This is a genomic window from Variovorax sp. P1_H2, from assembly GCF_056405295.1.
The window spans coordinates 1-50498 of sequence record NZ_JBFUCJ010000043.1; the positions used below are offsets into that span (position 1 = coordinate 1).

50 protein-coding genes are annotated in these 50498 nt (G+C 68.3%); 21 read left to right on the forward strand and 29 right to left on the reverse strand.

The window, feature by feature from the left end; translation table 11 throughout:
- The first annotated feature begins 221 nt into the window (after positions 1–221).
- Entirely contained in the window at positions 222–740 is a 519-nt protein-coding gene (locus tag AC1D2E_RS16535; protein WP_478198378.1) for a C40 family peptidase, read from the forward strand.
- A gap of 21 nt (positions 741–761) precedes the next feature.
- On the opposite strand, the gene AC1D2E_RS16540 is transcribed toward AC1D2E_RS16535, so the two are convergent.
- The 6 genes from AC1D2E_RS16540 to AC1D2E_RS16565 form a co-directional block, all read right to left on the reverse strand.
- A complete protein-coding gene (locus AC1D2E_RS16540; protein WP_478198379.1) occupies positions 762–1808 on the reverse strand; it encodes an adenylate/guanylate cyclase domain-containing protein in 1047 nt (348 codons plus the stop codon).
- The gene (locus AC1D2E_RS16545) at positions 1801–2142 is read right to left on the reverse strand and encodes an Hpt domain-containing protein (RefSeq protein ID WP_478198380.1); all 342 of its coding nucleotides are present in this window, start codon (positions 2140–2142) and stop codon (positions 1801–1803) included. The genes AC1D2E_RS16540 and AC1D2E_RS16545 overlap by 8 nt, the downstream gene beginning before the upstream one ends.
- A complete protein-coding gene (locus AC1D2E_RS16550; RefSeq protein ID WP_478198381.1) occupies positions 2139–5336 on the reverse strand; it encodes a response regulator in 3198 nt (1065 codons plus the stop codon). Before AC1D2E_RS16550 ends, AC1D2E_RS16545 begins: the two co-directional genes overlap by 4 nt.
- Positions 5337–5434: 98 nt before the next feature.
- Positions 5435–5914: a hypothetical protein gene (locus AC1D2E_RS16555; protein ID WP_478198382.1), complete on the reverse strand. Its 480-nt coding sequence runs from the start codon at positions 5912–5914 to the stop codon at positions 5435–5437.
- Positions 5911–6717, reverse strand: coding sequence for a DUF2092 domain-containing protein (locus AC1D2E_RS16560; protein WP_478198383.1), 807 nt, complete (start codon positions 6715–6717; stop codon positions 5911–5913). The genes AC1D2E_RS16555 and AC1D2E_RS16560 overlap by 4 nt, the downstream gene beginning before the upstream one ends.
- A gap of 47 nt (positions 6718–6764) precedes the next feature.
- Positions 6765–8846 carry a prolyl oligopeptidase family serine peptidase gene (locus tag AC1D2E_RS16565; protein WP_478198384.1) on the reverse strand — a complete coding sequence of 694 codons (2082 nt, stop codon included), beginning with the start codon at positions 8844–8846 and terminating at the stop codon, positions 6765–6767.
- Positions 8847–8945: 99 nt separating this feature from the next.
- Here AC1D2E_RS16565 and AC1D2E_RS16570 point away from each other — a divergent pair, with 99 nt between their 5' ends.
- Entirely contained in the window at positions 8946–9536 is a 591-nt protein-coding gene (locus AC1D2E_RS16570; RefSeq protein ID WP_478198385.1) for a hypothetical protein, read from the forward strand.
- Positions 9537–9593: 57 nt separating this feature from the next.
- Here the strand turns inward: AC1D2E_RS16570 and AC1D2E_RS16575 are convergent, their stop codons facing one another.
- From AC1D2E_RS16575 to AC1D2E_RS16590, 4 genes are all read right to left on the reverse strand, one after another.
- Entirely contained in the window at positions 9594–10100 is a 507-nt protein-coding gene (locus AC1D2E_RS16575) for a hypothetical protein (protein ID WP_478173589.1), read from the reverse strand.
- A gap of 72 nt (positions 10101–10172) precedes the next feature.
- The gene (locus AC1D2E_RS16580) at positions 10173–11174 is read right to left on the reverse strand and encodes a Bug family tripartite tricarboxylate transporter substrate binding protein (protein ID WP_478198386.1); all 1002 of its coding nucleotides are present in this window, start codon (positions 11172–11174) and stop codon (positions 10173–10175) included.
- A 41-nt stretch (positions 11175–11215) separates the two neighbouring features.
- Complete coding sequence (locus AC1D2E_RS16585; protein ID WP_478198387.1) at positions 11216–12202, reverse strand: hydroxymethylglutaryl-CoA lyase; 987 nt, start codon at positions 12200–12202, stop codon at positions 11216–11218.
- Positions 12199–13437: a CaiB/BaiF CoA transferase family protein gene (locus AC1D2E_RS16590; RefSeq protein ID WP_478198388.1), complete on the reverse strand. Its 1239-nt coding sequence runs from the start codon at positions 13435–13437 to the stop codon at positions 12199–12201. Before AC1D2E_RS16590 ends, AC1D2E_RS16585 begins: the two co-directional genes overlap by 4 nt.
- Before the next feature lie 91 nt (positions 13438–13528).
- On the opposite strand from AC1D2E_RS16590, the gene AC1D2E_RS16595 reads away from it, so the two are divergent.
- Positions 13529–14431 (forward strand): LysR family transcriptional regulator, encoded by a 903-nt coding sequence (locus AC1D2E_RS16595; protein WP_478198389.1) that lies wholly within the window; start codon positions 13529–13531, stop codon positions 14429–14431.
- Between the two features lie 76 nt (positions 14432–14507).
- Here the strand turns inward: AC1D2E_RS16595 and AC1D2E_RS16600 are convergent, their stop codons facing one another.
- Complete coding sequence (locus AC1D2E_RS16600; protein WP_477650596.1) at positions 14508–14675, reverse strand: hypothetical protein; 168 nt, start codon at positions 14673–14675, stop codon at positions 14508–14510.
- 203 nt (positions 14676–14878) lie between these two features.
- Between AC1D2E_RS16600 and AC1D2E_RS16605 the strand changes: the two genes are divergently transcribed.
- On the forward strand, positions 14879–15145 hold the full coding sequence (locus AC1D2E_RS16605) for a hypothetical protein (RefSeq protein WP_478198390.1): 267 nt from the start codon (positions 14879–14881) through the stop codon (positions 15143–15145).
- A gap of 187 nt (positions 15146–15332) precedes the next feature.
- On the opposite strand, the gene AC1D2E_RS16610 is transcribed toward AC1D2E_RS16605, so the two are convergent.
- The 7 genes from AC1D2E_RS16610 to gabT are packed head-to-tail and all read right to left on the reverse strand — an operon-like array spanning position 15333 to position 23391.
- On the reverse strand, positions 15333–16811 hold the full coding sequence (locus tag AC1D2E_RS16610) for an NAD-dependent succinate-semialdehyde dehydrogenase (protein WP_478198423.1): 1479 nt from the start codon (positions 16809–16811) through the stop codon (positions 15333–15335).
- An 11-nt stretch (positions 16812–16822) separates the two neighbouring features.
- Entirely contained in the window at positions 16823–17779 is a 957-nt protein-coding gene (speB, locus tag AC1D2E_RS16615; RefSeq protein ID WP_478198391.1) for an agmatinase, read from the reverse strand.
- Between the two features lie 11 nt (positions 17780–17790).
- Positions 17791–18609 (reverse strand): ABC transporter permease, encoded by an 819-nt coding sequence (locus AC1D2E_RS16620; protein WP_478198392.1) that lies wholly within the window; start codon positions 18607–18609, stop codon positions 17791–17793.
- 22 nt (positions 18610–18631) lie between these two features.
- Positions 18632–19888 carry an ABC transporter permease gene (locus AC1D2E_RS16625; RefSeq protein WP_478198393.1) on the reverse strand — a complete coding sequence of 419 codons (1257 nt, stop codon included), beginning with the start codon at positions 19886–19888 and terminating at the stop codon, positions 18632–18634.
- Between the two features lie 14 nt (positions 19889–19902).
- Positions 19903–20931: an ABC transporter substrate-binding protein gene (locus AC1D2E_RS16630; RefSeq protein ID WP_478198394.1), complete on the reverse strand. Its 1029-nt coding sequence runs from the start codon at positions 20929–20931 to the stop codon at positions 19903–19905.
- A gap of 49 nt (positions 20932–20980) precedes the next feature.
- Positions 20981–22075 (reverse strand): ABC transporter ATP-binding protein, encoded by a 1095-nt coding sequence (locus tag AC1D2E_RS16635; RefSeq protein WP_478198395.1) that lies wholly within the window; start codon positions 22073–22075, stop codon positions 20981–20983.
- A gap of 23 nt (positions 22076–22098) precedes the next feature.
- The gene (gabT, locus tag AC1D2E_RS16640; protein WP_478198396.1) at positions 22099–23391 is read right to left on the reverse strand and encodes a 4-aminobutyrate--2-oxoglutarate transaminase; all 1293 of its coding nucleotides are present in this window, start codon (positions 23389–23391) and stop codon (positions 22099–22101) included.
- 161 nt (positions 23392–23552) lie between these two features.
- Here gabT and AC1D2E_RS16645 point away from each other — a divergent pair, with 161 nt between their 5' ends.
- The 3 genes from AC1D2E_RS16645 to AC1D2E_RS16655 all read left to right on the forward strand — a co-directional run bounded on the left by AC1D2E_RS16645 (position 23553) and on the right by AC1D2E_RS16655 (position 26097).
- Entirely contained in the window at positions 23553–24962 is a 1410-nt protein-coding gene (locus AC1D2E_RS16645) for an aminotransferase-like domain-containing protein (RefSeq protein WP_478198397.1), read from the forward strand.
- 115 nt (positions 24963–25077) lie between these two features.
- The gene (locus AC1D2E_RS16650; protein WP_478198398.1) at positions 25078–25497 is read left to right on the forward strand and encodes a DUF4189 domain-containing protein; all 420 of its coding nucleotides are present in this window, start codon (positions 25078–25080) and stop codon (positions 25495–25497) included.
- Positions 25498–25677: 180 nt separating this feature from the next.
- On the forward strand, positions 25678–26097 hold the full coding sequence (locus tag AC1D2E_RS16655; protein ID WP_478198399.1) for a hypothetical protein: 420 nt from the start codon (positions 25678–25680) through the stop codon (positions 26095–26097).
- 28 nt (positions 26098–26125) lie between these two features.
- Here AC1D2E_RS16655 and AC1D2E_RS16660 read toward each other — a convergent pair whose 3' ends face one another.
- Positions 26126–27079, reverse strand: coding sequence for a phosphate acetyltransferase (locus tag AC1D2E_RS16660; RefSeq protein WP_478198400.1), 954 nt, complete (start codon positions 27077–27079; stop codon positions 26126–26128).
- 61 nt (positions 27080–27140) lie between these two features.
- Between AC1D2E_RS16660 and AC1D2E_RS16665 the strand changes: the two genes are divergently transcribed.
- On the forward strand, positions 27141–28376 hold the full coding sequence (locus tag AC1D2E_RS16665; RefSeq protein ID WP_478198401.1) for an acetate/propionate family kinase: 1236 nt from the start codon (positions 27141–27143) through the stop codon (positions 28374–28376).
- Here the strand turns inward: AC1D2E_RS16665 and AC1D2E_RS16670 are convergent.
- Positions 28330–29247, reverse strand: coding sequence for a LysR family transcriptional regulator (locus AC1D2E_RS16670; protein WP_478198402.1), 918 nt, complete (start codon positions 29245–29247; stop codon positions 28330–28332). The two genes, AC1D2E_RS16665 and AC1D2E_RS16670, sit on opposite strands and share 47 nt — an antisense overlap.
- Before the next feature lie 71 nt (positions 29248–29318).
- Between AC1D2E_RS16670 and AC1D2E_RS16675 the strand changes: the two genes are divergently transcribed.
- The 3 genes from AC1D2E_RS16675 to AC1D2E_RS16685 are packed head-to-tail and all read left to right on the forward strand — an operon-like array spanning position 29319 to position 34081.
- Positions 29319–30716: an aminotransferase family protein gene (locus AC1D2E_RS16675; RefSeq protein WP_478198403.1), complete on the forward strand. Its 1398-nt coding sequence runs from the start codon at positions 29319–29321 to the stop codon at positions 30714–30716.
- A 37-nt stretch (positions 30717–30753) separates the two neighbouring features.
- Positions 30754–31731 (forward strand): Bug family tripartite tricarboxylate transporter substrate binding protein, encoded by a 978-nt coding sequence (locus AC1D2E_RS16680; RefSeq protein WP_478198404.1) that lies wholly within the window; start codon positions 30754–30756, stop codon positions 31729–31731.
- Between the two features lie 19 nt (positions 31732–31750).
- Positions 31751–34081 carry a N,N-dimethylformamidase beta subunit family domain-containing protein gene (locus AC1D2E_RS16685; protein WP_478198405.1) on the forward strand — a complete coding sequence of 777 codons (2331 nt, stop codon included), beginning with the start codon at positions 31751–31753 and terminating at the stop codon, positions 34079–34081.
- Here the strand turns inward: AC1D2E_RS16685 and AC1D2E_RS16690 are convergent.
- Entirely contained in the window at positions 34047–35342 is a 1296-nt protein-coding gene (locus AC1D2E_RS16690; RefSeq protein ID WP_478198406.1) for an aminotransferase class V-fold PLP-dependent enzyme, read from the reverse strand. The genes AC1D2E_RS16685 and AC1D2E_RS16690 overlap by 35 nt on opposite strands.
- Positions 35343–35508: 166 nt before the next feature.
- Here AC1D2E_RS16690 and AC1D2E_RS16695 point away from each other — a divergent pair, with 166 nt between their 5' ends.
- Positions 35509–36408 (forward strand): LysR family transcriptional regulator, encoded by a 900-nt coding sequence (locus AC1D2E_RS16695; protein WP_478198424.1) that lies wholly within the window; start codon positions 35509–35511, stop codon positions 36406–36408.
- Positions 36409–36450: 42 nt separating this feature from the next.
- On the opposite strand, the gene AC1D2E_RS16700 is transcribed toward AC1D2E_RS16695, so the two are convergent.
- The 6 genes from AC1D2E_RS16700 to AC1D2E_RS16725 all read right to left on the reverse strand — a co-directional run bounded on the left by AC1D2E_RS16700 (position 36451) and on the right by AC1D2E_RS16725 (position 41686).
- Positions 36451–37344 (reverse strand): amino acid ABC transporter substrate-binding protein, encoded by an 894-nt coding sequence (locus AC1D2E_RS16700; protein WP_478198407.1) that lies wholly within the window; start codon positions 37342–37344, stop codon positions 36451–36453.
- 317 nt (positions 37345–37661) lie between these two features.
- Positions 37662–38456 (reverse strand): hypothetical protein, encoded by a 795-nt coding sequence (locus AC1D2E_RS16705; RefSeq protein ID WP_478198408.1) that lies wholly within the window; start codon positions 38454–38456, stop codon positions 37662–37664.
- Positions 38457–38624: 168 nt separating this feature from the next.
- Positions 38625–39887 carry a cytochrome c biogenesis protein DipZ gene (locus AC1D2E_RS16710; protein ID WP_478198409.1) on the reverse strand — a complete coding sequence of 421 codons (1263 nt, stop codon included), beginning with the start codon at positions 39885–39887 and terminating at the stop codon, positions 38625–38627.
- A 31-nt stretch (positions 39888–39918) separates the two neighbouring features.
- A complete protein-coding gene (locus AC1D2E_RS16715; RefSeq protein ID WP_478198410.1) occupies positions 39919–40158 on the reverse strand; it encodes a pentapeptide MXKDX repeat protein in 240 nt (79 codons plus the stop codon).
- A gap of 104 nt (positions 40159–40262) precedes the next feature.
- Positions 40263–41054 (reverse strand): molybdopterin-dependent oxidoreductase, encoded by a 792-nt coding sequence (locus tag AC1D2E_RS16720; protein WP_478198411.1) that lies wholly within the window; start codon positions 41052–41054, stop codon positions 40263–40265.
- Complete coding sequence (locus AC1D2E_RS16725; RefSeq protein WP_478198412.1) at positions 41051–41686, reverse strand: cytochrome b/b6 domain-containing protein; 636 nt, start codon at positions 41684–41686, stop codon at positions 41051–41053. Before AC1D2E_RS16725 ends, AC1D2E_RS16720 begins: the two co-directional genes overlap by 4 nt.
- Before the next feature lie 98 nt (positions 41687–41784).
- Between AC1D2E_RS16725 and AC1D2E_RS16730 the strand changes: the two genes are divergently transcribed.
- On the forward strand, positions 41785–42510 hold the full coding sequence (locus AC1D2E_RS16730) for a response regulator transcription factor (RefSeq protein ID WP_478173620.1): 726 nt from the start codon (positions 41785–41787) through the stop codon (positions 42508–42510).
- Positions 42507–43976: a sensor histidine kinase gene (locus AC1D2E_RS16735; RefSeq protein WP_478198413.1), complete on the forward strand. Its 1470-nt coding sequence runs from the start codon at positions 42507–42509 to the stop codon at positions 43974–43976. Before AC1D2E_RS16730 ends, AC1D2E_RS16735 begins: the two co-directional genes overlap by 4 nt.
- Positions 43977–43989: 13 nt before the next feature.
- Here the strand turns inward: AC1D2E_RS16735 and AC1D2E_RS16740 are convergent, their stop codons facing one another.
- Positions 43990–44772, reverse strand: a complete 783-nt coding sequence (locus AC1D2E_RS16740; protein ID WP_478198414.1) for an IclR family transcriptional regulator — start codon at positions 44770–44772, stop codon at positions 43990–43992.
- A 109-nt stretch (positions 44773–44881) separates the two neighbouring features.
- Between AC1D2E_RS16740 and AC1D2E_RS16745 the strand changes: the two genes are divergently transcribed.
- From AC1D2E_RS16745 to AC1D2E_RS16775, 7 genes are all read left to right on the forward strand, one after another.
- Entirely contained in the window at positions 44882–45898 is a 1017-nt protein-coding gene (locus AC1D2E_RS16745) for a TRAP transporter substrate-binding protein (RefSeq protein ID WP_478198415.1), read from the forward strand.
- Positions 45895–46338 (forward strand): type II 3-dehydroquinate dehydratase, encoded by a 444-nt coding sequence (locus AC1D2E_RS16750; protein WP_478198416.1) that lies wholly within the window; start codon positions 45895–45897, stop codon positions 46336–46338. The genes AC1D2E_RS16745 and AC1D2E_RS16750 overlap by 4 nt, the downstream gene beginning before the upstream one ends.
- A gap of 199 nt (positions 46339–46537) precedes the next feature.
- Positions 46538–47104 (forward strand): TRAP transporter small permease, encoded by a 567-nt coding sequence (locus AC1D2E_RS16755; protein ID WP_478198417.1) that lies wholly within the window; start codon positions 46538–46540, stop codon positions 47102–47104.
- The gene (locus AC1D2E_RS16760) at positions 47101–48381 is read left to right on the forward strand and encodes a TRAP transporter large permease (RefSeq protein WP_478198418.1); all 1281 of its coding nucleotides are present in this window, start codon (positions 47101–47103) and stop codon (positions 48379–48381) included. Before AC1D2E_RS16755 ends, AC1D2E_RS16760 begins: the two co-directional genes overlap by 4 nt.
- A 1-nt stretch (position 48382) precedes the next feature.
- On the forward strand, positions 48383–48529 hold the full coding sequence (locus AC1D2E_RS16765) for a hypothetical protein (RefSeq protein ID WP_478198419.1): 147 nt from the start codon (positions 48383–48385) through the stop codon (positions 48527–48529).
- A 14-nt stretch (positions 48530–48543) separates the two neighbouring features.
- Complete coding sequence (locus tag AC1D2E_RS16770) at positions 48544–49548, forward strand: TRAP transporter substrate-binding protein (protein ID WP_478198420.1); 1005 nt, start codon at positions 48544–48546, stop codon at positions 49546–49548.
- Between the two features lie 10 nt (positions 49549–49558).
- Positions 49559–50020 (forward strand): DUF1810 domain-containing protein, encoded by a 462-nt coding sequence (locus tag AC1D2E_RS16775; protein WP_478198421.1) that lies wholly within the window; start codon positions 49559–49561, stop codon positions 50018–50020.
- 41 nt (positions 50021–50061) lie between these two features.
- On the opposite strand, the gene AC1D2E_RS16780 is transcribed toward AC1D2E_RS16775, so the two are convergent.
- Positions 50062–50498, reverse strand: a 437-nt coding sequence (locus tag AC1D2E_RS16780) for a hypothetical protein (protein WP_478198422.1), incomplete at its 5' end; no start/stop codon positions are given.

The following is a 50498-nucleotide window of genomic DNA, read 5'->3' on the forward strand; positions in this document are numbered from 1 at the left end:
TGCCGATGCATTGGGCTGCTCCTGGAGCAGAACCGCGATCGCCGCGGTCTGGGCGACCGCTCGCAACTCGAGCGCACGGAGTCGTTCGTTGACTTCTTCCAGTTCCATTGAGTCCCTCCTCTGCGGGTCCGACTTGAGAAATGTGGATTCTGCTTCGAAAGCCGGGTGAACATGGCCTCGGTTCGTCTGGGGTACGACCCGGGCGTGCGAACATCATCGCCATGATCGACAGCATCGATTCCGGCGTTCCCGCGTTCACCCGCCGCAAGGTTGGGTTCCTGCTGCTGCTCTCCACAGGTGCCTGCCTGCTGGCATCGGGCTGCGCGAGCCCGCCGGCGCCGATGCCGGCCGGGAGCATCGGGTCGCTCTCGGCCGAGCAGTCGAACGATGTCGCGATCCATGCGCTCGGCCTGGTCGGCACGCCCTACCGCTATGGCGGCAACACGCCCGAGGGCGGCTTCGACTGCAGCGGGCTCATCGGGTACGTCTACAAGAAGAGCGTGGGCCAGGCGACGCCGCGCACGGTGGCGCGGCTGGTTGCCTTCGGCCGGCCGGTGGCCGTGTCCGACATCCGCTCGGGCGACCTGGTGCTGTTCGGCGCCTCCTCACCGTCGCATGCCGGCATCTATGTCGGGGAGGGGCGCTTCGTGCACGCGCCGTCGAGCGGCGGCGAGGTGCGTCTCGATCGCCTCGATGGGCTCTACTGGTCGCGCCAGCCGACGCAGGCGCGGCGGCTCTGAGGCGGTGGCTTCCAGGTTCCGCTAGGTGCGGCTGGAAACCGCAGACACATCGACCGGCATCGCCTTGCCCCGGAGCGACACCGGGCCCAGCAGCTCGACCGGGATCCGACCGGCCAGCGCGACGCAGGTCGCCGGGTCGACCAGGATCGTCCGCCGCGCCAGCTTGGTGTGCTCCTCGAGCCGGGCGGCGAGATTCACCGTGTCGCCGATGCAGGTGTAGGTTGCGCGCTGCCGCGTGCCGGTGTAGCCGGCCACCATGTCGCCGGTGGCGATGCCGACGCCGATGCGGATCGACCGCTTGCCGAGCGCGGCGCGCTCGGCGTTCAGGAACTCGACCTTCTCGACCATGTCGAGCGCCGCGCGGACGGCGGCCGCGGCGTGGTCGGCCAGCGGCAGCGGGGCGCCGAAGATGGCCATCAGCCCGTCGCCGATCATCTGGTTGACCACGCCGCCATGGCTGTTGATGGCTTCGAACATCAGCGCGTAGTAGGCGTTCAGCAGCGCGATGGTCTCCTCGGGCGGCTGCGATTCGACCAGCGCGGTGAAGCCGCGGATGTCGGAGAACATCACCGTTCCCCGCAGATGCCGCCCGCCGAGCGCAAAGCCGGATTGCTCCAGGTCCTGCGCCACCTCGGAGGTGGCGAAGCGGCGCACCAGCTCCTTCTGCTGGTCGCGCAGGCGCTTCTTCTCGAGGCTGGCGCCGATGCGCGCCTTCAGCAGCACCGCATTGACCGGCTTGTGCAGGTAGTCCTCGGCGCCGAGTTCGATGCAGCGAACGATGTTGGCCATGCCCTCGAGCGACGAGGTCACGATCACCGGGAGGTCGCGCAACTTCGGGGTCCCGGTGAGTTGCTCCAGCACCTGGAACCCATCCATCTCGGGCATCTCGATGTCGAGCAGCAGCAGGTCGAAGGTGTCGCGCTGCAGCAGCTCGAGGGCGACCCGTCCGTTCTCGGCACATTCGACGCTGTGGCCCTGCAGCTCGAGGCTGCGGGCCAGCAGCAGGCGGTTGACCTTGCTGTCGTCGGCGACCAGCAGGCGCGCCTGCGGGGGTTGAAGCTCAGTCACGACTGAGCTCCGCGAGGGTCTTTGCCACCCGCCCGTACTCCGCCGCCAGCGCGTCGAGCGCTTTCGGTCGCCGCGCCGCCTCGAGGCCTCCCAGCTCCAGTTCGCGGGCCATCGCGCCGAGCGCGAGCGCGCCGAAGGTGAGGCTGTTGGACTTCAGCGAATGCGCCGCGCGGCGAAAGGCGTCGGCGTCGCCCGCGGCGAGCGCACCCTGAAGCTCCTTCAACATGACCGGGGCCTCCTCCAGGAAGGTCTGCACCAGCTCCCGCACGAATTCGGCGCCCGCGGTGTCCTGAAGTTCCGCATAGGTCGCCCGGTCGATCGTCGCATCGCTCATGTCACTCGGTCCTTTCGTGCAGGTACGCTGTTCAGCGTCTCGACCAGCCGGTCGACCCGGATCGGCTTGGTCAGGTAGTCGTCCATGCCGGCCGCCATGCACATCTCGCGGTCGCCCTGCATGGCGTTGGCGGTCATTGCCACGATGCGCGGCCGCTGGGTCGGTGCCGGCAGCAGCGTGCAGATCTGCCGCGTGGCGTCGAGCCCGTCGAGCTCGGGCATCTGCACGTCCATCAGCACCACGTCATAGCGCTGGCGCTGCACCGACTCGACGGCCTCGATGCCGTTGGCGGCGAGGTCGGCCCGGTAGCCCATCTGCTGCAGCAGGCGCAGCGCAAGCTTCTGGTTCACCGCGTTGTCTTCGGCCAGCAGGATGCGAAGCGGATGGCGTGCCGCCATCGCGGGATCGATCTGCGGCTTGTGCGCCGCAGCGGCCTCCGGCCGGGCGGTCGAATCGTGCGACAGCAGGCCCACCAGGGTGTCGAACAGGTGCGACTGCCGGATCGGCTTGGAGAGATAGGCGCCGAACAGCGATTCGGTCTCGCCCGCCTCGCGCCGGCCCAGCGAACTGAACAGCACCAGCGGCAGCGTGGCGTGGTTGGCCCGGACGCGCCGCGCCAGGTCGACGCCGTTCATCTCGGGCATGTGCATGTCGAGGATCGCGACATCGAAGTCTTCGCCTTGTCCGAGCCAGCGCAGGGCCTCGAGCGGCGATTCGGTGGCGCGCCACCGCATGCCCCACTTGTCGACCTGCAGCGAGAGCACCCGCCGGTTGGTCGCGTTGTCGTCGACGACCAGCACGCGCTTGCCTTGCAGCTCGGGCTGCGTGCCGGCGTAGTCCCGGTGCCGGCTGGGCGGCAGCTGTGCCGCCGGCGCCTCGATGGTGCAGAAGAAGGTCGAGCCGGTACCCGGGCCGCCGCTCTCGGCCCACATGGTACCGCCCATCAGCTCGGCCAGCCGCTTGCTGATCACCAGGCCCAGGCCGGTGCCGCCGTACTTGCGCGTGGTGCTCGAGTCGGCCTGCGAGAAGGACTGGAACAGCCGGCCCATGCCTTCCGCCGTCAGGCCGATGCCGGTGTCGCGCACGGCGAAGGTCAGCCGCACCTTGCCGCCTGCGCCGGCCTGCGAATGGACCGTCAGCACCACCTCGCCGGCCTCCGTGAACTTCACCGCGTTGCTCAGCAGGTTCAGCAGGATCTGCCGCAGCCGCGGAAGGTCGCCGCTCACGGCGGCCGGCATGTCGCCTTCGAACACATAGGCGATGTCGAGCTCCTTCTCGGTGGCGCGCGTGCTGACCAGGTCGAGCGCCGACTCCACGCAGTCGCGCAGGTCGAAGGGTTGCGACTCGATGTCCATGCGCCCGGCCTCGATCTTCGAGTAGTCCAGGATGTCGTTGATGATGGTCAGCAGCGCATCGCCCGAATCGCGGATGGTCTCGACGTAGTCCTGCTGCTCGGCGTCGAGCCGGGTGTCGAGCAGCAGGCCGCTCATGCCGATCACCGCGTTCATCGGCGTGCGGATCTCGTGGCTCATGGTGGCCAGGAAGGCGCTCTTGGCCTCGTTGGCGGCCTCGGCAGCGGCCCGCGCTTCCTTGGTTTCGGCGAACATGCGCGCGTTCTGGATCGCGATCACGGCCTGGTCGGCAAAGGTCTTCAGCAGCTTGATCTCCTTGCCGTCGAACGGCCCCGGGGGCTGGCGGGTCACGTGGATCGAGCCGATGCTGCGGCCCTCCCAGATCAGCGGGGCGACCATGATCGCGTAGCTGCCCACCTGCTCGGCCATCAGGCGCATGAAGGAGGGCAGCGACGGTGCGGCAAGCGCATCGGGAATGTGAAGAAATTCGAAGCCTCCCGTGGCAGGGCCGAAGGGCGTGTGATCGATCGGCCGCGGATAGTACCGCTCGAGCACGGCGCGGGCAGAGCCCCGGTGCGCGCCCAGGTGGACCAGGCCATCGTTGCCGATCAGCGAGATGCCCATCTGCGAGCCGGAGAACAGGCGCTGGCAGCTCTCCAGGATCTTGTCGAACACGGGCTGCGCATCTTCCATGGAACCGCTGATGACCTGGAGCACGTCGGTGGTGGCCTTCTGCCGCTCCAACGCCTCCCTGGTTTCGTTGAAAAGGCGTACGTTCTCGATCGCGATGACCGCCTGGTCGGCGAAGGTCTGCACCAGCCCGATCTCCGCCGGCGTGAAGGGGCGCGGCTGGTTGCGCAGCAGGACGATCACGCCGATCGATCGGCCGTCGCGAAGCATGGGCACGGCCAGCACCGTGCGAAAGCCGTTGCGTGCCTGGAGATCGCGCACGTCCGGATATTCGCTGTCGAGCAACGGCACGACGTCTTCGACATGCACGCAGCGGCGCTCCAGGAACGCGCGTCCGCCGATCGAGCTGCGGCGCAACGGCAGTTCCGCGCCGACCGATCGGGTGTCGTACGCGGGCCCGTAGCTCGTCATCGCGCGAAGACGGTCGCCGATCGCCAGCCACACCCGGCTGCCTTCGGCCCGGCACAGCAGGCCGGCACGCTCGGCCACCGTGTCGAGCACCGGCTGGACGTCGGTGGGCGAGCCGCTGATGATCTTCAGCACCTCGGAGGTTGCGGTCTGGCGCTCCAGCGCCTCATGCGTCTCGTCGAACAGCCGGGCGTTCTCCAGCGCCACGCCCATGCTGGCGGCCACTGTCTCGAGCAGCCGGATCTGGTGGCTGCCGAAGGCGTATTCGCGCTCATGGTCCTGCAGGCCGATCAGGCCCAGCACGCGGTCGCTGCCGATGATCGGCACCGCGGCGAGCGAATGCGCCCAGTCGGTGCCCGGCGTCGGCTGGAGTCCGGCCCGGGTCTGCTCCTCGCGCGTGTTCGCCACGCCGGCCTCGCGGGTTCGGATGATCCGCTCCATCGGCTCGCCCGGCTTCAGCGGCCGCGCCGGCAGCAGCGGCAGCGGGCGGTTGTGTTCGTAGCGGTACAGCGCCTGGATGAGCTGGGCCTTGTCGTCCCACCACAGGATGTTCACGTCGCCGGAGTCGAACAGCTCGCGCAGCTTGTCGCCCACCATGCGGACGATGGCCTGGAATTCCAGCCGGGCCGCCATGCCTTGCTGGATGCTGTTGATGAGCGCGAGTTCGCCGGTGCGCTGTGCCAGTTCGGCCTCGCGCTGGGCCAGCAGCGCGCGCAACTCGCTCTCGCCGTGGGACGAGAGCATCGACAGTGGCCGGGACCGGGACTTTGCCATTGGGCATCTGCCTCCTGCGATCGGGGATCCCGGGCGTGCTCCTGGGTGGCGCCTGGGACTCCGTCGACCTATGGCGCCGGGACGACCTCGTAGTACACGCCGCTGGAGCCGAAGTACGGCTTGTACCAGGTCGCTCCGGACTGGTAGTAGTTGACCCCGTTCACCACCATGCTCCTCGCGTCGCCGGGCAAGGCCGCCAGCTGGGTGCCGAGCGGCATGCCGGACTGCACCACAACCGCCGGTTGCTGAACGATCACGGCCGGCTGCTGGACCACCACGGCGGGGCGGCTCGCATCAGCAATCGCCGCACCTACCGCCATGCCGGCGACAGCGCCCGCGGCTGCCCCGCAGCCATAGCAGCCCGGGGGACGGTAATAGGGATGGTAGGGGTGGAAGCCGCCGACCGCGACCGCGCCGCCGCGCCAGCCGCCCGCGGCCGCGACCCAGGCGTTGGCACCCGACAGGGGGAGGAGTGCGCCGGCCACGACGGCTGCACCGAGGACGAGGGTCTTGAACTGCTTCATCGCATTGCTCCTTGTCGCGCTCACTTGGCGGGGCCCATCTGCTTGAACTCGAGCTTCACGGCGCCCTGCGGAATGGCGGCGCTGAAGGTCTTCGCCGGCACGGGCGCGTTGAGCTTCCATTCCGAGAGCTCGACGGTGAAGGTCGGCTGGCGTTCGCCCGTGCGGTAGGAAACGACCATCAGGCGGGGCAGCTTGTCCGCGGCGCCGATCCAGACCTCCCAGTCGAGTCCGGGTGCCGTGAACGCGAGGTGCTCGGTCTTGACGCCGCCGATGGTCGACTGCCCGACCCAGAGGGCGCTGCTGAAGTCCTTTGTCAGGAAGGCATACGGATCCGCGACCAGCAGGTCGAGAAAGGGCGCCGTGGCGTCGGAGCCCGGCTGGATGCTCTGCATCAGCGCCTCGATCGCGCCGCCCGCGGCATCGCGCTGCGCATAGAACTTGCGGTCGGCGCCGATCACGGTCACCGTCTTGCCGTCGTAGAAGCTGTCGCTCGGGAACAGGTCGCCGCGCGCTTCCACGAAGAGCTTGTCGGGCCGCTGCATCACCACGCGCGAGGACGCGAACAGGCTGACGAACTGCCCCGTCGGCGACGGGGTCGGCACGATGCCGCGGACCCTGAAGCTCAAGGTCTTGGCGCCGGCCAGCGTGTCGCTCATGCTCTTGAGCAGCGCCAGCGCGCGCTCGTCCTTGAAATCCTTGGCGGGCGACGCCATCGGCGCCGGCTTGGCGTCCTGCGCCAGGGCCGCACGGTCGGCGCCCAGCATCGCCACGGCGGCGAACAGGGCCAGGCCGACGCGACGGCCGATTCGATTCATGGTGGGTGTCATCGGTGTCCTCCGGAAGTGAGCCAGGGTAGGGGGCGGTGCGGCCGGTGTCAACGCGCCGCCGCATCGAGCCTTTCCCACAGGAAGCGATAGGCCAGCGCCTGCATCGTGGCGGCCTGCTCGTTGTTCGCGGCGCCGCCGTGGCCGCCTTCGATGTTCTCGTAGTAGCTCACGTCCTTGCCGGCCTCGATCATCGCCGCCGCCATCTTGCGAGCGTGGGCCGGGTGCACGCGGTCGTCGCGGGTCGAGGTGGTGAGCAGCACCGGCGGGTAGTCGCGGCTGGGATCGAACAGGTGGTAGGGCGAGAAGGTCCGGATGTAGTCCCATTGGGCGGGGTCGTCGGGATCGCCGTATTCCGCCATCCAGGAGGCCCCGGCCAGCAGGCGCGAGTAGCGCCGCATGTCCAGCAGCGGCACCTCGATCACCACGGCGCCGAAGAGCGCCGGATAGCGGGTCAGCATCATGCCGGCCAGCAGTCCGCCGTTGGAGCCGCCCTGCACCCCGAGCTGCCGGGGCGAGGTGATCCCGCGGGCCACCAGGTCCTTGGCGACCGAGGAGAAATCCTCGTAGGCGCGATGCCGGTGCCGCTTGAGCGCCAGCTGGTGCCAGCGCGGCCCGTACTCGCCGCCGCCGCGGATGTTCGCCACCACGTACACGCCGCCCCGGGACAGCCAGGCGCGCCCGAGGGCACCGGAGTAGCCCGGGGTCAGCGAGACCTCGAAGCCGCCATAGCCGTACAGCAGCGTCGGCGCCGTGCCGTCGAACACGAGGTCCGCGCGCCGCACCATGAAGTAGGGCACGCGGGTGCCGTCGTCGGAGGTGGCGAAGTGCTGCTCGACCACCAGTCCCCGGGCGTCGAAGAAGGCCGGCATGGACTTGAGCAATTCGGGCGGCTGGCCCAGCGTGGCCAGCGAAAGGGTCGAGGGCGTGAGGTAGTCGGCGGCGCTCAGCCAGACGGCGTCCGATTCGTCCCGGTCGACCGCCCTCGCATCGACGCTGCCGATGGCCGGGGCGCCGGCGAACTCGCTGCGCGTCCAGGGCCCGGTGCCGCCGGCGGGTGGCGTCAGCACGTGGAGCCGGTTCTTCACGTCATCGAGCACGTTGACCACCAGGTGGTTGCGGGTCCAGGTCGTGGCTGCCAGCGAGCGCGTCGGGCCGGGTTCGAAGAGCACGGCGAAGTCACGCTCGCCGCGCATGAACCGATCGAAATGGGTCGCCAGCAGCGAGCCGGCGATGTACGTGCGGGCGCCGACGCTCCAGGCTTCGCGCAATTCGACCAGCAGCCATTCGCGCTGGATGCTCGGCTCGGCGGACATTGGCAGCTCGACCTTCGACAGCCTGTCGCCTTCGGTCTGCAGGAAGAGCTCGGCGCTGTAGAAGGCGAGCGACCGGGCGACGAAGTCGCGCTCGAAGCCGGGGGTGTGCATCCGGTAGGCCGAGATGTACATGTCGTCGGCCAGGCCTTCGTACACGATGGGGGCGGACGCCAGGGGCGTGCCGCGTGCCCAGCGCCTGGCGGTCCGTGGATAGCCCGAGGTGGTCGACCCACCCTCGCCGAGCGTCGTGAACGCAAACACGGTGTCGTCGTCGATCCAGGCCAGGCCGCCCTTGGATTCCGGCCGGAAGAAGCCGCCCTGTTCGGGCGCCACGAAGGTCTTGGCCACGAGGTCGAACTCGCGCGTCACGTCGGCGTCGGAACCGCCGGGCGAGAGGCTCACGAGCGCCTTGCGGTAGCTCGGCCGCAGCACGGTCGCGCCGTGCCAGACCCAATGCACGCCCTCGGCGGCGGCGAGGGCGTCGAGGTCGAGCACCGTCTCCCAGGCCGGTTCGTCGCTTCGGTACTGGGCGAGCGTGGTGCGACGCCACAGGCCCATCTTGTGATCGGCATCCCGCCAGAAGTTGTAATAGAAGTCGCCGAGCTTGGAGACTTCTGGGATCTTCGCATCGGAGTCGAGCACGGCTTGCACCGCGGCCTTGGTGCGGGCGAATTCGTCCGTCGCGGCCAGGCTGCCGAGGGTCTGTGCGTTGCGCTCACGGACCCAGGCCAGCGCTTCGGCGCCTTCGACCGCCTCGAGCCACAGCCGCGGGTCGGTGCCGTCCTCGGCGGGGGGGTCGCATTTATTTTGTTGCATTTCAGTTGATCATTGCGTATTTTCACGGTCATCGGACGCCAGGCGGCGCGTGCAGTGCGGGGAACTGCGTGAGACACCAACACAAATGAGGGGGCGGACATGAAGGACTTCCTGGGCAGGTGGGCGCTTCTTTCCTTCGCGCTGGCGCTGGCCGCGTGCGGCGGCAGCGGCAGCGGGGGCACGCTCGACATGTCGGTCGCTGCCGCCCCGGGAGCGGGCGGCAGCGGAGGAGGCAGCGCCAGTGTTTCCCAGGTCTTCCAGGCCGGCGCCACGGTGGCGACACCGGCAACCGACACATCGGCCGATGCCGATCCGTCCGCGATCGTGGTCCGTTTCGATCCGCCCTCGATCGCGATAACGATACCCGTCGATTTGCAGGCGGCGAATGCGCCCACGCTGTCGGTCACCGCGACCGCCTCGAACCTTCCGAGCGCGCCGGTGAGCGTTTTCCTGGTGGACGACTCGGGCATCCTCAAGCCGGAAGCACATCCGTTGTATGGCGCCGGCGCCAACACCTTCGCGACGATGCCGCCCTATCTGCCCACCCTGAAGCTGCCGCTGACCGTGGGCGTCCACGAGGGAGTCCTGAAGATCATGTTCTGCACCGACAGCGGGTGTGGGACCCGGTATCCCGTCAGCGCCTCGAGCGTTCTGCCTTACAGCGTGACGGTGACCCAGGGGAACCCCTAGGCTGCGGCTGCCAAGGCGGCGCAGGCCCTGCCTCTTCTGCCTTGATCCGGGGTCCGGCTACCAGCGCCGGCGTTCTTCCATCAGGTCGTCGCCGACGTTGTAGTGATCGACCCGGCCCGTGGGATCGATGTAGATGTACAGGAAGCGCCGGTTGTTGATGTGCAGGTAGCGCCACGACCAGACGGTGCCGTTGAAGGAGGCCACGCGCGTCTGCTCGTAGGGCAGTCCATAGGTGAAGAGGACGTCGGGCACGCGCCACTCGCCGGGCCGGATGGTGCTGCCGAACAGCCCTTCGTCGAGCTCCTGGCGCACCGAGCGCACGCGTCCGGAGGCGTCGAGGTCGACGTTGCTGACCTGGAATCCCATGGGACCGCGCGAATACTGCAGGCGTTCTCCGCCGGCAAAGGGATAGATCGCGGTCGGCGGGCCCAATTGCTGCATCACCTCGGCGCGGCCGGTGCCGGGCTGGACGCGGGACGGATCGCTGGCGCAGCCGGCCAGCAGGCCGCAAAGCAGGGCCATTGCGGCGGCAGCCTTGCGCGGGGCGCGAACGAGATCCTGCATGGTGTTCGAAGTATCCGTGACCTGGAACGCTCCGGTTGTCGGACGAGCCGCTGCGCGGGTGTGGGCGGATTTTCAATCCGCTTCGATTTTCGCCGCCTTGATCACCTCTGCCCAGCGCGCGGTCTCTGCCTTCACCAGTGCATCCATCTGCTGCGGGCTCAGGTAGTCGGCCGTGGCGCCCTGTTCCTGCGCCTTCTGCCTGAAGGCCGGCGTGGAAACGACCTTGGCGATCTCCGCGCTCAGCTTGTCGATGACCGGCCTGGGTGTCCTGGCGGGCGCGAAGACGCCGAACCACGAGGTGGCGTCGAGCTTCGGCAGGCCCGCTTCGGCGGTCGTCGGCACCTCCGGCATGCTGGCCAGGCGCGTCTTGCCCGTGGTGGCCAGCACCCGCAGCTTGCCCGACTGGATGTGCGGCACGAAGGGCGGCGCGGTGCCGAAGGTGATGTCGACCTGGCCGCCCAGCAGGTCCTGCAGCGCCGGGCCGGTGCCCTTGTACGGGATGTGGGTCAGCTGGATGCCGGCCTGCTGCTCGAGCATCGCGCCGGTCGCGTGCTGCAGCGAGCCGTTGCCCGAGGACGCGTAGTTGATCTTGCCGGGGTGCGCCTTGGCATAGGCGACGAATTCGGCCATGGTCTTGAAGGGCAGGTCGGCGCGCACCACCACGATCTGCGGCGCCGACAGCACGTTGGCCACCGGCGTGAGGTCCTTCGCCTCCCATTGCGGCGCCTGCTTGCTGACCAGCGGCGTGATGACGTGGTAGCCCGAATACTGCATCAGCAGCGTGTAGCCGTCGGGCTCGGCGCGCTTCACCGCGACGGCGGCAATGGCACCGTTGGCACCGCCCTTGTTGTCGACCACCACGGTCTGTCCGAGCGCGCTGCCGAGCGGCACGCCGAGCATGCGGGCCGCGATGTCGGTGGTGCCGCCCGCCGCCGCGGGCACGAGCAGCATCACGGGCCGGCTCGGGTAGCCGGTGGGCGCCTGGGCGTGCAGGGCCGGGGCCATGCCGAGGGCCGCGAAGCCGAGCGCGGCAAGGCCGAGCCTGCGGCGCGAGATGTCATTCGAGGGTTTCATGGAAGTCTCCTGTCGTCGTTCTTGGATCAAAGGGGGATGGCTCAGGCGCCGCGTGCCAGGGCCCGGTCGCGCCACAGCGCGAAGTCCGGCGGCGGCGCGTGCAGGTCGAGCCGGCGGCCGGCCTTGGCGATCTGGCTCGGGATGTCGTGGCCGATCAGGGCCGGCAGCCGGGCGGCGGCCCGCAGCAGCAGGGCCAGGTCGCAGCCGGTGTCGAAGTCCATCAGTTCGAGCGCATGGACGATCTCCTCGGTGCAGACGTTGCCGCTGGCGCCCGGCGCATAGGGACAGCCGCCGAGACCGCCGAGCGAGGCGTCGAAGCGATCGGCACCGGCGTCCAGCGATGCCAGCACGTTCGCCAGGCCCATGCCGCGCGTGTTGTGGAAGTGCAGCGTGAGTTCGGCGGCGGGCAGGCGTTCGCGAAACGCTCTGACCACCTGCGCGACCTGCGAGGGGAAGGCCATGCCCGTGGTGTCGCACAGCGTGATGCCGCGCGCGCCGGCCGCCATGAAGCGTTCGGCCCAGCCGAGCATCACCTCGGTGTCGATGTCGCCCTCCATCGGGCAGCCGAACACGCAGGACAGCGACACGTTGATCGGCACCCCGGCCTGGCGTGCCAGCGCGCTCACCTCGGAGAGCGCCGCGAAGGACTGGGCGCGCGTCATCCGCAGATTGGCGAGGTTGTGGGTCTCGCTGCACGACATCACGAGATTGAGTTCGTCGGCGCGCGCCTCGATCGCGCGTTCGGCGCCACGCACGTTCGGCACCAGGCAGGTGTAGACCACGCCCGGGGCGCGGGCGATCTCGCGCAGCACGATCTCGGCGTCCCGCAGCGCCGGGATGGCCTGCGGCGAAACGAAGGCGGTGGCCTCGATCTTCGCCAGCCCGGCCGCCGACAGCGCATCGACCCACGCGATCTTGTCGGCGGTCGGCACGAAGGCCGCCTCCATCTGCAGGCCGTCGCGCGGCCCGACTTCCTGCATGTGAATGCGGCGGCGTGCGCCGGCCCAGGGTGAGTTCGATGCGGTCATGCGATGGCGCCTTTCGAGCGGAGGAGGGATATCTGTTCGGGCGTCAGGCCGGCCTCGCGCAGCACGGCATCGGTGTCGTCCCCGAGCCGCGGTGCCGACGAGCGCACGCAGCCGGGCGTGCCCGACAGCTTCGGCACGATGCCCGGCACGTCGATCTCATGGCCGTCGCGCGTGGTCTGGCGCAGGATCATGTCGCGCGCCCGGTAGTGCGGATCTTCGTGGATGTCCTTGGCGGTGTAGACCCGGCCGGCCGGAACGTTGGCGCCGGCGAGCAGCCGCAGCACCTCGGCGATTTCGCGCGGCTGCGTCCAGGCGCCGATCGCGGCGTCGAGCTCGTCGACCCGCGCCACCCGGCCGGCGTTGCTCTGCAGGTCGGCTGCGGCCGCCAGGTCGGGCCGGCCCACGACCTCCATCAGCCGCCTGAAGATGCTGTCGCCGTTGCCCGCGACCAGCACGTAGCCGTCGGCGCAGCGGTAGGCGTTGGACGGCGCGATGCCCGGCAGCGCGCTGCCGGCCGCCTCGCGCACGGCGCCGAAGGCGCTGTATTCGGGCAGCAGGCTTTCCATCACGTTGAAGACCGCCTCGTGCAGCGCCACGTCGATCACCTGGCCGGGCCCGCCGTGCACCTTGCGGTGGTAGAGCGCCAGCAGCACGCCGATGGTGCCGTGCAGCGCCGCCAGCGTGTCGCCGATCGACACCCCCACGCGCACCGGAACCCGACCGGGCTCGCCCGTGAGGTGGCGCAGCCCGCCCATGGCCTCGCCGATGGCGCCGAAGCCGGGCAGGTCGCGGTAGGGGCCGGTCTGGCCATAGCCCGAGATGCGCAGCATCACAAGCCCCGGGTTGAGGCGCCGCAGGTCCTCCCAGCCCAGGCCCCAGCCTTCGAGCGTGCCGGGCCGGAAGTTCTCGATCAGCACGTCGGCCTCGGCGATCAGCCGGCGCGCGAGCGCCTGGCCTTCGGCTGCCCGCAGGTCGATCGCCACCGAGCGCTTGTTGCGCGATTGCACCTGCCACCAGACGGAGGTGCCGTCCTGCAGCATGCGCCAGTTGCGCAGCGGGTCGCCGTTGCCCGGCGCCTCGATCTTCACGACGTCGGCGCCGAACTCGCCCAGCGTCTTGCCGCAGAAGGGGCCGGCGATCAGCTGGCCCATCTCGACCACGCGCAGGCCGGCGAGGGCGCTGGAGGCCGAAGGCGGCGAGGATGGGGTGGTCGGGGGAGCGGAGGCAGCGGTCATGGGGCCGAATGATGGCCAGCCGGCCCCGACCTGCAAAGCGGCCATTGGCGAGGCTGCCATCGCGGATCGCGATGGTGCTCAAATACGCCGCATGAAGCTCGATCCCGTTTCGCTGCGCCTGTTCGTCGCCGTCATGGAAGAAGGCACCATCGCCGCCGCCGCGCTGCGCGAGCACCTGGCCCCGGCGGCGGTGAGCAAGCGCATCAGCGAGCTCGAGGATGCGCTCGACGCGGTGCTGTTCCAGCGCAGCAACAAGGGGGTGCAGGCCACTGCGGCGGCACATGCGCTGCTCGGGCTCGCGCGCGGCGTGCTCAACGGCCTGGACGACATCGCCGAGCAGATGGCCGGCTATGCGAGCGGGCTGCGCGGCCACGTCCGGGTCTTCGCCAACATCTCGGCCATCACCCAGTTCCTGCCGGACGACCTGCGCAGCTTCATGGCCACCGCGCCGCTGGTGCAGGTGCACCTGCAGGAGCGCATCAGCTCGGCCATCGCGCGCGCCGTGGCCGACAGCACGGCCGACATCGGCATCCTCAACGCCGGCGCCTACGGCGAGGCGCTCACGGTGCTGCCGTACCGCGAGGACGAGCTGGTGCTGATCGTGCCGCGCGAGCACGTGCTGGCGCGGCGCCGGAAGGCGAGCTTCCGGGAGGCGCTGGCGCACGAGTTCGTCGGCGCCCATCCGGGCAGCGCGGTCAACAACCTGCTGCACAGGGCGGCGGCCGAGATCGGCCTGCCGCTGCGACTGCGGATCCAGGTCAGCGGCTACGACGCGATGTCGCTGATGGTGGCGGCCGGCATGGGCGTCGGCATCCTGCCGCGCCAGAGCGCGCGCCTCTATCTGTCATCGCTCGGCATCCGCGCCGTTGCGCTCGACGAGCCCTGGGTGCGGCGCCAGCTCATGGTGTGCGTCCGCTCGCTGGAGGCCCTGTCGCCCGCGGCGCGCAGCCTGGTCGACCACCTCTGCGCGAGTGCGTCGCCGGTCAGTCCTTGAGCTTGATGGAGGAGATGCGGACGCCAGGGCCTGTTCACACTATTTCCGGGGATCGCGGAAATAGTGTGAACAGGCCTTAGAAGCGATTGGCGGCCCGCCGTACGACGACTTTCTCCTTGTCCGCAGCTTTTTCCGGCTGGGCCGCCGCCTTCCGTGGAGCGCGTTTGGCCGGCTTTCGCCGTCCCTTGAGGGATTCGATCAGGGAAAGGGCTTCCTTGTCGAACTTCGCGTTGTCGTCGGGCATGGCGGCCTCCAGAGGATGCGAGTGCCGGATGGTACGACCATACTGACATCGCTGCCCGGGCCACTTTGCGCCAGCCACTCTTTCAGCTCCGAGGCGATCCCTCCCAAGCGGGCGCCGGGGACCACCGGGCCATCTGTCCGTCCGACCGAGCGCTTCCCTCCGGATCTCCCCTAACATAGACAGATGACTCGAGGAGATCTTCGATGAATTCGAACGAGTTTGGCGCGACCCCAACGGTTGCGGATGAAAGCAGCACGGTCGTCGACGACGACGAGGTGATATCTAGAACTCTGCCGCCTGCACTGATGCCCCAGAGTGCAGGGCGACTGCAGGAGCAGGCCGATCACGTCCTGAACGTGATCCGCGGCTGTGTCATCAGACAACCCATTCGAGCGGTACTGGTCGCCGCCGCAGGGGGTGCGGCACTGACCGCCCTGCTGGTTGCCTGGATGCAGCGCGAAGACATTTGAGGTGGGCCGGGCAGTTGGGGGCCCCCAGCTGCTCGGTGGTGATGCCATTGAAGTTCGCTTCGAACTCGTAGGTTACGTCGCAAACCATTGTCGCGCTTGAGTTTTTGTCCCAAAGCGCACCGATCTGCACCAAGAGGACGATCACCCCGAGAAGTGTTCGCGACCTGTGCCGCAAAAGGACGAAGCCCTATTTCTGGATGTCGCCCAGACAGAGATATTTGATCTCGACGTAGTCGTCCATGCCATGGTGCGAGCCCTCGCGCCCCAGGCCCGACTGCTTCACGCCGCCGAAGGGCACATGTTCGGTGGCGATCACGCCGGCATTGATGCCGACCATGCCGTACTCCAGCGCCTCTGCCACGCGGAAGATCCGCCCCACGTCGCGGGTGTAGAAGTAGCTGGCCAGCCCGAACTCGGTGTTGTTCGCCGCCTCAATGGCGTCCTGCTCTGTCTTGAAGCGAAACACGGGTGCGAAGGGGCCGAAGGTTTCCTCCTTTGCGCACAGCATGTCGGGCGTGGCCTCGGCGATCACCGTGGGTTCGAAGAACTGGCCGGTGATCCTGCGCCCGCCCGCCAGCACCTTGCCGCCCTTGGCAACGGCATCGTCGACGTGGCGCTGCACCTTGTCGATGGCCGCATCCTCGATCAGCGGCCCTTGCGTCACGCCATCTTCGAAGCCGTTGCCGACCTTGAGCGCCTCGACCTTGGCCGCGAATTTCTCGACGAACCGGTCATAGATGCCGTCTTGCACATACAACCGGTTCGCGCAGACGCAGGTCTGGCCCGCGTTGCGGAATTTGCTGGCCATGGCGCCTTCGACCGCAGATTCCACGTCGGCATCGTCGAAGACCAGGAAGGGCGCGTTGCCGCCGAGCTCGAGCGACAGCTTCTTGACCGTGGGTGCGCATTGGCTCATCAGGATGCGGCCGACTTCGGTGGAGCCCGTGAAACTCAGATGGCGCACGACGTCGCTTTCGCAAAGTTCCTTGCCGATGGCGATACTGTTCTGGCCGTCGGCCGTGAGCACGTTGAGCACGCCTGCAGGAATGCCCGCGCGCACCGCCAGCTCGGCCACGGCGAGCGCGGTGAGCGGTGTGAGTTCGGCGGGCTTGATGACCACGGTGCATCCGGCGGCGAGCGCCGGCGCTACCTTGCGCGTGATCATCGCGAGCGGAAAATTCCAGGGCGTGATCGCCGCGCACACACCGATGGCCTGCTTCATCACAAGCAGGCGCCGGTTGTTGTCGAACTGCGGCAGCACCTCGCCGTTCACGCGCTTGGCTTCTTCGGCAAACCACTCGATGAAGCTTGCGCCGTAGGCAACCTCGCCCTTGGCTTCGGCGAAGGGCTTGCCTTGCTCGGCGGTCATCAGGCGGCCCAGGTCTTCCGTGTTGGCAATCAGCAGTTCGAACCACTTGCGCAAGACGATGCTGCGCTCCTTGCCGGTCTTGCCGCGCCAGGCCGCGAGCGCCTTGTCGGCGGCGGCGATCGCCAAGGCCGCGTCCGCGCGCGCGAGGTTGGCGACGTCGGCCAGCTTCTGGCCGGTGGCAGGGTCGTTCACATCGAAGCGGCTCGCGCCCCGGATCCATTCGCCGGCGATCAGCGCATCGCTTTTGAGCAGGGTCGGGTCGTTCAGCATTGCGAAGGGGGATGTCTTCATGTTCATGTGTTCTGTTGTTAGCGATAGGGCACGCCGGGCAGCACGCAAAGCATCTCGTAGAGAAGATTGGCGCCAAGCAGCGCGGTGTTCCCGCTGGTGTCGTAGGGCGGGCTGACTTCCACCAGGTCGGCGCCCACCACGTTCAGGCCGCGGCAGCCGCGAACGATCTCCAGTGCCTGCGGCACGGTCAGACCGCCGATCTCGGGCGTGCCGGTGCCGCCGGCGAAGGAAGGATCGATGCCGTCGGTGTCGAAGCTGATGTAGACGGGATGCGCCGGGCCGATGCGCTCGCGCACCTGCGCCATCAGTGGGGCCAGCGACTGGTACCAGAGCTCGTGGGCTTGCACCACGGTGAAGCCTTGCGCACGCGGCCAGTCGAAATCGTCCGCGGCATAACCGGTGCCGCGCAGGCCGATCTGCCAGACCTTGTCGCAGGCCAGCAAGCTTTCCTCGACGGCGCGGCGCAACGGCGTGCCGTGGGCGATGCGCTCGCCGAACATGTCGTCGCTCACGTCCGCATGCGCATCGACATGCACCAGCGCCACCGGGCCGTGCTCGCGCGCCACCGCGCGCAGGATCGGCAGTGCAATGGTGTGGTCGCCGCCAAGCGTCAGCGGCGCGCAGCCGGCGGCCAGCACGGTGTCGTAGAAGGTCGAAATGATGTCGACCGACTTGTCGAGCGAATAGGTGTTGATGGGCACATCGCCCAGGTCGGCCACGTTCAGCCGGTCGAACGGGGCCGCGCCAGTCGCCATGTTGTAGGGCCGCAGCAGTGCCGATTCGGCGCGGATCTGGCGCGGCCCGAAACGCGCGCCCGGGCGGTTGGAGGTGCCGATGTCCAGGGGCACGCCGATGAATGTCGCATCCAGCCCCACCGGGGACGTTGCAGCCGGCAGCCGCATCATCGTGCCGAGGCCGGCGAAGCGCGGCATCGTGTTGCCGCCGAGCGGCTGGTTCGGTGGGATGGCGGGCATCGTGCGGGGGTTCAGCGCCGCCGGCCGCGCAGCCATTCGAGCGCGAGCAGCAGCGTGGTGGTGAAGATGATCAGCAGCGTCGCAACAGCGGCGATGGTGGGCGAGATGTTCTCTCGGATGCCGGTGAACATCTGGCGCGGCAGCGTGACCTGGTCCGGCCCCGCGAGGAACAGCGTGACCACCACTTCGTCGAACGACGTAGCGAAGGCGAACAGCGCGCCCGAGATCACGCCCGGCGCGATCACCGGCAGCGTGATGCGCATGAAGGTCCTGAACGGTGTTTCGCCCAGGCTCAGCGATGCGCGCACCAGGTTGTGGTTGAAGCCGGCCAGCGTGGCGAGCACGGTGGTCAGCACGAAAGGTGCGCCCAGTGCCGCATGCACCACGATCAGCCCGATGTAGGTGTCGGCCAGGCCGATGGGTGCGAAGTAGAGGTAGGCGGCAACGCCCACCACCACGATGGGCACCACCATCGGCGAAATCAGCACGCTCATGAGCAGCCCCTTGAAGGCAAAGCGCGTGCGCGACAGGCCCACCGCGGCCAGCGTGCCCAGCACGGTGGCCAGCACCGTGGCGGCCGGCGCGACGATGAAGCTGTTGCGCGCCGCGCGCGCCCACTCGGGCGACTCGAACAGGTTGCGATACCACTTGAGCGACCAGCCGGGAATCGGGTACGCCAGAAATGAACTGTCGGAGAAAGACAGCGGAATCACCACCAGGATCGGCGCCAGCAGAAAGGCCAGAACCGCGACGCAGCCAATACGCACCAGCCACCAGCCGAGCTTGTCGGCAAAGGTGGCATAGGCCGGGAATCGAGGGAGCTTCAGCATGCTTGTCTTTCTTCCTTGCCGCTCAGCCGAGGCTCAGCTCGGCCTTGCCGATGCGGCGATACACGGCGTACAGCACCAGCGTGGCGACCAGCAGCACGGCACCCAGCGCGCAGGCCATGCCCCAGTTGATCTCCACGTTGGTGTAGCGCGCGATGTAGTAGCTCAGCATCTGGTCGTCCGCGCCGCCGAGCAGCGCCGGTGTCACGTAGTAGCCGATGGCCAGGATGAAGACCAGCAGCCCACCGGCACCGATGCCCGGATAGGTCTGCGGCACGTACACCCGGAAGAAGGCCGCCAGCGGCGAGCTGCCCAGCGAGACAGCCGCACGCAGGTAGGTGGGCGGCACGCTCTTCATGACGCTGTAGAGCGGCAGAATCATGAACGGCAGCAGGATGTGCACCATCGCGATGATCACGCCGGTGCGGTTGAACAGCAGCGCCAGCGGATGATCGATCAGCCCGATGCCCATGAGGCCGCGGTTGACCAGGCCTTCGGACTGCAGCAACACGATCCAGGCCGCCACGCGCACCAGGATGGAAGTCCAGAACGGAACCAGCACCAGGATCATCAGCACGTTGGCCTTGCGCGCCGGCAGCGTCGACAGCCACCAGGCCAGCGGATAGGCCAGCAGCAGGCAGAAGAAGGTGACCACGGCGCTGATGTTGAAAGTGCGCAGCAGGATGCCGGCGAAGGCGCGCTGGTCGGCAGGCATGCGCTCCACTTCGCCCGCCACATCGCGCCGCAGGTCGACCGATGCGAGCAGGTAGTCGGGTGTCCAGCGCGAACCGTTCTTGGCGATGGCCTGCCAGAACGGCGTCTCGCCCCAACGCGGATCGATCTCCAGCATGCGCGCCTTGATTTCTTCCGGCGTGCCGGCAATCGGCAGCGCCCGAAAGGTGCCCATCACGAGCGAGCGGGCGCCCGCAATCTCGGTGTTGAGGCGTCGCGCCAGGGCGCCCGCATCGGAACTGTCGGGCAGCTGGCGGAGGTCGGCCGCGATGGCGGCATAGGCCGCGGGCGCGGGCGCGTCCTTGCGGTTCCATCCGTCGAGCGCACGCACGGTGCGCGGCAGCGCATTCGCCACTTCCGGGTTCTCGACCGCACGCTGCAGCAGCGCCACGATGGGCACCAGCAGCGTCAGCAGCAGAAACACCAGCAGCGGCACCGTGAGCGCGAAGGCGCGCCACTTGCGGCGCGACTCGGCGCGCGCCAGCGCACGCCGGAGTTCGCCGGGTGGAGCCTCTGCCGAGACCTGGGGGACAGACATTGCCGCGTGCATGGCCTCTTGCCTGCTTACTGCGTGGCCCAGGACGCGAAGCGCTTCTCGAGCGCCTCGCCCTGATCAGCCCAGAAGCCGACGTTGAACTGCAGCGAATCCTTGGCGTTGTTCGCCGAGGTTGGCAGGTCGGCCAGCACCTTGCTGCTGAGCGAAGCCAGTGCCTTGGTGTTGGCGGGACCGTAGGCGATGTTCTGGGCATAGACCGCCTGGTTGGCCGGCTGCATCACGAACTGGATGAATTTCAGCGAGGCCTCCTTGTTCGGTGCGCCCTTCGGAATCACCAGGTAGTCGAGGTCGTAGATGCCGCCCGGCCAGTAGATCTTGAGGTCGCGGCCTTCGCGGTTGGCCGCGTCGATGCGGCCGTTGTACACGGTGGTCAGCACCACGTCGCCGGCCACCAGGAACTGCGGCGGCTGTGCGCCGGCTTCCCACCACTGGATGTTCGGCTTGAGTTCGGTGAGCTTCTTGAACGCGCGGTCGGCGCCGTCCTTGGTGGCGAGCACCTTGTAGACATCGGCCGGCTTCACGCCGTCGGCCATGAGCGCGAACTCGAGGTTGTAGCGCGCGCCCTTGCGCATGCCGCGCTTGCCCGGGATCTTCTTCACGTCCCAGAAATCGGCCCAGCTGGTGGGCGCGGTCTTGAGCTTTTCGCCGTTGTAGGCCATCACGGTCGACCACACGAACAGGCCGACGCCGCAATCGGTGACCGCGGCCGGCAGGAAGTCGGCCTTGCTGCCGATCTTCGAATAGTCGAGCTTCTCGAACAGGCCCTCGTCGCAGCCGCGCGCCGCGTCGGGCGATTCGACCTCGACCACGTCCCAGGTGACTTTCTTGGTCTCGACCATGGCCTTGATCTTGGCCTGTTCGCCGTTGTATTCGACCGGAATGATCTTGGTGCCGGTCTTCTCGTAGGGCTCGTAGTAGGCCTTTTTCTGGGCGTTGGCGTTGGCGCCACCGAAGTTGACCACGGTGAGCTGCTGCTGGGCGAAGGCAGGCAGCGCGAAGCTGGCGGCGACGGTGCAGGCGAGGAGAGTCTTTTTCATGGTGGGTGTAGTCCTGGGTGATGAACGGGAACGAGAAACGAGACCGGATTCAGAGCGCATAGATGCGCGCATGCGCAACCGGAAATTCGAGCGCCACCGATTCGCCGGCCTGCGGCGTGGCGGCGCCGTCGAGGCCGCTCAGCGGCAGCTTCACGGTGGCTTCGGCCTGGCCGCCGCCCACGCTGCAGAGCAGCCGCAGGTGGTCGCCGAAGTAGATGACGCGCGCCACCTCGGCGGCGAGCATGTTGGCGCCCTGCGCGTCCGGCCGGCGGTGCAGCACCACGCGCTCGGGGCGGATGCAGGCCTCGACCGCCGCGCCCGCGGCTGCGCCGCTGACGTTGAGCCCGTGCAGCACGCGGCCATCGGGCAGCGTCATTTCGGCGTGCTCGCCGCCACGGCTCAACTGGCCCTTGAGCACGGTGTTGTCGCCGACGAAGCCGGCCACGAAACGGTTGGAAGGCGTCTCGTAGAGCCGGCCGACCGTGTCGAGCTGCTGGATCACGCCTTCGTTGAACACCGCCACGCGGTCGCTCATGGTGAGCGCCTCGCCCTGGTCGTGCGTCACGTAGACGAAGGTCACGCCCAGCTGGCGGTGCAGGTCCTTGAGTTCGATCTGCATGTGTTCGCGCAGCTGCTTGTCGAGCGCGCCGAGCGGCTCGTCCATCAGCACCAGCTGGGGTTCGAACACCAGCGCGCGCGCCAGCGCCACGCGCTGCTGCTGGCCGCCCGAGAGCTGGCCGGGCAGGCGGTCGGTCATGCCGCGCAGCTGCACCATGTCGAGCGCGCGCTGCACGCGGCGCTGCTGCTCGTCTTTCGACACCTTGCGCACCGTCAGCGGATACGCAACGTTCTGGCCTACGCTCAGGTGCGGAAACAACGCGTAGTTCTGGAACACCATGCCGAAGTGCCGCTTGTGCGGCGGCGTGCCGGTGATCTGCTTGCCGTCGAGCAGGATCTCGCCGGAGGTCGGCGACTCGAAGCCCGCCAGCATCATCAGCGTGGTGGTCTTGCCCGATCCCGAAGGCCCGAGCAGGCTCAGGAACTCGCCACGGTGGATGTCCAGATCGAGCTGGCGCACCACCAGGTGTTCGCCATCGTAGGTTTTCCGGACGCGCTGGAAGCGCACCAAGGGTTCGTCTGTCATGGAGGATTTCAGGAAAGGGTCGATCAGCGCAGCGCGGCGAAGCTGTCCGCGAGAAGCGCCAGGCCTTCGTCCACAAGCAAGTCGGATGCCGTCAGCGGCACCAGTACGCGAATTACATTGCCGTAGCTGCCGCATGACAGCAGGATTAACCCGCGTCGCGCCGCCTCCGCGACCACCTCGCGGGTCAGCGCGGCATCGGGTTGCGCGGTGTCGCCCCGCTCGAACAATTCGATGGCCACCATGGCGCCGAGCCCCCGCACGTCGCCAATGGCGGGCTCGTCGGCCGCGATGCGGCGCAGGCCGGCCGTGAGCCGTTCGCCCAGCGCCCTGCTGCGAGCCAGCAATTGCTCGTCGTCGAACACCTTGAGCACCGCGAGCGCCGCGGCGCAGCCGATGGGGCTGCCGGCATACGTGCCGCCCAGGCCGCCGGGCGCGGGGGCGTCCATCACCTCGGCGCGGCCCACCACGCCGGAGATCGGAAAGCCGCCCGCCATCGACTTGGCGGTGGTGATCAGGTCGGGCGCCACGGGCCATTGCTCGCTCGCGAACCAGGTGCCGGTGCGGCCGGCGCCGGTCTGCACTTCGTCGGCAATGATCAAGATGCCGTGGCGGTCCGCCAGCGCGCGCAGGCCTTCGATGAAGTCGTTGGGCRCCACGTAAAAGCCGCCCTCCCCCTGCACCGGCTCCAGGATGAAGGCCGCCACGCGTTCGGCCTCGATGTCGTTCTTGAACAGCAGTTCGACCGAATGCAAGGCGTCGTCCACGCTCACGCCGTGCAACGCACTCGGGTAGAGCGCATGAAACACCTCGCCCGGGAATGGGCCAAAGCCGACCTTGTAGGGCGCCACCTTGCCGGTCAGGCCCAGCGTCATCATCGTGCGGCCGTGATAGCCGCCGGTGAAGGCAATGATGCCCGGCCGCCGGGTGTAGGCGCGGGCAATCTTCACCGCGTTCTCGACCGCCTCGGCGCCGGTGCTCAGGAAGACCGATTTCTTCGCGAATTCGCCCGGCGCCAGCGCGTTCAGGCGCTCGGCCAGCTCCACGTAGGGCTCGTAGGCCAGCACCTGGAAGCAGGTGTGCGAATAGAGATCCACCTGCGCCTTGACGGCGGCACCGATCTCCGGATGGCAGTGGCCGGTGTTCAGAACCGCGATACCGCCGGCGAAGTCGATGTAGCGTCGCCCTTCGACGTCCCACAGCTCGGCGTTGGCGGCCCGACTGACGAAGATTTCATGGGCCTGACCAACACCGCGGGCCACCGCCGCGCTGCGGCGGGCCATGAGGGCGGGGTTGCTGAGATGGGGTTCGCGCTGCATGGGTACGACCTGTGCCTGAAAGAAGAAGCAGGCACTTTAGGTTTCAGGTATCGGGCTGACCATGTACAAGGAAAGCGATGGTTTTGCGGACTGTGCTGGTCTTGTATCCTGTACATACTTTCCTCAATATGGTGCAGATCGGGTCTGCCGGGATGCTCTCGATGCTCATTCTTCACCCCGAACAGCCGACGCCGCTCGTGAGTCAGATCGTGGAGGGGCTTCGCGGGCTGATCGGCTCCCAGAAACTCAGGGCCGACAGCAAGCTGCCCTCGATCCGGGCCTTTGCCGCGGCCCATGGCGTCAGCGTCTTCACGGTGGTCGAGGCCTACGACCGGCTGGTGGCGCAGGGCCTGCTCGTATCGCGGGCCAATGCGGGGTTCTTCGTCAAGCGCCGAAGCGACGACGCCGCCGGGAGCGGGCCCACCGTGCCGCAACCCGACCCGCGCTTCGATGCACGCTGGTATCTGCGGCAGATTTTCGAGAACCGCAACCTGCCGCTCAAGCCGGGCTGCGGATGGCTGCCGCACGACTGGCTGTTCGAGGACGGCATGCGCCGCAGCCTGCGCAGCCTCGCGGCCGGCGGCACCGACATCGGCGGCTATGGCCTGCCGTTCGGGCACATGGCACTGCGCATGGCGGTTGCCGATTCGCTTTGCGAGCGGCAGATCGCGGTCGACGCGGGCCAGGTGTTGCTCACCCAGGGATCGAGCCAGGCGCTCGATCTCGTGGCGCGCCAGTTGCTGAAACCGGGCGACGAAGTGCTGGTGGATGATCCCGGCTATCCCAACCTGATGTTCATGCTGCGCTTTCTCGGCGTGCACATCATCGGTGTGCCGCGCACGCCCACCGGCTACGATCTGCCCGCGCTGGAGGCGCTGCTGTCGGTCCACCGGCCCAAGGCCTTCTTCACGCAGCCGCGGCTGCAAAGCCCGACTTGCTCGCTGGCGTCGATGCCGCAGCTGGTACGCCTGCTTCAGCTGGCGCAGGAGCATCAGTTCATGCTGGTCGAGAACGACATCTATGCCGACATGGACGCCTCATCGCGGCCCTCGCTGGCGAGCCTCAGCCAGTTGCGCCAGGTGGTCTACGTCGGCAGTTTTTCCAAGACGATTTCCCCGAATCTCCGGGTCGGCTACGTGGTGGCGCAGCCCGAGTTGATGGAAGATCTTGCCCAGCTGAAGATGGTCTCGGGCCTCACCTCTTCGGACATCACCGAGCGGCTGGTCTTTGGCGCCGTGACCGACGGGCGCTGGCGCAAGCACCTGAAGTCGCTGCGTGACCGGCTGGCGCAAGCGCATTCGAATGTGGCAAGGCGATTGGAAGCCCAGGGTTTCGAGCTTTTTCACGAGCCCGCGGCAGGCCTGTACCTGTGGGCACGCCATCCGGACATCACCGATGCCGCAGACTTGTCGCGGCTTGCTGCCACGGAGGGAATCATGCTCGGCCCCGGGCAGTTGTTTCTGGTGAATCCACGTCCCACGGGTTGGCTGCGCTTCAACGTGGCCTTCAGCGAGGATGAGCGGCTTTGGCAGTTCCTGGCGCGCCGCATCGACGAGCGCAAAGGGGACTGACGGAGGACTGGAACGCCGCCCAAAAAAGGGGGATCGTCCATCATCCGCGCGACCGCGCTCACCGCCGTCCCTGCGGCCGAAGTCACGCGCGAGACCGTTGCGCGATGATCGGCAGATGACATTTCGACTACTTGGCGTCCGCCTGAGTGCGGCGCTCGTGCTGTTCCTTGCCTGCCACGCGGCGGGTATCGCCGCCACCTCGACGCCGAGCCGGCCGGACCCGGGCCCAAGCTGGGGCGCGATCGCTTCCCGGCGCGCCTGGTACGGCTACGCGTTCAATCACAAGACCCGCGATGCGGCCGAGCAGGCGGCCCGCGCGCAATGCGATCGTGCGGCCGGTCGCGCCGGGACGTGCGAGGTGCGCATCCAGTTCGACCGGTCCTGCGCGGCGCTGGCGACCGGCAACTTCGGCGAATGGGGCGCGGCCAGCGCCGCGACGACCGGCGCCGCGGGCCAGGCGGCCATCGCCCAATGCGAAGGCCACTTGCCGACCGAGCCGTGCAAGGTGGTCGTCACTGCCTGCTCCTCGCGCTGAGCCAGGGCGACGGCCGGGTTCGGCGCCCGTGGCAAGTCTCACGGGACCTGGGAAATCCCGGGTGTGGCGGACGCGATCGGACCTGCACGCGGCAGCGAAATCAGGAGTACAAATGCGCCGTGGGCAGAGGACATTGCGGCGCTCCCTTCCGGGGGGCAGTCGAGTGAAAGGAGGGCAGTCATGGCCAGACATCTTGCGGTCGGGGACTCATCCGGACCGATTACCATCGCGAGTGCCAGCTACTACAACCCGACCGGCGTGCTGCTGGCGCCCGGCGAGACCTACGAGATCGCCGCGGACGACAGCCGATGGGTCGACTGGCACCTGGCGTCCAGCGCCGACGGCAGGATCGAGCCCAGCATCATGCAGTCGATGGCCCACTGGGCGCTGCGCTGCAAGCAGGGCCGCTGGTTCCAGTTGATCGGCGCCATCGGGCGCTCCGACTCCAACCTGTTTCCGATCGGCATGCACGCCGCCTGGACCTACAAGGGCCAGAGCAGCGATGCCGAGCCCGAACTGTGCCTGTTCGCCAACGACGCCTGGTTCGCCTACCTCAACAACCACGGCTCGGTGAAGGTGACGATCAAGCGCGTTGCGTAGCGGGCGCCGTGGCGGGCGGTGGCTCCGCTCAGCCGACCGCCTTGATCAACCCCTCGCGCCCGGCCTTCGCCAGCATCGAGGCCACCGCGCACGAGGCCAGCCGCGCCGCTTCCGAGTCGGCCCGGCTGGTCAGGATCACCGGCACGCGGGCGCCGAGCACGATGCCGGCGGCGTAGGCGCCGGCCAGGAAAGTCAGGCTCTTGGCCAGCATGTTGCCGGCGTCGAGATCGGGCACGATCAGCACGTTGGCGCGGCCCGCCACGGGCGAGACGATGCCCTTGATCCGCGCGGCCTCGGCATCGATCGCGTTGTCCATCGCCAGCGGGCCGTCGAGATGCGCGCCGGTGATCTGTCCGCGGTCGGCCATCTTGCACAGCGCGGCGGCATCGAGGGTCGAAGGTACCTTGGGATTCACCGTCTCCATCGCGGAAAGCAGCGCCACGCGCACCCCCGGCATCTGCAGCGCATGCGCCAGATCGATCGCGTTCTGCACGATGTCGACCTTTTCCTCCAGGGTCGGCGCGATGTTGATCGCGGCGTCGGAGATGATCAGCGGCTGGGCGTGGCCCGGCACGTCCATCACGAAGCAATGGCTGATCCGGCGCGAGGTGCGCAGGCCGCCTTCGCGTCGGACCACGGCGGCCATCAGTTCGTCGGTGTGCAGGCTGCCCTTCATCAGCGCATCGACCTCGCCGTTGAGCGCCAGCGCGACCGCCATGTCGGCCGCCGCGTGGCTGTGCGGCGCGTCGACGATGCGCAGGCCCTCGAGGCTGGCGCCCAGCGTGCGCGCGGCGGCCTCGATCCGGGCGCGGGGCCCGACCAGGACCGGCGCGATGAGGCCGATTCGCGCCGATTCGAGAGCCGCCTGCAGCGAGACCTCGTCGGTCGGATGCACCACCGCGACGCGCAGCGGCGGCAGGGCGCGGGCCGCGGCGATCAGGCGGTCGTAGTGGGGATGGGCGGTGGCGGACGAAGACTCCATGGATGCTCCAGCGTGCAGGCTCGGGGTTATAAGTGTCGTGCTTTCCCGGAGGATGCGAAAAATGTCATTGGCCATGACCGGTGCGGAATGGGTGGCGGTTGCCAACGCAGGCTCGTCGAGCCTGAAGTTCTCGTTGTACGAAACGCGCGGCGAGGTGCTGACGCCGGTCCTGCGCGGGCTTGTCGACGGACTTGACACGGCGCCCGAATTCACGGCCTGGGACCCGGCCGGCAAGCGCATCGGCCATCGCGCCTGGGAGGGCGGCGCGGCGCTCGGACACGACGCGGCCCTGCACCACGTGATCACCTTCGTGCGCGAGCTGGTGCCGGGCATCGCGCTGCGCGGGATCGGGCATCGGGTGGTGCACGGGGGCGCCCTGTTCGCGCAGCCGGTACGGGTCACGCCCGAGGTGCTGCGGCAGCTCGATGCGCTGTCGCCGCTGGCGCCCTTGCACCAGCCCAGCAACCTGTCGCCGATCCGGCTGGCCTTCGAGGTCTTGCCCGGCGTGCCGCAGGTGGCCTGCTTCGATACCGCGTTCCATCGCAGCAACCCGGAGCTGGCGCAGATGTTCGCGCTGCCTTTCGAGCTGTACGAGAGCGGCGTGCGCCGCTACGGCTTCCACGGGCTGTCCTATGAATACATCGCGTCGCGCCTGCCGGAGGTGGCGCCGGAACTCGCGAGCGCCAGGGTCGTCGCGCTGCATCTGGGCAATGGCGCCAGTGCCTGCGCGCTGCAGGGTGGTCGCAGCGTGGCCAGCACGATGGGCTTCAGCGCCCTCGACGGCCTGCCGATGGGAACACGCTGCGGCGCCATCGACCCCGGCGTGCTGCTGTATCTGATGAACCAGCGCGGCATGGATGCGCGGGCCGTCGAGCAGCTGCTCTACAAGCAGTCGGGCCTGCTCGGCGTCTCGGGCGTGTCGAGCGACGTGCGCGTGCTGCGCGCCAGCGACGCGCCGCGCGCCCGGCTGGCGATCGCGTTGTTCGCCTACCGCATCGTGCGGGAGATCGGCTCGCTGGCGGCCGCCATGGGCGGCCTCGACGCAGTGGTGTTCACCGCCGGCATCGGCGAGCACGGGGCCGACATCCGGCGTCTGGTCGTCGCCGGCCTGGGCTGGCTCGGCGTGTCGATCGACGACACGGCCAACGAGGCCGGCGGCCCGCGCATCAGCCGCGCCGGCGGCCGCTGTTCGGCCTGGGTGATACCGACCGACGAGGAGCTGATGATCGCGCGCCACACCGTCGGGCTGCTCAGGTCGTCGGGCGGAAGCCCGGCAGCGAGTGCATCCGGCGCTTGAGCGCCTCGATGAAGGCCGTGACCCGGGCCGGCCGGTAGCTGCCGGGCGGCAGCGCCACGTGGATGCCGATGGGCTCCAGCCACCAGTTGGGCAGCACGCGCTGCACGCGGCCCGCCTTCAGGTCGTCCTGGCACATCCAGGGCGCGGCGCCGCCGATGCCGGCGCCGTTGAGGATGGCCCGGTAGCTGGACAGCAGGCTGTCGGTCTTGATCGGGGTGTCGAGCGCAATCACGCGTGCGCGCCCTGAGCGGTCGAGCAGTCGGACATTGCCCTGCACGTAAGGCACCAGGCCAACGCAGGGCAGCGAGGGCAGCCGCGCGATCGTGACCGGACCCAGCTGCTTCACCAGCGCGGGCGTGGCGACCAGGATGCGTTCCATGGCGCCGAGCTTGCGGCTCACGAGGTCCGGGTCGCGCACCTCGCCGACGCAGATCCAGCATTCGGCGCCCGAGGCCACCAGGTCGATGACCCGGTCGGTCAGGGTCAGCTCGACCCGCAGCGCGGGGTGCGCCGCGCGCAGGTCGGTCACGGCATCGGTGAGGAAGCCGGTGCCGTAGCCCGAAGGCCCGATCACGCGCAGCGTGCCCTCGGGCCGGCTCTGGCCGCCCGACAGTCGATGCGACAGGCTCGACCAGCGGTCGCCGAGATCGCGCGCCTCGGCCAGCAGCGAACGGCCTTCGTCGGTGAGAGAGAAGCTGGCCGTGGTTCGCAGGGCCAGCTTGCAGCCCAGCATGCGTTCGAGCTCGAGCAGGCGGCGGCTGACCGTCGGCTGCGAGGTGTCGAGCAGGCGCGCCGCCTTGCTCAGCGATCCGCTCTCGCCGATCTTCAGGAAGGTGTCGAGGAGGTCGAGCCGGTCGTGGGTGTGCTTCATGCGCGGTACGTATAACACTTCATCGCTCCATGCGTCTACTCGAAGTGCGACTTGCTCCGTATCGTCGCTGCATGAGCACACCGAATCCCGTCGAACGCAAGGTCGGCGACACGCCGAAGGGCGGCTCCGTCCTTGGCTTCTATGCACCGCGCGGCACGCCGCGCCCGCCCCGCATCGCGCGCGGGGAGGGCGTCTTCCTGTGGGATGGCGACGGCAGGCGGTACCTGGATGCGACCGCGGGCGCCGTGGTTGCCAACATCGGCCACGGCAATCCGCGGGTGCTGGCGGCGATGGCCGAACAGGCCGGCCGGGTGACCTTCGCCTACCCGCGCTTCTTCGAGAGCGAGCACAGCATCGCGCTCGCCGATCGGGTCTGCGCCCTGGCCGGCGAGGGCTTCGATCGCGCCTTCTTCGTCTCCGGAGGTTCGGAGGCGAACGAGTCGGCGCTGAAGCTGGCTCGGCAGTACGCGGTGGTGAGCGGGCAGCCGCAGCGCGCCAAGGTAATCTCGCGCGAGCCCAGCTACCACGGCGCCACGCTGGGCGCGCTGGCCGTCACCGGCGACGCCCACACGCTCGGCATCTACGGGCCGATGGTGCGCGAGATGCCGAAGGTGCCGGCGCCCCAGAGCTACCGCCTGCCCGCAGGCCACACGGTCGAATCGCATGCCATGGCCTGCGCCGATGCACTGGAGGAACGCATCGTGCGCGAAGGCCCGGACAGCGTGCTGGCCTTCATCCTCGAGCCGGTGGGCGGCCTGTCGAGCGGCGCGGTGGTGTCGCCCGCGGCCTACTACCGGCGGGTGCGCGAGATCTGCGACCGCCATGGCATCCTCTTGATCTACGACGAGATCATGAGCGGCGCCGGACGCACCGGCGCCTTCCTGGCCGCGCACCACTTCGCCGACGCGCGGCCCGACATCGTGACGCTGGCCAAGGGCCTGGCGGCCGGCTACACGCCGCTCGGCGCGATGCTGGTGCCGAACCGCATCGTCGACGCGATCGCCGAGGCCGGTGGCTTCGTGCACGGCCACACCTACTTCACGAATCCGCTGTCCTGCGCGGTGGCCAACGCGGTGCTCGACGAGGTGGTGCGGCAGGACCTGGTGGCACAGTCGCGCATCCGTGGCGAGCAGCTCATGGCGCGGCTGCAGGCGATCGCCGAGCGTTCGCCGATCGTCGGCGACGTCCGCGGCAAGGGGCTGCTGACGGCGATCGAGATCGTCGCCGACAAGCAGACGAAGCGGCAGCTGCCGACCGACTTCAACGCGCCCGCGCGGCTCACCCAGCATGGCCTGCGGCGCGGGATTGCGCTCTACAACCGGCGCGCCAACCTCGGCGCCTACGGCGACATGCAGCTGGTCACACCGCCGCTGACCATCACCGAGGCCGAGGTCGACCTGCTGGCCGAACTGCTCGAAGCCTCCCTGCGCGACCTGGCGGACGAGATCGCGCGCACCCGGCCGAGCTGAAACCTCTTCTTTCCTCACTTCCCGCGAAAAGGCCCCGATGAAACTCCCCGCACTCGTGAAGATCGCGCTCGCCAGCGCCTCGTTCTGCGTCGCCGCTGCCGCGCCGGCCCAGGTCCCGACCCAGAAGGGGCCGCTGAAGCTGATCGTCGGCTATCCCGCTGGCGGCTCGGCCGACGTGCAGGCCCGCACGCTGGCGGACAAGCTCGCGGCGGAGCTCGGCGTGGCCGTGGTGGTCGACAACCGTACCGGCGCCGGCGGCCAGATCGCGGCCGACTACGTGCGCGGCGCGGCTCCGGACGGCCTCACGGTCCTGCTCGCCAACATGCACATGATGGTGATGCTGCCGCTGACCTCGAAGTCGGTGCGCTACGACCCGGTGAAGGACTTCAAGGCGGTGGGCCGCATCGCCAGCTTCTACGAGGGCATCGCGGTGCCGGCCGAGCTGCCCGCGAGCAGCGTGCAGCAGTGGCTGGACATCGCGCGCAAGGACAGCGCCAAGGCCAGCTACGGCGTGCCGGCGCCGGGCAGCGTGGCGCAGTTCATGGGCTATCGGCTCGGCACCRAAGCCAAGGTGCCGCTGGTGGCGGCGCCCTACCGCGGCGCCGCACCGCTGGTGCAGGACCTGCTGGGCAACCAGATCGCCGCGGGCATCACCCCGATCGCCGACCTGGTGGCCTACCAGCAGAGCGGCAAGCTCAAGGTGCTGGCGGTCAACGGGGCCAGGCGCGCGCAGCTCTTGCCCGACGTACCGACGCTGAAGGAACTGGGGCAGCCCCATTTCGACAACCTCGAATGGACCGGCTTGTTCGTGCCGGCCGCCACGCCCGCGGCCACGGTCGAGCAGCTGCACGCGGCGCTCAACAAGGTGCTGGCGAACAAGGAGGTGCAGGAGCGGCTGCAGAAGCTCAGCAGCGAGGCGAGCCCGAGCACCTCCGAGGAACTCGCCAAGCTGATCGCCGACGACCTGCAGCGCTGGGGGCCGGTGATCAAGGCCTCCGGCTTCACTTCCGAATAGGCATCGCTGCCGGACCTCCATGTCGACCGAGACCACGCCGATCCCGGCGCATCGGCCGCTGCACCTGCCCGGGGTGCACGGCTATGCGGACTGCAAGAGCCTGCACGCGGGCGAGACGCTGAGCTTCCATGTCAGCAGCGACCGCCCCTACCGGATGAGCGTCTGCCGCCTCGGGCATGACGTCGAGCGGCGCAGCGACGACGCCGTGCTGCATCGCTTCGAGCCGGCGCCGGCAAGGGTGCAGGCGATCCATCCGGGCTCCTACGTGCACGTGGCGAAGGGGCTGGCCGCCGACGCTGCGCTCTCCGGCCTGAGCCTCGAATGCTGGGTCAAGCCCTGGACCGTGGAGACGCGGCAGACGCTGATCGGCCAGTTCGACTACCCCTCGCGCTGCGGCTTCGGGCTTTTCATCGAAGCGGGCGGGGCGCTTTGCCTGTACCTCGGCGATGGCGGCGCCTTCCGCGCCGACGCGCAGCAGGCGCACGGGCGCCTGGTTGCCCGGCGATGGCAGCATGTGGCGGCCACCTGGGATGGCCGGATGGCGCGCCTGTGGATCGATGGCGCCGAAGTCGGCTGCTGGCCGGCCTCCGCGCCGGTACGCCCCGGCGCCGCGCCGCTGCGGCTCGGTGCCAGCGGCGTCGACGGGCTGGCCAGCGTGTTCCTCGAGGCCGACCTGGTCATGCCCGCGATCCACGATCGCGCTCTATCGGCGGACGAGGTACGCGAACGCGTGGCGCAGCGCGGCCTGCAGGCGGCGACCGGGCGCTCGGTGCTGGCCTGCTGGCCGCTGCGCGAAGAGCGCGGCGATCGCGTCGCCGATTGCAGCGGCCACCAGCACACCGGCCGCATCGTCAACCACGCCACCTGGATGATCGTCGGGCCGGCCTTCGAGCCCTCGAAGGTGCCCGAGCACGAGGGCGGCAGCTATGACCCCTTGAACGATCCCACGCGCGGCCACGGCCTGCGTTTCGCGGGCGACGATCTCTACGACTGCCGTTGGGAAGCGACCCAACGCTGGCAGGTTCCCATCGATGCCCGGCCTGGCATCTACGTCGGCCGGCTGCATTTCGAGCTCGAGGGCAGCGAAGCGGACTATGACATCAGCTTCATCGTGAAGCGCGCGCTGCAGGCGACGCCGGCACCGGTGCTGGTGCTGTGCGCGGTGAACAGCTGGATCGCCTATGCCGCGACGCCGTTCGCGAAGAACGTGGTGGACGACCCGGTCTGGCCGCGCCGCTCCGTCGGGCTCGAGAACTGCCACCCCGAGGCGCCCGCCTACAACAGCTACACCTTCCACCGCGCCGGCCAGCCCTGCTACCAGGTCGGCCTGCGCATGCCCTGGCCCAACGCCAGTCCGAATGCCCTGTACGACCCCGCGGACAGCGGCTTCAGCCAGTGGACGCGGCTGGAGCGCCACCTGCACGTCTGGCTGGAGCAGCAGGGCTACGACTGGGACATCGCCAGCGACATCGACCTGCACCGCGACCCCGCCATGCTGGCGCGCTACCAGACCGTGGTCGTCAATGGTCACAGCGAATACTGGTCGCTGCCGGCGGTGGACGGGCTCGACGACTACCTGCGGCGGGGCGGCAGCGCAATCGTGCTGTCGGGCAACACGATGTACCTGCGGGTCAGCTACGACGAGGACTTCAGCGTCATGGAGCAGCGCAAGGTCAATGGCCCGGACCACGACGAGAGCGTGCCTTCGGTCGGACCGCCGGCCGGGCCCTTCGGGGAGCAGTACCACAGCCAGGACTGGGCCCGCGGCGGCCGGCTCAAGTCATCGGGGCGCCCCGCGGCGGAGGTCATCGGGCTCGAGACCGCGGGCTGGGCCTTTGCCGACGCCGGCGACTTCGGCGTCTACCACGTGCACGCGCCGGACCATTTTCTTTTCCAGGGGCCGCAGCCGCTGGGCCTGGCGAAGGGCGAGACCTTCGGCCATGGGCCCGGCGGCTCGCTGCCGCGCGCGATCGGCCACGAATGGGACTTGAGCGTCGCCACGCTCGCGCGCATGACCCATCGGGTGCCCACCGGGGCTTCGCTGCCGGAGCCGCCCGGCGGCATGGCCGTGATCGCACAAGGCATTCGCGACCGGCCCGGCGCCCTGGATGCGTACCTCGACTACTTCTCGAACCTCACCGAGTCGCTGGGCGGCCTGTCGGCCGAGATGATCTACTGGGAGCGTCCGCAAGGCGGGCGCGTGTTCCATGCGGGCGCGGTGGGTGCGGCCTGGGTGGTGGGCAGCGACCCGGTGTTCGGGAAGCTGCTGCACAACGTGCTGCATCACTTCGGAGTCCGGCCGACCCCGCCGCCCGCTAGCGTACCGCCACGGCCGCAACGCTCTGGCTGATCTCGCGCGTGATCTGCAGGAAGCGGTCGATGTCGGCGGCGGAGTTGCAATGCAGCGGCGACACGCGAACGGCGCCTTCGAGACCGAAGGAGTGCAGCATGCGCTTCGAGTACAAGCTGGTGGCGACGCGTTCGTAGACGATGACGCCGCGCTTCTCGTACTCCCGAACCGCCTGGGCATGCTCGAGATTCTCGATGCCGATCGCGAGGATCAGGTCACGCTTCGTCAGGTCCTCGAAGTCCAGGAAAACGTTCACGCCGTCCATGCCGCGCAGCCCCTGGACGGCATCGCCGCCGTTCAGCAGGCGTTCGAGCAAGGCGCGCTCGTGGCGCTCGATCTTCTCGATGCCGCAGGCGAACAGGGTGCGCCGATCGTCGCTCGCGATGAACCGGCTCCCGAGCCAGCAGACATAGTTGGCGATCTCGGTGACGACCGCGAATTGCCAGGGGGCCGCGCTTCCGAGGTCCCAGAAGTCCTGCTTCTTGCCCGCCAGCTTGTGATGGGGCAGTGCCGACGCTCGCTCCGACAGCCAGGACATGCCGGAGCCCCGGCAGCCGAAGAACTTGTAGGGCGCGATGTTGATGCCGTCGACCGGCGTCTGCTGCAGATCGATCAGGCCGTGCGGTGCGTGCTGTACGGCGTCGACGACGATGAACAGGTCCGGCTTGATCTTGCGCGCCTGCTTCACGATCTCGCGCATGTCCAGCTTGGCGCCCGAGATGTTCGATGCATAGATCACGCTCAGCAGCGCCGTGTCGGCATCGACCAGGCGGACGATCGCCTCCACGTCGACGCCGCCCGTGACGGGGTTGGACGGCGCCACGCGAAGCGCCTTGCCGGTGCGCTCGGCATACAGGGACATGGCGTCGAAGGAGGAGGGGTGTTCGAGCACCGTGGTCACCAGGTTCGTGCCGGGAACGTTCTCCGCGATGGCACGAACCATGTCGAACATCGCGCCCGACGCGGTGAGCGACGCGTACACGCTGCCCGCTCTCGCATTCAGGATCGTGCGGAGGTCTTCCGTCCCCCTGGCCTGGATGCCCTGCAGGTAGGTGGCCAGTTCATGGATGCGCTCGGGGCAGTCGGGGATCGCGTCGATGCGCGCAAACTGGTCGACCGCCGCCTTGAGGCGGAAGGAGCCGCCGGCGTTGTCGAAGAACAGGCGTTCGCGTCCGGAGATGTCGTGGTCGACATGGTGAAAGCGGTCCTTGATCTGCGCCATCAGCGCGTTGGAGAAAAGCTCGCCGGTTTGGGAAGTCATGAGGATCCTGGTGAAGGTCGCCGTCGGATTCGGCGCGCGAAGATCGCGCGATCGATCGGGAATGCCTGAATTCTGGAAGTCGAATGACATTTCCAAAAGCGATATTTTTGGATAGTATTTGGCGAAAAAAAGTGTTCTTTATATGGATTGGAGCGGCCCCGCCGTGATGACGTTCAAGCAGCTGGAGGCTCTCTACTGGATCGGTGAACTCGGCAGCTTCGCCCTGGCCGCCCAGAAGCTCCACACGTCCCAGTCGGCCGTCTCCAAGCGGGTGCAGGAACTCGAAACGGTCTTCGACACCGCGCTTTTCGACCGCACGCAGCGCTCCGCCCGGCTGACGGACAAGGGCGAGGAGATGTTCATGCTGGCGAAGAACCTGCTGGCGCAGCGCAACGCCGCCGTCGAGCAGTTCAGCCGGGTCGATGTGATCGAGCGTCGCGTGCGCATCGGCGTGACCGAGCTCACGGCCATGACCTGGCTGCCGCGATGGGTCGAACTCATCCAGGTGCACTACCCCAAGGTGACGCTCGAACCCGACGTCGACAGCAGCGTCAATCTGCGCGAAAAGGTTCTGACCGACGAACTCGACCTGATCATCGTGCCCGATGCGTTCTCGGACACGCGCATTCCGACCAAGGCCATCGGGCGGGTGGAGAGCGCCTGGATGTGCAAGCCGGGCCTGGTGAAGGTCGGCAAGCCGATGCGCCTGCACGAACTCGCGCGCCATCAGCTGTTGCTTCAGGGCGTGAAATCCGGCACGGGCCTGATCTACGACAGCTGGATGAAGGACCTGGGCATCCAGCCTTCCAAGCCCATCGTCATCCACAACCTGGTGGCACTGATCGGCTTGACGATCTCCGGCCTCGGGGTGAGCTACCTGCCCAGGGACGCGGTCAGCCAGATGCTGAAGGACGGATCCCTGGTCCAGATCGACGTCACGCCGGCTCTTCCTGCCGTGACCTATGTGGCCATGTACAAGGGCGAGCATCGCAGCTCCTTGCTGGCCTCGATCATCATGCTGGCGCAGGAGTGCTGCGATTTCACCCGGATGTTCCAGGCCGGATAGCGATGGCGCTCGCTACCTGTGCGGCGTCGCGGCGCGCTCGCATCAGACGCCCTTGTTGTTGGGGTTCCTGTAGATCTCCTTGATGGCGTCGGTCATCGGGAAATTCAGGTTCGCGTTGGTCGGAGGAATCGGCTTGGTGAACCACCGGGCATAGATCTCGTTGATCGCGCCCGACGTCATGAGTTCGGTCACCGTCTTKTCGACCAGCTCCTTGAACTGCGGATCGTCCTTGCGGTACATGATGCCGTAGGGCTCATGGCGCAGCGACTCCTGCGTCAGGATCTTGAAGTCGCCGGGGTTCGGCGCGGTGGCGATCAGGCCCGCAAGCTGCACGTCGTCGAGGATGTAGGCCACGGTTCGGTCGGAGGCGAGCAGCAGGAAGCCGTCTGCGGTGTCCTTGGCCGCCAGTTCCTCGACCTCGATGTTCCCGGTCTTCCGGTAGCCGCGCAGCAACTGGACGCCGGTGCTGCCGGAGACGGTCGAGACCTTCTTGCCGTTCAGTTCGGCCAGTGACTGGATGCCGGAGCTCTTTTTCACCGCGGCGGTGATGTTCGTGACGAAATGGCTGGGCGCGAATGCGACTTGCTGCTGGCGCTGGACCGTATTGGTCGTGGTTGCGCAGTCGAGGTCCACGGTGCCGTTGGTCAGCAATGGAATTCGGTTGGTGGAAGTGAGGATCGTGTAGCGCACTTCCAGGTTCGGCATGCCGAGCTTCGCCTTGACGGCGTCGACGATCTTCAGGCAGATGTCGTTCGTGAAGCCCACGGGGTCGCCGCCGCCGTTCGGCTTGTAGGAGAACGGAACCTGGCTGTCGCGCCCACCGATGCTGATACTGCCGCTCGCCTTGATCTTGCCCAGGGTGTCGGTTTGAGCCATGGCGGCTGAACTCAGGAAGGCGGCAGCCAGACCGAGCGTCAACGGAAGGAGATGTTTCATTTGGGGCCTTTGAATGAGTGAACTTCGCGCCGCCCACTGCCGGTGATACGGGACCGGAGGCAGGGCATGGCGTTCATTCTGGAAGCAGCGAGGCTATTCAAAAAGCGATTTAATTTCTTCGAAGTTCAATCGAAAAAGTGATCAGTTGAGGGTTTGACCCGAGCCGGGTCCGGCATGGGCGACACCCCGCGCCGCCTGCCACCGCGGGCCGACAGCGTGTGTAGCCGCGGCGGGAGCGGTGCTGGCCACGCCGGTGATGTCGCTGCTGCGCGGCCGCCTTCGCGGCTGACCCGGATTCGGACCTGCGGCCGGCGCAGCTATCTCGGCGCGAGCATCAGGGCGCTGGTCTGCACGGTGGGGCCGGGGAGGGGGTCGGCGTCGACCTGCAGCACGGCCGGCTGGACGCGACAGTTGCCGAACTCGCAGCGGATCGACAGCGTGTCTCCCGTGGAACACCGCACCTGGTGGGTTTCGAAGCCGGCGCCTTTCTCGACCAGGATGGCCCGTGGCGCCGCGCTGCAGCTCATCGCCGTGGCCAGCTTCTCGGCCCCGTAGGTGTCGCGGCCGGTGCGCCGGGCCCCGGGCCGGACCAGTTGGCTGGCGGTCACGTTGAAGTTGGCCCGGTAGTACTTCGCGAGATCGTTCGCCGGCAGCAGGACGACGCTGGCGGCGGCTGCAGGCCCGAGCCGCCTGGCGAAGGTGCCGGCGAGCGGGCCGTCCGTGCTGTCCCTGCGGTCGTAGATGCGCTCTTCGCCGGCGACCAGCGTGATCCACTCCGGATAGGCATAGGCCGCCCCCGACAGCTGGTCCACGGTGGCGCTGATCACGCCACCCACCACCAGGCTGAGCAGGCCCATGTCGGCGCGCGAGATGACCTTGGCGCTTGCCACGATCCGGCCTTGGGAGACGCAGTCGATCTGCAAGTCGTCGATCGAACGCCTGACCGTGAGCTTCGGTGCCGGCGGCGCCGCTGCGGCGCCGCCGATCGGGTGGCACTCCAGCGCTTCGATGGACCTGCCTTCCGACGAGACCGCATGGACCTGGATGTCCTGCTGGGTCCCGCGCACCACCAGTGCGCAGCCGGACGCGGCCGTCAGCACGAAGGCGCCCATCAGGGCGCATCGAAACCTTGCGAAAGTTGGCTGGGATGTCATCCGGCTTGCAGTCCTTCAACATCGACCGTCGGGCGGGCCATTGTGACGACAGGGGGCCGGAACGCATAGGAGGCCGAACTTCTTACTTCGACCCGATGGCTTCGCCCCACCGCAGCACGCGGCAGTTCAGGCGCGTTTGCCTGCCCGACGGGACTCCTCGAGCAATTGCCGGATCACCTGTTCCGACTTCAGGTATTCGCCCTCGCCGAAATGATGGAAGCGGATGCGGCCGTCGGCATCCACGAGATAGAGGGCGGGCCAGTCGTTGTTGCGGAACGCCCGCCAGATCGCGAAGTTGTTGTCGATCGCCACCGGAAACTCGATGCCCAGGTCGGCCACGGCCTTCGTCACGTTGCCGATGTTCTTCTCGTAGGCGAATTCGGGTGCATGCACGCCGAGCACGACCAGGCCCTGGTCCTTGTACTTGCGATGCCATTCGCGCACGTACGGCAGCGCATTGCGGCAGTTGATGCAGCCGAAGGTCCAGAAGTCGACCAGCACCACCTTGCCGCGCAGCCCTTCGACAGAGAGCGGTGGCGAGTTGAGCCAGTCGACGGCGCCGGTCAGCGGYGGCAGGCTGCCTTCGACCGGCAGTTCGAGAGGGAGCGGCGCCGCAGCGCGCGCCTGGACCGGCACGAAGCCGGCGGCGAGCGGCGTCGGCGCTTTCAGGCGTTGCAGCAAGGTCTTCTCGATCGCCGCGCCGCCCRCCGGCGACAGCTGCGCCAGCCAGCCGGTGTCGAGCCCGAGCGCCACCGCGGCGACACCGGCCAGCACGGCGACGCCGAGCCCCCTGCGGAACCCTTCGCCGATGCCGGCCAGGCGCTTCACCGCGCCGAGCACCCGGCCGCCGGCCAGCAGCACCAGGGCGAGCGCGCTGGCCGCCCCAGCGGCATAGGCGAGCAGGAGCAGCGAGGTCCGCACGCTCGGGCCCTCGATCGCCGCGCCGGTCAGGACCAGGCCGAGGATGGGTCCGGCGCACGGAGCCCAAATCAGGCCGGTCGCGCCGCCGAGAACGAAGGAGGTGAGCGCCGGGCTGCGCGCGGCCCCGGGGCCCGAGGCCGCCGCGCCGGCGAGGCGCGCGCCCAGCGCCACCAGCGGCCGGCCGAGCCGCTCGGCCCAGCGCGGCGCGATCAGCGCCACCCCCATGATCCCCAGCACGCCGATCGCGGCGATGCGGCCGTAGTCGTTCGCCTGGACCGCCCAGTGGCCGGCGACGGCGCCGAGTGTCCCGACCGCGGCAAAGCTCAGTGCCATGCCGGCCAGCAGCGGCAGGCCGCTGCTGGCGAAGGGCCGGTCGACCCGGGCGAAGACGAAGGGCAGGACCGGAAGGATGCAGGGCGCGAAGAGGGTCAGCGCCCCGGCCAGGTACGACAGAAGGAAGAAAAGCATGGAGGACCTCGTCGGCAGCAGGGCGGGAGGGCTACTTCTTCATCTCGTCTTTCTTCATGGCGTCCTTCTTCATGGCGTCGCCCTTGCCCATCGCATCCTTCTTCATGCCGTCGCCGGACATGCCGTCCTTGGCCATGGTGTCCTTCTTCATCCCGTCCTTGGCCATCGAATCCTTGGTCATGTCGTCCTTCTTCATGTCGTCGGCGGCGAAGGCAGAGAGCGAGCCGAGGGCCAGGCAGGTGGCCAGGAGGGTTGTGCGGAGCGTGTTCATTTCAGTGGTCCTTCAAGAGGTCGTTGGGGTCGTTTGCAAAGAGAGGCTCGGTTCGGAATGAACACGGCCGCGCGCTCCAGCAGCGTCGAGTCGCACGGGGCGACTCAACTGCCGCCGAACCAGTTGTAGCCCTGGTCTTCCCAGTAGCCGCCCGGATAGGTGTTGGTGACGAAGATCGCCTGGATGTGCTTCGGGTTCTTGTAGCCGAGCTTGGTGGGCATCCGCAGCTTCATCGGGAAGCCGTACTTCGGCGGCAGCGGCTGGCCGTCGTAGCTCAGGGTCAGCAGCGTTTGCGGATGCAGCGCGGTCGGCATGTCGATGCTGGTGTAGTAGTCGTCGGCGCACTTGAATCCGACGTACTTCGCGCTGGTGTCGGCGCCGACCCGGCGCAGGAAGTCGGCGAAGCGGATGCCGCCCCACTTGCCGATCGCGCTCCAGCCCTCGACGCAGATGTGCCGCGTGACCTGGTCCTGCTGCGGCATCGCGCGCAGCTCGGCCAGCGTCCAGCGCCGCCGGTCGGCCACCAGGCCGGTCAGCTCGAGCGCGAAGCCGTCTTCCGCGACCGTGCGGACCTCGTCCTCGCCGTAGTAGGCGTTGAACGGAAACGGTCGCGTGATCATCGACTCGGGGTAGGTCGGCGCGAGACGCGTCGGGTCGAAGATCCAGCCCTGCACCTTGTCGTTGAAGCGCGAGACGGCGCCGAGCGCGGCCTCGACGCCGGCGTTGTCGCTGATGCTGCAGCCGGTCAGCAGCGACAGTCCGCCGAGCGTCAGCGAGCGCTGCAGGAAGGCGCGGCGTGCCGGCTGCTCGATGCGGCGGGCGATCAGCGTGCGCGCTTCGGCCAGGGCCGCTTCGGCGTCGACGGTGTGCAGGGCGGGGCGCTTGAGCAGCTTCATGATTCGAGTCCGGAACGGCCGCCGAGCATGGCGAGCAGGGTGCGCGGCACCAGCGCGACCATTGCCAGGTGCACGGCGACGAAGGCGACCAGCGCGGCCATGGCGACGAAGTGGATGCGGCGGGCGAATTCGTAGCCGCCCAGCAGCTCGCGCAACAGGCCGAACTGCACCGACTTCCAGAGCACCAGCCCCGACAGCACCAGCAGCACGATGTCGCAGATGGCGAACAGGTACGCGAAGCGCTGCACGTTGTTGTAGTGGCGCGGATCGGCATGCGCGAGCCGGCCGCGCAGCGCCGCCAGCGCGTCGTGCCAGATCCCCTGGATCGACAGCGGGAAGAACTTGCGCCGCAGCCGGCCGCTCGCGAGGTTCAGTGCCAGATAGGCCAGGCCGTTGGCGGCCAGCAGCCACATCGCCGCGAAGTGCCATTGCAGGGCGCCGCCGAGCCAGCCGCCGAGCGTCAGCGCCACCGGGATCCGGAACGGAAAGAAGGGCGAGGCGTCGTAGATCCGCCAGCCGCTGGCGACGAGCACCCCCACCGCCAGGGCGTTCAGCCAGTGCGTGACGCGCAGCCACAGCGGATGGATCGGAGCGTTCCGGTGGGCTTCGGCGGACGGTGTGTCGCGGTTCATGGGGCGGATTGTTGGTCGCGTCCGATGGCCGAATCATCACGAAAAGTTCAAATAATCGTGACAACTTCGCCGCCCCGGAAGCGGGACAATCGACCGCCATGGATCCTGCCAAACGCGTGCTGCTGGTCGAGGACGATGCCCACATCGCGGAGCTGCTGCGCATGCACCTGCATGACGAGGGCTATGCGGTCACGCACGCCGCCGACGGCCATGCCGGGCTGCGCGAGCTCGAGCGCGGCAGCTGGGACGCGCTGGTGCTCGACCTGATGCTGCCGGGCGTCGACGGCCTCGAGATCTGCCGCCGCGCCCGCGCCATGACGCGCTATACGCCGATCATCATCACCAGCGCGCGCTCGAGCGAGGTGCACCGCATCCTCGGGCTGGAACTCGGTGCCGACGACTACCTGGCCAAGCCCTTCTCGGTGCTCGAGCTGGTGGCGCGGGTGCGCGCCCTGCTGCGGCGCACCGAGGCGATGGCCCGCAACGCCCGCATCGAATCCGGCCGGCTCGCRCTCGCCGGACTGGGCATCGATCCGATCGCCCGCGAGGTCGAGGTCGACGGCAAGCCGATCGAGCTGACGCCGCGCGAGTTCGACCTGCTGTATTTCTTTGCCCGCCATCCCGGGCGCGTGTTCTCGCGGCTCGATCTGCTCAATCAGGTGTGGGGCTACCAGCACGACGGCTACGAGCACACGGTCAATACGCACATCAACCGGTTGCGCATGAAGGTCGAGCCCGATCCGGCCGCGCCGCGGCGCATCCTGACGGTCTGGGGACGCGGCTACAAGCTGGCGGCGGGCGGCAGCGACGAGGCGAGCCCATGAAGCTTGGCGGCACGCTCTCGCAACGGCTGTCGGTGGTGTTCGCCGTTTTGCTGCTGGCCTGCTGCGGGGCCTCGGCGTGGTTGCAGATGCAAGCCAGCGGGCGCCACGAGCAGGAGGTCACGCAGCGACTCTCGGCCGGCCTGGCGGCCCACATCGCGGCCAGCAACCCGATCCTCATGAAGAGCGGCGCGCTCGATCGCGCGGGGGTGCACGACCTGTTCGACAAGCTGATGGCGGTCAATCCCAGCGTCGAGGTCTACCTGCTGGCGCCCGATGGACGAATCGAGGCACAGGCGGCCCCGCCGGGCCACCTCAAGCTCGAGCGCGTCGACCTGGCGCAGGTCCACCGGCTGCTCGATGGCGCCGCGCTGCCGGTGCTGGGCGACGATCCGCGCGCAGAGGGCCGCCGCAAGGTCTTCAGCGCGGCGCCGCTCAAGATCGATGGGCGCGATGCCGGCTATGTGTACGTGGTGCTGTCGGGCGAGGAGCGCGAGGCGCTGGTGGCCAACGTGGCGGCCGGCAGCGTCCTGCGCACCACGCTGTGGTCGATCGCGCTGGTCGCGCTGCTGGGGCTGCTGGCGGGACTGGCGGCTTTTCACCTGATCACGCGGCCGCTGCGGCGGCTGACTGCCGCGGTCCGGCAGTTCGACAGCGAAGGTGCAGCCGCCCTGGAAGGCACGGCGCCGCCGATCGGGGACGCGGGGCAGGGCGGCGGCGACGAGATCGCCACGCTGGGACAGGCCTTCTCGCAGATGACGCGGCGCATCGCCGAACAGTGGCGCGAGCTGCGGGCGCAGGACCAGCAGCGGCGCGAACTGTTCGCCAACATCTCGCACGACCTGCGCACGCCCCTGACTTCGCTGCACGGCTACCTCGAGACGCTGCTGGTGAAGTCCGACACGCTGGCGCCGGCCGAGCGTCGCCGCTACCTCGAGATCGCGCTCGGCCAGAGCCGCAAGGTCGCACGCCTGGCACAGGAGCTGTTCGAGCTGGCAAGGCTGGAGTACGGGGTCGTCAAGCCCGAAAAGGAGCGCTTCGCACTGGCCGACCTGGTGCAGGACGTGTTCCAGAAATTCGAGCTGGCGGCCGAGGCGCGGCGGCAGCGGCTGGTGGCCGACATTGCGCCGGGCCTGCCGGCGGTGACGGCCGACCTCGGCCTGATCGAGCGGGTGCTGACCAACCTGCTCGACAATGCGATTCGCCATACGCCCGAAGGGGGCGAGATCGCCGTGGTGCTGCGCCCGGCGGCGGAGGGGGTTGCGGTCGAGGTCAGCGACACCGGGCCGGGCATTCCCGGCGAGTTGCGCCAGAGCCTCTTCACGCGGCCGCTGTTCTCTTCCTCGACCGGTCGCAGCGGCGGCCTCGGGCTGGTCATCGTGCAGCGCATCCTGCAACTGCACGGCAGCGACATCCGGCTGCAGCAGCGGGCCGAGAAGGGCGCGGTGTTCTGCTTCGCGCTGCGCTGAAGCGTAGGCCGCGTCAGGCGCGGCGCTTGAACAGCGCCGAGGCGCCGCTGGCCTGAGCGACTTCGTCGGCGGTGGCCAGCAGCACCGGACCCAGGGCCAGCATCCGTTCCTCGGTCAGGCGCACCAGCGGGCCGGCGATGGTGATCACGCCGATCACCGCTCCGTTGCCACCGCGCACCGGCGCCGCCATGGCGGTCATGGCCGGTGCGAACACCTCGTTGATCATGCTGAAGCCGCGCTTGCGCGCCGCCCGCAGATAGGCCAGCAGCGCCTTGACCGTGGTCGGCGCCTTGGGGCCGTAGTCCTCTGGCTTGCCGAAGCCCTGACGGGCCACCAGTTCGAGCGCCTGCTCGTCGGTCATGGTCGACAGCCAGGCGTGGCCGGCCGAACTGCAGGAGAGGTTCACCGACAGCCCCATGTCGGGGTCGTAGCGCAGCCCGCGGGTCGCGCCCTGCGCCTTGGCGACGAAGGTCAGCGCGTCGCCGTCGACCACCGCCAGGCGCACCAGCTCGCCCGACTCGGCCGCCAGCCGGTCGAGCAGGGGCTGGGCGATATCGACGATGCCGCTGTTGCTCAGGAAGCTGAGGCCCAGCGACACCAGCTTGATCGTCAGCATGTAGTCGCCGTGGCTCTGGTCCTGGCGGACGTAGCCGCAGCGGATCAGTTCGGTCAGCAAGCGATGCGTCGCGCTCAGCGGCATCTGCAGGTCGGTGGCCAGCGTCGACAGCKGCCGGCCCTCGGGATGGGCCGCGAGCTGCTCCATCAGCTTGAGGCTGCGTTCCAGTATTGCGCTCATGTCAGCCGCGACTTTACTCCCGAATTTGCCAAGTGTTTTCCCTCGTGGAAAACATTTCCACTTATCACTATGATCGCGCCGCATCGCACATCACCCGCTGGAGACCGTCTTGAGATTCCTTCTTCGCTCGCTGGCCGGCGCCGGCCTCTCGCTCGCCCTGGCCCTGCCGGCCCTGGCCCAGGACGCGCAGGAGCGCGTCATCCGCTTCGGCCACCTGAACAATGCCGACCACCCGGTGAGCTTCGGCGTCAAGCGCTTCGCCGAACTGCTGGCCGCCAAGAGCGGCGGCAAGATGAAGGTGCAGGAGTTCCCGGCCTCCCAGCTCGGCAACGAGATGCAGCAGCAGTCGGCCCTGCAGGGCGGCGTGCAGCAGATGTCGGCGCCGGCCACCACCTCGCTGGCCGGCATCGTCAAGGAGTTCGGCCTGGTCGACTTCCCGTTCGCGGTCAGCACCTTCGCGCAGGCCGATGCCCTGCTCGACGGCCCGCTGGGCCAGGCGCTGATCGCCAGGCTGCCCGAGAAGGGCCTGGTCGCGCTGGGCTACTGGGACCTGGGCTTTCGCAATGTCACCAACAGCAAGCGGCCGATCGCGAAGCCCGAGGACCTCGACGGCCTGAAGATCCGCGTGATCCCGAACCCGGTGTTCCTCGAGACCTTCAAGGCCTTCAAGGCCAACCCGGTGCCGATGCCCTTCGCGGAGCTCTACGGCGCGCTGGAGGCCAAGGCGGTGGACGGCCAGGAGAATCCGTTCTCGGTGATCCTGTCGAACAAGTTCTTCGAGGTGCAGAAGTACCTGAGCGCGACCAACCACGTCTATGCGGCGAACATCGTGCTGGTCAGCAAGAAGTTCTTCGATTCTCTGAGCCCGACCGAGCAGAAGTGGATGCGCGAGGCCGCCGACGAGGCGCGCGGCTACCAGCGGCAAGTGAGCCGCGCGGCGGCCCAGAAGTCGGTCGGCGACCTGCAGGCCAAGGGCATGCAGTTCAACGAGGTGGCGCCGGCCGAACAGGCCCGCATGCGCCAGATCGCCAAGCCGGTGATCGACAAGTTCGCGGCCAGCTACGACCCGGCGATCGTCAAGCTCTACACCGACGAGCTCGCCCGCATCCGCAAGTCGGCACCATGAAGATCCTCGTCCTGCACGGCCCGAACCTGAACCTGTTCGGGCGCCGCGAACCCCACATCTATGGCAAGACCACGCTGGCCGAGATCGATGCCCGGCTCGAGAAGCTGGCCGGCGAACTCGGCGTCACGCTGGACATCTTCCAGTCGAACATCGAAGGCGAGCTGATCAACTTCCTGCACCGGAACATCGACGAGGCGCAGGGCGCGCTGGTGAACCCGGCCGGCCTGACCCAGCACGGCGTGCCGCTGCACGACGCGATCAAGGCCATGCCCTTCCCGGTGCTGGAGGTCCACATGTCGAACATCGCGGCGCGCGAGGCGTGGCGCGCCCACTCCATCATTTCGCCGGCGGTCAAGGGGACCATCCAGGGGCTCGGACCCCAGTCCTATCTCGCGGCGCTGCGCGCCCTGGTCGAAATGCACCAGGAAGCCAATCCCTGAGGCCGCGCCTTTCGCGATCGATGATTGATCGCGAAAGGGCGATCATCGATCCGTTTCAGGGTTAGCACCCTGATGCGCAGATCGGCGACTCCGCTTCGAATAGAGGCCGCCGGAGGGGCCCGCCCCGACCGATGTTCTTCAACGCCAACATGCCCGCAAACTGCACAGTCGATGACGGTTCACCGATGAGATCAACAACATGAACAGATGGATTGACCGATGCTGCACCGGCATCGAGGCACTCATCGCCTTCTTCCTCGCGGTGATGGTGGTGCTGGTGTTCGGCAACGTGGTGCTGCGCTACGGCTTCAACTCGGGCATCACGGTGTCGGAGGAGGTTTCGCGCTGGCTCTTCATCTGGGTGACCTTCCTGGGCGCGGTGGTCGCGCTCAAGGAGCACGGCCACCTGGGCGTCGACATGGTGGTGCAGAAGCTGCCGCCCGCGGGCAAGAAGTTCTGCCTCGCGGCGAGCCACGCCGTGATGCTCTACATCGTCTGGCTGCTGTTCCAGGGCAGCCTGGCCCAGACCCGGATCAACTGGGATGTCACGGCGCCCGTCACCGGTGCGTCAATGGCGGTGGTCTATGGCGTCGGCGTCGTGTTCTCGGTGCTCGCCGCGTTCATCCTGGCGCTCGACCTGTGGCGCCTCCTGAGCGGCCAGCTCGCCGATGAGGAACTGGTCATGGTGCAGGAATCCGAGGAGGCGGTGCAGCTGAAGGAAATCCTCGGCACGGCCGCAGCCGATGGGCAAGGGAGCCGCAAATGACGATCATCGTCTTCGTCGGCTCGCTCTTGCTGGCCATGGCGATGGGCATTCCCATCGCGTTCTCGCTGCTGGCCAGCGGTGTCGCGCTGATGTGGCACCTCGACCTGTTCGATGCCCAGATCCTGGCCCAGAACGTGATCGGCGGCGCCGACAGCTTCCCGCTTCTGGCCGTGCCGTTCTTCATGCTGGCCGGCGAGATCATGAACGTCGGCGGCCTGTCCAAGCGCATCGTCGACTTCGCGCTCGCGCTGGTGGGCCACATCAAGGGCGGCCTGGGCTACGTCACGATCCTGGCCGGCTGCCTGCTGTCGGCGCTCTCGGGCTCGGCGGTGGCCGACGCGGCGGCGCTGACGGCGCTGCTGCTGCCGATGATGGTCAAGGCCGGCCACGACAAGGCACGCGCCGGCGGCCTGATCGCGGCCACCGGCGTGATCGGGCCGGTGATCCCGCCCAGCATCGGGCTGGTGATCTTCGGTGTCGCGGCCAATGTGTCGATCTCCAAGCTGTTCCTGGCGGCGATCGTGCCGGGGCTGCTGATCGGTGCCGCCCTCTGGCTCACCTGGGCCTGGCTGGTGCGCAAGGAGAAGATCGTGCCGCCGCCGCGCCAGTCCGGTGCCGAGATCTTCACCGCCTTCCGCAAGGCCCTGTGGGCGCTGATGCTGCCGTTCATCATCCTGGTGGGCCTGCGCATGGGGGTCTTCACGCCGACCGAGGCGGCGGTGGTGGCCGCGGTCTACGCGCTGTTCGTCTCGACCGTGATCTACCGCGAGCTGACCTGGGGCGACCTCTATCGCGTCTTCGTCGGCGCCGCCAAGACCAGCGCCATCGTGATGTTCCTGATCGCCGCCGCGATGGTCAGCGCCTGGCTGATCACGGTGGCCGACCTGCCGTCGAAGGTGGTCAGCCTGCTGCAGCCCTTCATGGGCAACCAGATCCTGCTGATGATCGCGATCATGGTCCTGGTGATGATCGTCGGCACCGCGATGGACATGACGCCGACGATCCTGATCCTGACGCCGGTGCTGATGCCGATCGTGAAGGCGGCGGGGATCGATCCGGTGTACTTCGGCGTGCTGTTCATCATCAACAACTCGATCGGCCTGGTCACGCCACCGGTCGGCACCGTGCTCAACGTGGTGGCGGGCGTGGGCAAGATGAAGATGGACGACGTGACCCGCGGCGTGGTGCCGTTCATGATTGCCGAGTTCGTCGTCATGTTCCTGATGGTGCTGTTCCCGTGGCTCGTCACCTGGCCCGCCCGCTTCTTCGGCGGATGAAATGAAGTCCACCCCCGATAGCGCCTACGGCGCCCCCCTCAAGGGGGCGATCCCAGCGGACTGGCAAAGCCAGATCCGCGGTATCCCTGGCATGGGGCTGCGCCGGATTCATGCGCAGCGCCATCGGCAACTGAAACCAATCAACTAAAGGAGAGACTCTTCATGAAAAACATCGCTCGCAACACCCTGGTCGCGCTGGCTGCGGTGCTGGCCCTGTCCGGCGCCCAGGCGCAGGTCAAGGAGCGCACGCTCAAGTTCGCGTTCCAGAACCAGACCGGCCACCCGCAGGCGCAGGGCGCGCAGAAGTTCGCCGACCTGGTGGCGCAGAAGTCCGGCAACAAGATCACGGTCAAGCTGTTCGCGGGCGGCGCGCTCGGCGGCGACCTGCAGACCGTGTCGGCGCTGCAGGGCGGCACGGTGGAAGTGACGGTGCTCAACGCCGGCATCCTGGGCGCGCAGGTCAAGGAGTTCGCGGTCTATGACTTCCCCTTCCTGTTCAACAATGCGCAGGAGGCCGACGCCGTGACCGACGGCGCGTTCGGCAAGGGCCTGATGGCCAAGCTGGATGACAAGGGCCTGCACGGGCTGGGCTACTGGGACCTGGGCTTTCGCAACCTGACCAACAGCAAGCGCCCGATCGCCAAGGCGGACGACATTGCGGGCCTGAAGATCCGCGTGATCCAGTCGCCGATCTACATCGATCTCTTCAACACGCTGGGCGCCAATGCCACGCCGCTGCCGTTCCCCGAACTGTATTCGGCGCTCGACCAGAAGGCGGTGGACGGCCAGGAGAACCCGAACACGGTGATCCTGTCGTCGAAGTTCGCCGAGGTGCAGAAGTACCTGACCCAGACGCGCCACATCTACAACCCGCAGGCGCTGATCATCAGCAAGAAGACCTGGGACGGCATGAGCGCGGACGAGAAGAAGATCATCTCCGACGCGGCCGCCGAGGCCACCGCCTTCCAGCGCCAGGCTTCGCGCGGCGCCGCCGACAGCGCACTCGATGCGCTCAAGCAGGCCGGGATGACAGTGACCGAGTTGCCGCCGGCCGAGACGGCCCGGTTGCGCGAGAAGGTCAAGCCGGTGATCGAGAAGTACTCGGCCTCGGTCGGCGAGCCCACGGTCAAGGAACTGATGGCGGAGATCGCCAAGGTGCGCAAGTAGGGGCGTCGCCATGCCTGCGCTGTCCGATGCTGATGCTGCCGCCCAGGGACTGCAGCGCTTCGTCGAGGCGCAGGCGCCGGTCTACGACGCGGTGTGCCGGGAACTGCGAGCGGGGCGCAAGGCCAGCCACTGGATGTGGTTCGTCTTTCCCCAATTGCGTGCGCTGGGGCGCAGCGCGACCGCGCAGTTCTTCGGCCTCGCGGACCGCGCCGAGGCGCAGGCCTATGCCGCCCATCCGTTGCTCGGCCCGCGGCTGCTCGCGTGCAGCCGGCTGGTGCTGGCGGTCGAGGGCCGCAGCGCGCACCAGATCTTCGGCTCTCCCGACGATCTCAAGCTGCGCTCCTGCATGACGCTCTTCGAGGCTGCGGCGCCGTCCGAGCCGGTTTTCGCCCTGGTGCTGGAGCGCTTCTATGCCGGCGACAGGGATCCCCTGACGCTGGCTGCACTCGCGCGCGAAGCGAATGGCGAATAAGCGCTAATTTTCCAGCTTGAATTGCTTCAGTCGGCCAGAACTCAGCGGTAGCCGGTGTCGCTGGCGTTGTGGATGATCCAGACCAGGTTGCCGCCCGAGATGTTGCCGAGGTTGCCGCCGGCGAAGATCAGGCGGCCCTGGCCCTTGTAGGCGAGTTCGATCCGGGTGCGGTCGCCGCCGAAGTAGAAGGGGATGAAGGCCTTGCCGGTCACGTAGGCGCCCGAATCGGTGGGCTGGCCCGCGATGTCGGTGACCTGCTTCAAGCTCATGCCGATCTGCAGCGGGGTGAACTTGGAGTTCGGTGCCGGGTTGCCGGTGATCTCGCCCTCGTAGTCGTTCATGCCCTTCACGGTGCGGCCGCTGCCGGCCTCGATCTTGCTCGAATCGGTCACGTTGCCCTGGGCATCCATGCCGGGCTTGGCGCCGGCACGGGAGGCGGGGGCGGCAGCGGCGGCAGCGACGGGCGCCGCCGCCGCGG

Coding starts and splice junctions, on each gene's coding strand:
- AC1D2E_RS16535 (WP_478198378.1), top strand. CDS start 222: ATGATCGACAGCATCGATTCCGGCGTTCCCGCGTTCACCCGCCGCAAG.
- AC1D2E_RS16545 (WP_478198380.1), bottom strand. CDS start 2,142: ATGAGCGATGCGACGATCGACCGGGCGACCTATGCGGAACTTCAGGAC.
- AC1D2E_RS16550 (WP_478198381.1), bottom strand. CDS start 5,336: ATGCTCTCGTCCCACGGCGAGAGCGAGTTGCGCGCGCTGCTGGCCCAG.
- AC1D2E_RS16560 (WP_478198383.1), bottom strand. CDS start 6,717: ATGACACCCACCATGAATCGAATCGGCCGTCGCGTCGGCCTGGCCCTG.
- AC1D2E_RS16565 (WP_478198384.1), bottom strand. CDS start 8,846: ATGCAACAAAATAAATGCGACCCCCCCGCCGAGGACGGCACCGACCCG.
- AC1D2E_RS16570 (WP_478198385.1), top strand. CDS start 8,946: ATGAAGGACTTCCTGGGCAGGTGGGCGCTTCTTTCCTTCGCGCTGGCG.
- AC1D2E_RS16575 (WP_478173589.1), bottom strand. CDS start 10,100: ATGCAGGATCTCGTTCGCGCCCCGCGCAAGGCTGCCGCCGCAATGGCC.
- AC1D2E_RS16580 (WP_478198386.1), bottom strand. CDS start 11,174: ATGAAACCCTCGAATGACATCTCGCGCCGCAGGCTCGGCCTTGCCGCG.
- AC1D2E_RS16585 (WP_478198387.1), bottom strand. CDS start 12,202: ATGACCGCATCGAACTCACCCTGGGCCGGCGCACGCCGCCGCATTCAC.
- AC1D2E_RS16590 (WP_478198388.1), bottom strand. CDS start 13,437: ATGACCGCTGCCTCCGCTCCCCCGACCACCCCATCCTCGCCGCCTTCG.
- AC1D2E_RS16595 (WP_478198389.1), top strand. CDS start 13,529: ATGAAGCTCGATCCCGTTTCGCTGCGCCTGTTCGTCGCCGTCATGGAA.
- AC1D2E_RS16600 (WP_477650596.1), bottom strand. CDS start 14,675: ATGCCCGACGACAACGCGAAGTTCGACAAGGAAGCCCTTTCCCTGATC.
- AC1D2E_RS16605 (WP_478198390.1), top strand. CDS start 14,879: ATGAATTCGAACGAGTTTGGCGCGACCCCAACGGTTGCGGATGAAAGC.
- AC1D2E_RS16610 (WP_478198423.1), bottom strand. CDS start 16,811: ATGAACATGAAGACATCCCCCTTCGCAATGCTGAACGACCCGACCCTG.
- speB (WP_478198391.1), bottom strand. CDS start 17,779: ATGCCCGCCATCCCACCGAACCAGCCGCTCGGCGGCAACACGATGCCG.
- AC1D2E_RS16620 (WP_478198392.1), bottom strand. CDS start 18,609: ATGCTGAAGCTCCCTCGATTCCCGGCCTATGCCACCTTTGCCGACAAG.
- AC1D2E_RS16625 (WP_478198393.1), bottom strand. CDS start 19,888: ATGCACGCGGCAATGTCTGTCCCCCAGGTCTCGGCAGAGGCTCCACCC.
- AC1D2E_RS16630 (WP_478198394.1), bottom strand. CDS start 20,931: ATGAAAAAGACTCTCCTCGCCTGCACCGTCGCCGCCAGCTTCGCGCTG.
- AC1D2E_RS16635 (WP_478198395.1), bottom strand. CDS start 22,075: ATGACAGACGAACCCTTGGTGCGCTTCCAGCGCGTCCGGAAAACCTAC.
- AC1D2E_RS16645 (WP_478198397.1), top strand. CDS start 23,553: ATGCTCATTCTTCACCCCGAACAGCCGACGCCGCTCGTGAGTCAGATC.
- AC1D2E_RS16650 (WP_478198398.1), top strand. CDS start 25,078: ATGACATTTCGACTACTTGGCGTCCGCCTGAGTGCGGCGCTCGTGCTG.
- AC1D2E_RS16655 (WP_478198399.1), top strand. CDS start 25,678: ATGGCCAGACATCTTGCGGTCGGGGACTCATCCGGACCGATTACCATC.
- AC1D2E_RS16660 (WP_478198400.1), bottom strand. CDS start 27,079: ATGGAGTCTTCGTCCGCCACCGCCCATCCCCACTACGACCGCCTGATC.
- AC1D2E_RS16665 (WP_478198401.1), top strand. CDS start 27,141: ATGTCATTGGCCATGACCGGTGCGGAATGGGTGGCGGTTGCCAACGCA.
- AC1D2E_RS16670 (WP_478198402.1), bottom strand. CDS start 29,247: ATGAAGCACACCCACGACCGGCTCGACCTCCTCGACACCTTCCTGAAG.
- AC1D2E_RS16675 (WP_478198403.1), top strand. CDS start 29,319: ATGAGCACACCGAATCCCGTCGAACGCAAGGTCGGCGACACGCCGAAG.
- AC1D2E_RS16685 (WP_478198405.1), top strand. CDS start 31,751: ATGTCGACCGAGACCACGCCGATCCCGGCGCATCGGCCGCTGCACCTG.
- AC1D2E_RS16690 (WP_478198406.1), bottom strand. CDS start 35,342: ATGACTTCCCAAACCGGCGAGCTTTTCTCCAACGCGCTGATGGCGCAG.
- AC1D2E_RS16695 (WP_478198424.1), top strand. CDS start 35,509: ATGACGTTCAAGCAGCTGGAGGCTCTCTACTGGATCGGTGAACTCGGC.
- AC1D2E_RS16705 (WP_478198408.1), bottom strand. CDS start 38,456: ATGGGCGCCTTCGTGCTGACGGCCGCGTCCGGCTGCGCACTGGTGGTG.
- AC1D2E_RS16715 (WP_478198410.1), bottom strand. CDS start 40,158: ATGAACACGCTCCGCACAACCCTCCTGGCCACCTGCCTGGCCCTCGGC.
- AC1D2E_RS16720 (WP_478198411.1), bottom strand. CDS start 41,054: ATGAAGCTGCTCAAGCGCCCCGCCCTGCACACCGTCGACGCCGAAGCG.
- AC1D2E_RS16725 (WP_478198412.1), bottom strand. CDS start 41,686: ATGAACCGCGACACACCGTCCGCCGAAGCCCACCGGAACGCTCCGATC.
- AC1D2E_RS16735 (WP_478198413.1), top strand. CDS start 42,507: ATGAAGCTTGGCGGCACGCTCTCGCAACGGCTGTCGGTGGTGTTCGCC.
- AC1D2E_RS16750 (WP_478198416.1), top strand. CDS start 45,895: ATGAAGATCCTCGTCCTGCACGGCCCGAACCTGAACCTGTTCGGGCGC.
- AC1D2E_RS16755 (WP_478198417.1), top strand. CDS start 46,538: ATGAACAGATGGATTGACCGATGCTGCACCGGCATCGAGGCACTCATC.
- AC1D2E_RS16760 (WP_478198418.1), top strand. CDS start 47,101: ATGACGATCATCGTCTTCGTCGGCTCGCTCTTGCTGGCCATGGCGATG.
- AC1D2E_RS16765 (WP_478198419.1), top strand. CDS start 48,383: ATGAAGTCCACCCCCGATAGCGCCTACGGCGCCCCCCTCAAGGGGGCG.
- AC1D2E_RS16770 (WP_478198420.1), top strand. CDS start 48,544: ATGAAAAACATCGCTCGCAACACCCTGGTCGCGCTGGCTGCGGTGCTG.
- AC1D2E_RS16775 (WP_478198421.1), top strand. CDS start 49,559: ATGCCTGCGCTGTCCGATGCTGATGCTGCCGCCCAGGGACTGCAGCGC.